This window comes from Pseudonocardia sp. 73-21 (assembly GCF_001899645.1).
GTDB lineage: Bacteria > Actinomycetota > Actinomycetes > Mycobacteriales > Pseudonocardiaceae > Pseudonocardia.
This window is the reverse complement of record NZ_MKVV01000093.1, coordinates 1-54,883: the sequence shown is the minus strand read 5'-3', so window position 1 is coordinate 54,883 and position 54,883 is coordinate 1. Positions and strand designations below refer to the sequence as shown.

Genomic DNA, 54,883 nt, shown 5'->3' with positions numbered 1-54,883 from the left:
AGGCCCGTGGGCGGTCCGCTCCGCCGCGCCGCACGCCGGATCGGCCTCGCCAGCTGAGGGCGTCCAGCACCAGCGCACCGCCCAGCACGACCACCACGGCGGTGCAGTAGCCGCCGACGATGTCGGTGGGGTAGTGGGCGTCGGCGGCCACCATGGCCGCGCCCACGCATCCGCCGGCCACCGATGCGCCGACGGCCAGCATCGTCAGCCCGCCCGCGCGGCCCGGCCGCACCAGGCTGACCAGCAGCAACGCGGCCACCAGTCCGAGCGCCGTGGCGCCGCCGGTGTGGCCGCTGGGGAACGCGTAGCCCTGACCGATGGTGCGCCCGAGCGCGGGCTTGAGCAGCGTGGTGGCCACGCCCGTGACCCCGGGCCCCACGATCGCCAGTACCGCGAGCCGGCGCCGGGCAGCGTCGTCGATCGGCGATCGTCACAACTGATGGCGGCGCCCGTTCTGTCCGTTCTGTCGGTAACGCGCCGGAGACCCTTCCCGAAGGCTCGGGTACGGCGCCCGGATGACGGAGCGCGCCGCGACCATTCGGACCTGACGATGGAGTCCACGCGATGATGCGCGCCCGGCCGGGACGACGGCGGCCCCCCGCACGTCCCGGTGCCCTCGTGGCGGCGCTGGGGCTCCTGATCTCGGCGGGCTGCGCCGGGCGGCCGGGCGGGGACGCGACCGCTCCCGCTGCCGCCCCGTCCACCACGGCGGTCGTGCCGTACGTCGACGTCTCGCTGGGGCCCACCCCGCTCGTCGAGATGGCCCGGGCCACCGGTGTCACCGACGTGGTCCTGGCCTTCGCTCTCGCCACCGACGGGGCCTGCACGCCGTCGTGGGGAGGGACGCGGTCGCTGACGGATCCCGGGCTGCTCGCGGAGATCGACGCGCTGCGCGGCCGCGGCGGCCGGGTCGCCGTGGCCACCGGCGGAGCGGACGGTCCCTACCTGGAGACCACCTGCGCGACGTCCGGGGAGCCGGCGGCCGCGTACGGGGCGCTGCTCGACGCCACCGGCTCGACCCACCTCGACGTGGACGTCGAGGCGAGCATCCCCACCGGCACCGTCGTGCAGTCGCTGCGGCGGCTGCAGGACGCACGCGGCACCGACATCACGCTGACGCTGCGGGTCACGGGGCCGCAGGCCGGGCTGGAGGCACCGGCGCTGGACCTCGTGCGCGCCGCCGACGCCGCCGGGCTGCGGTTCGGCGTCAACGCGATGGTCATGAACTTCCCGTTCCGCGACAGCTGGGCCCGGGCGATGACCGACGCCGTCGACGCCACGTCGGGCCAGCTCCGTGCCCTCCGGCCCGCGCCGGGCCCGTCCGGGGTCGCCCCGTCGCTCGGCATCACCCTGATGATCGGGCGCACCGACACCGGCCCGGTCACGACGCTCGCCGACGCCCGCGCCGTGGCGGCCGCGGCGTCCGCACGCGGGCTGCGCGACGTCCGCTTCTGGTCCCTGGCGCGCGACAACGGGAACTGCCCCGGCGCCGCCGCCGCGACCTTCGACTGCAGCGGGGTCGAGCAGGCCCCGTTCGCCTTCACCGAGACCGTCCGGGACGCCGTCCGCGCCCCGGCTGCGCACCAGCACACACAGGATGGATCATGAACGACGTCGCAACGAGCCCGGTCTTCGTCGACGGGACGCGTCGTCGGAGCAGAAGGGTGCGTCGCCTCGCCTACGTCGCCACCTCGGCCTGTGCCGTCTACATGGTGGTGGTGGGGGCCAGCCTGGCCGCCGGCCAGCGCACGCCGATGCTGGAACTGCCCTTCGCCGACCCTTCGGGAACCCGGTGTCGTCGATGACGTAGGCGCGCGGGTCGATGAACTCCTGCGCCCACCGGGCCACCCGCCCGCGGACCTCGCCGTAGTCCCAGGTCGAGGACGTGACGAACTGCTGCAACTGCTGGTGCTCGACACCAGCCGCGCGGCCATCGGCTGCTCGACTTCCGCTTGCCATCCAGCAACAGCCCACGCAGGTACAACGCGCCCTTCGCCCGCTGATCCGACCGGGCCAGCCCGCCGAGCATCTCCGCGGCAAACGCCTCCAACCGCAGCCTGACCTGGCTCATCTCCTCCGGCGTCACGACCCAAACAAGATCACACGAGCCACCGGATCAGCGGGAGCGACACACCTAACAAAGTACTGCTAGGAACACCGGGAGCGGGGTGGTGGCACCCACCCCGCTCCACGGTCAGGAGCGGTCGAACTCCCGGGCCGCGAGGGCCCGGACGATCCCGGCCCGGCCCTCGGTGACCAGCCGGCGCAGCGCCGGCGGGTGCGACTCGTCGGCCAGCCAGGCGTCGGCGGCGTCGACGGTGGACTTCTCCACCGCGTGCGACGGGAACAGCCCGATCACCACGGACTGCGCCCGCTCGCTCGTGCGCCGCTCCCACACCTCGGCCACCTCGGCGAAGTAGCGCTCGACGTAGCCGCCGAGCAGGCCGCGCTGCGCCGGGTGGGCGAAGCCGGAGATGATCGACTCCTGCACGGCGTTGGGGATGTCGTCGTCGTGCACGGCGCGCATCCAGGCCGTCTCCTTGGCCTCGGCGGTGGGGATGAGCGCGCGGGCGCGCTCGGCCATCCGCTGGCCGGTGGAGGTGGGGTCGCGCTGGAGCTCCTCGTCGATCTGGGTCTCCGACGCGGCGCCGTGTGCGACGAGCGCGTGCAGCAGCCGCCAGCGCAGGTCGGTGTCGATCGTCAGCCCCTCCGGGACCTCCCCGCCACCGAGACCGGGGTCGAGCAGCCAGACCTTGAACCGCTCCAGCACCGGCGTCGGCAGCACGCTGCCCGTCAGCGAGTTGACCACCGCGAGCTGCGCGTCGGAGCCGGCAGGAGCCGTGTCGAGGCGGAAGCGGAGCTGGTCGGTCAGCAGCGGCCAGCCCTTCTCCGCGGCCCACTGGTCGTCGGCGTAGGAGGCGATGGCCGTCTGGGCCTGCAGCAGCAGCCGCTGCACGACGCCGATCTCGGACTCGGCGCCGAAGCCGCCGGCCACGAGCGTGGCGAAGTCCCGGGCCTTGAGCTCGGCCTCGCGCGTCATCTCCCAGGCCGCCGACCAGCACAGCGTGCGCGGCAGCGGCTCGGCGATGTCGCCGATGCGGTCGATGAGCGTGGTGAGCGAGCCGGCGTCCAGGCGCAGCGCGCAGTAGGTGAGGTCGTCGTCGTTGACCAGCACGAGCGTGCCCTGCGGCACGCCGACCAGCTCCGGGACGGCCGTGCGCTCGCCCTCGACGTCGACCTCGACGCGGTGCGTCCGCACGATCTTGCCGTCCACGTCGTCGTAGACGCCGACCGCGATGCGGTGCGTGCGCAGCTCACCGGCACCGGGCCGCGCGCCGCCCTGCACGACGTCGAAGCGGGTGAAGGCGCCGTTCGCGTCCACCTCGAACGACGGGCGCAGCAGGTTGAGGCCGGTGGTCTTGAGCCACTGCGCGCCCCAGCCCGACAGGTCGCGGCCCGAGGACTTCTCCAGCGCCCCGAGCAGGTCGGAGAACGTGGCGTTGCCCCAGGCGTGCGCGGTGAAGTAGCTGCGCAGCCCGGCCAGGAACGCGTCCAGCCCCACGTAGGCCACGAGCTGCTTGAGCACGCTCGCGCCCTTGGCGTAGGTGATGCCGTCGAAGTTGACCTCCACGGCCTGCAGGTCCGGGATGTCGGCCGCGATCGGGTGCGTGGACGGGAGCTGGTCCTGGCGGTATGCCCAGCTCTTCTCGACGTTCGCGAACGTCGTCCAGGCTTCCTTGTACTCCGTGGCCTCGGCCTGGCAGATGACGCTGGCCCACGTCGCGAACGACTCGTTGAGCCACAGGTCGTCCCACCACCGCATGGTGACGAGGTCGCCGAACCACATGTGCGCCATCTCGTGCAGCACGGTCTCGGCGCGGCGCTCGTAGAGCGAGCGGGTGACGCGGGAGCGGAAGACGTAGTCCTCGAGGAACGTCACGGCGCCGACGTTCTCCATCGCGCCCGCGTTGAACTCGGGAACGAAGAGCTGGTCGTACTTGCCGAACGGGTACCGCACGCCGAAGTTGCGGTGGTAGAAGCCGAAGCCCTGCTTGGTCTCGGTGAACAGCCGCTCGTGGTCCATGTGCGGGGCCAGCGAGGCGCGGCAGAAGATCCCGAGCGGGATGGTGCCGCCCTCGTCGGTGTACTCGTCCTGCCACGAGGCGTACGGGCCCGCGACCAGCGCCACGAGGTAGGTGGAGAAGACCTCGCTGGTGGCGAAGTGGTGGGTCTGCGAGCCGCCCGGACCCTCGGTGCTGTTCTCGATGGCGGCGTTGGACACGACGGTCCAGTCGGCCGGGGCGGTGACCGTCAGCCGGTAGCGGGCCTTGAGGTCGGGCTGGTCGAAGCACGCGAAGAGGCGCTTGGCGTCGGCCGTCTCGAACTGGGAGTACAGGTACACGGCGCCGTCGACCGGGTCGACGAAGCGGTGCAGGCCCTCACCGGTGTTCATGTAGCGGCCGGTGGCCACCACGCGCAGCTCGTTCTCCGCGGCGAGCGAGGGCAGCGCGATGCCGTCGTCCTCGCGGTAGCCGGAGACGCCGAGCTCGACGCCGTTGAGCGTGGCGGAGGCGACCTGGGCCCCGACGAAGTCGATCCAGCTGTCGCTGCCCGGGGCGTTGCACGTGAAGGTGACGACCGCGGTGGAGGCGAACGTGGCCTCCCCCGGCTTGCCCCCACCGTCGGTGAGGTCGAGGTCCACGACGTAGTCGGAGACCTGCAGCAGCGAGGCCCGCTTCTCGGCGTCGGTGCGGGTCAGGTTGGGCGGGGCCATGCGAGAGAAACCCTTCGTCGTAGAGGTTCCCGATCCAACCACGATGGGATGCACGGTGCGCGTGAGAAGGGAACACGTCGGGGGGCCGCTCGGTTCTCAGTGTCATGACGAGCTCCGAGAAGACCCACGTCGACTTCTGGTTCGACCCGCTGTGTCCCTTCGCCTGGATCACCTCCCGCTGGATGCTCGAGGTCGAGAAGGTGCGCGACGTCGACGTCGACTGGCACGTGATGAGCCTCGCTGTCCTCAACGAGGGCCGCGACCTCCCCGCCGAGTACGCCGAGCTGATGAAGAAGGCCTGGGGCCCGGTCCGCGTGGCCATCGCCGCGGCGAAGGAGAAGGGCCCGGACGTGCTGCTGCCGCTCTACACGGCGATGGGCACCCGGATCCACAACCAGGGCAACAAGGACTTCGACGTGGTGGTCAAGGAGTCGCTGGCCGAGGTGGGGCTGCCCGAGTCGCTGGCCGACGCCGCCACCAGCACCGACTTCGACGAGGAGCTCAAGGCCAGCCACCACCGCGGCATGGACCCGGTCGGGATGGACGTGGGCACCCCCACCATCCACATCGACGGCGTCGCGTTCTTCGGCCCGGTGCTGAGCACCATCCCCAAGGGGGAGGACGCCGGGAAGGTCTTCGACGGCAGTCGCCTGCTCGCCGGCTACCCCGACTTCTTCGAGCTCAAGCGCACCCGCACCGGGGACCTGAAGTTCGACTGAGCCGCCGGCTCAGGAGCGCGCGATGGCCAGGTCGCGCAGCATGCCCGTCTCCAGCTCCATCTCGTGGAGGCGGTGCTTGACCAGGTCGCCGATGCTCACGAGCCCGACGAGCTCACCGCGGTCGAGCACGGGCAGGTGGCGGTAGCGGCCCACCGTCATCTGCGCCATCGCGTGGGCCACGCTCTCGTCGGGCCGGCACGTGCGCACGTGCCGGGTCATGACCTTCGTGACGTCCATGGTGAGCACCGCTGCGCCGTGGACGCGCAGGGCCAGCACCACGTCACGCTCGGAGACGATGCCGCAGATGGCGCCGTCGAGGTCCCGGACCAGGAGGGCTCCGACGCCCTCCTGGCCGAGCCGGTCCACGACGGCGGCGACGGTGGTCCACGGGCGCACGGAGTGCACCGTGGACCCCTTTCCGGCCAGGATGTCGGCGATCTTCATTGGTGACGCCTCTCTGCGTGGTGGGCTCTCGTCCCCCGATGGTGCGCCTGCCGGTTGCCCGCCGTCGCGGGTCTCACCCGGTGGTCGTACCGATGCGGCGTGATCGTCCGGATCGGTGCGCCCAACGGTCGGTGCGCAGGCGCAGGCCCCGCTCAGCCGATCACCCGCATGCTGCCGTCCAGCTCGCCCTCGGCCTGGCGGCGGTTCAGGACGGCCAGCCGGGTGAAGCGGTTGTCGAACGCCTCCTGCGTCAGCCCCCGAGCCCGGTACTCCCGGGCGAGCTGCGCCGCCCCGTCGGCGATCGTCCAGCCGGCCTCGAAGTCGAGCTCCTTGCGGGCCCGCGAGAAGTCCACGCGGTAGGACCGCGGGTCGTTGCCGGCCTCGCCCGTGATCTCGAGGACCGATCCCGGGACGGCCTGGACCACGGCCTCGGCGATCTCGGCCACGGTCCGGTTGTTCTTCTCGGTGCCGACGTTGAAGGCCCGCGCCCGAACCACGTCGCCGGGCGCGGCCAGACCGGCGATAACGGCCCCGGCGATGTCCTCGGCGTGGGCGAGGGGACGCCACGGCGTGCCGTCGGACAGGACCGTGACCCGCCCGGTGAGCAGGGCCCGGCCGACGAGGTTGTTGAGCACGATGTCGGCCCGCAGCCGCGGTGAGAACCCGAACGCGGTGGCGTTGCGCAGCGAGAACGGGACGAAGTCGGCGTCGGCGAGGTCGGCGAGGTCGTCCTCCACCCGGACCTTGGAGATCGCGTACGGCGTGACGGGCTTGAGCGGCGCGTCCTCGGCCACGAGGTCGTCGCCGGACTGGGCGCCGTACACCGAGCACGTCGACGCGTAGGCGAAGCGGGCGACGCCCGCCTCCTTGGCCAGCCGCGCGAGCCGGGTGGACGCGTGGTGGTTGATGTCGAAGGTGATCTCCGGGGCCAGCGAGCCCAGCGGGTCGTTCGACAGCGCGGCCATGTGGACCACGGCGTCGAACCCGCGGAGCTGGTCGACCGTGACGTCACGCAGGTCCGTGGTCAGGCCGGGCACGTCGGGGGCGTCGAGCCCGCCGAGGACGCAGTCGGCGAACAGGCCGCTGTCGAGGCCGGTGACCTCGTGTCCGGCCGCGGCGAGCAGGGGGGCCATGACGGTGCCCAGGTAGCCCTGGTGGCCGGTCAGCAGTACGCGCACGATGAGGTCCTTCTCAGCCGACGATCTCGAGGGTGGGGATGGGCAGGACGAGCTTCCCGCCCCAGTCGTGCACGTAGGCCAGCTGCTCCAGCAGCTCGTCACGCAGGTTCCACGGCAGGATCAGCACGTAGTCGGGACGGTCGGCGGCGATCTGCTCCGGGGGCAGGACGGGGATGCGGGTGCCCGGGGTGAACCGGCCGTGCTTGTAGGGGTTGCGGTCCACGGTGTAGGCGAGCAGGTCGGGGCGGATGCCGCAGTAGTTGAGCAGCGTGTTGCCCTTGCCCGGCGCCCCGTAGCCGACCACCGTCTTCCCCGCCCGTCGCGCCTCGATGAGGAAGGCGACCAGGTCGTCGCGGACGCGGGAGACCGCCTCCGCGAAGCCGTCGTGGCCCGCGGCCGTGTGCAGCCCGGCGGCCTCCTCGGCCGCGAGCACCTCGCGCACCCGCGCGGAGGGATCGCCGGCGACCTCCGACGGCCGGGCCCACATGCGCAGCGAGCCGCCGTGGGTGTCGAGCAGCTCGACGTCGACCAGCGTCAGGCCGCCGGACGCGAGCGCCCGCTGCCCGGTGAGCAGCGTGTAGTACTGGAAGTGCTCGTGGTAGACGGTGTCGAACTGGGTGCGCTCCACGAGCGTCAGCAGGTGCTGCACCTCGATGGACACCCACCCGTCGTCGGCCACCATCGCCCGCAGGCCCTTCGTGAACCCGACCACGTCCGGGATGTGGGCGTAGACGTTGTTGAGGCAGACGAGGTCGGCGGCGCCGTGCTCGGCGCGCACCTGCGCGCCCGTCTCCGGGGTGAGGAACGCGGTGAGCGTCGGCACGCCCTTCTCCCGGGCGGCCTCACCCACGTTGACCGACGGTTCGACCCCCAGGCAGCGGATGCCGCGCTCGACCACGTGCTGGAGCAGGTAGCCGTCGTTGCTGGCCACCTCGACGACGAACGAGTCGGCGCCGAGCCCGAGCCGCTCCACGGACGCGTCGACGAACCGCCGCGCGTGCCCGACCCACGACGTGGAGAACGAGGAGAAGTAGGCGTATTCGGTGAACGTCTCCTCCGGTGTGATCAGCGGAGGGAGCTGCACGAGCAGGCAGGTGTCGCACACGCGGACGTGCAGCGGGAACGTCGCCTCGGGCCCCTCCGCCGCCTCGGCGGTGAGGAACAGCTCGCACGGCGGGGTGGCGCCGAGGTCGAGGAAGCTCCGCAGCTCCGACGATCCGCAGAGGCGGCACTGCAGGGTCGGCGCGGGCGTCGACAGATCGTGGCTGCTGATGGCTGTACCTGCCGTCACCTGGGCTCCCCCGTTCGCGGGCGGCACCCGGACGGGTGCACTCCATGACCTGTACTCGCTCCCGGGCGTCGCAACGTCACGTCCGGGCTGTGATCTGCTCCCGCGCCGTGCGCGGTGTCGCCGCCGCGAACACCGCGTTCCCCGCCAGGTCGACCGAGGTCGGCACCGGCACCACCGCGCTCTCCGGGAACGCGTGCCAGGCGTAGGTGAGCAGGGCGGCGGCGCCGGGGGTGAGGGTATGGCGGGGGCCAGGCCGGGGTCAGGCCACGCGGGCGGCCCAGCGGCGCACCGCCAGCGCGAGCGCGGCGCCCGTCACCAGCACGATCACGACGCAGGCCCAGCCGGGCACGACCTGGTCGGCGAGGAAGAAAACGGCGCCGGTGGTGGCCACGATGCCCAGGACGAACAGCACCGCCGTCACCACCAGGCCGGGCCGCGCCGGCGCTGCGCCCTCGGCCGGACGATCGAACCCGCCCATGAGGATGTCGTGTGTTGGGATGGGGTCATGGCCGCACCCACGCAGAACGTCCCCGCAGAGAATGTCGCAGCACACTGGATCGCCGGAGCCTCCGTCGCGGGCGGCGGCGAGCACATCGACGTCGTCAACCCCGCCACCGGCGAGGTGATCGCCGCCGTTCCCGCCGGCACCGCCGCCGACGTCGACCGGGCCGTCACCGCCGCCCGGGCCGCGTTCCCGGAGTGGTCCGCCACCCCCGTCGCCGAGCGCGCCGCCGTCGTGAAGCGGATCTCCGAGGGGCTCAAGGAACGGGGCGCGGAGATCGCCGCCGCCGTCACCTCCGAGATGGGGTCGCCCATCTCGTTCTCCCGTTCGGTGCAGGCCGGGCTGCCCGTGTTCACCTCGGGCGGGGTGGCCGGGCTGGCCGAGTCGTTCCCGTGGACCGAGGAGATCGGCAACTCGCTCGTCGTCCGCGAGCCCGTGGGCGTGGTCGGCGCGATCACGCCGTGGAACTACCCGCTGCACCAGGTGGTCGCGAAGGTCGCCCCGGCGCTGCTCGCGGGCTGCACGGTGGTGCTCAAGCCGTCGGAGGTGGCGCCGCTCTCGGCCGCGATCCTCGCCGCGATCGTCGCCGAGGCGGGCCTGCCCGCGGGCGCGTTCAACATCGTCTACGGCACCGGGCCCGTCGTCGGCGAGGCCATCGCCGGGCATCCGGGCGTCGACATGGTGTCGTTCACCGGCTCCACCGCCGCGGGCAAGCGCGTGTCCGTGGTCGCGTCGGAGACGGTCAAGCGGGTGGCGCTGGAGCTGGGCGGCAAGTCCGCCAACGTGATCCTCGACGACGCCGACCTCGCCAAGGCCGTGAAGGTCGGGTTGGGCAACGCCTGGATCAACGGCGGCCAGACCTGCACCGCCTGGACCCGCATGCTCGTGCCCGCGGCGAAGCACGACGAGATCGTGGAGATGGTCGCCGCCGCGGCCGCCCGCTACAGCGTCGGCGACCCGACGGAGGACACCACGCGCATCGGGCCGATGTCCTCGGCCACCCAGCAGGGGCGCGTCAACGGCTACATCGAGCGCGGGGCCGCCGACGGCGCCACCGTGGCCTACAGCGGTGCCACCCCGGACGGTCCCGGTGCCTACATCGCCCCGACGGTCTTCGCCGGGGTGGCGCCCGACGCCGTCATCGCGCAGGAGGAGATCTTCGGCCCGGTGCTCTCGGTGATCCCCTACGCCGACGAGGAGCAGGCCGTCGCGATCGCGAACAACTCGATCTACGGGCTGGCCGGGGCGGTGTTCGGTGAGCCCGACCACGCGCTGGCCGTCGCGAAGCGGCTGCGGACGGGCCAGGTGGACGTCAACGGGGGTGCGTTCAACCCGATGGCGCCGTTCGGCGGCTACAAGCAGAGCGGCAACGGCCGCGAGCTCGGCCGGTTCGGCCTCGAGGAGTTCCTGGAGATCAAGTCGATCCAGCGGTAACGGGTGCGAACGGTCCCGCGCCCCCGCTGAGCTGCGACGGGGGCGCGGGACCGGGCGTTCCGCCTCGTCGCGGGGGTGCGGCTTCCTAGCGTCCGGCACGTGGACGAGACGTGCGGAGGTGTCTCCCGGCACCGGTGGTGGGCGCCGGTCGGGGCCGCGGCCGGCGTCGTGGTCGTCGTGCTCCTCGTCACGACGGGGGCCCACCTGAGGGCGACGGCCCGCACCGTGGCGGCCGCCACCGTGGACGGCTGCTACCTCACCGGTGCCGCCACCCGGTCGCAGAGCGGCCGGTCCGGGGTGGTGGACGGCGGCATGGTCGGCGCGGCGCAGGGGGGTTGCCGGGCCGGCCCCACCGCGACGCCGCGGGCCCCGGCCGACCCGAACCTCACCGGCGCGTCCGGGCAGGATCTCGACGCCCCCGACCCCTCGGCCGGGTCGACCGCCGCACCACAGCCGGACGCCGGGTCGGGGGCCGGATCCGGGTCCGACGCCGGGGCCGACGCCGGCTCCGGGCCTGGTCGGGGGAGTGCCGAGCCGGCTCCCACCTCGATCCCGGCTCCGGCACCGAAACCGGCCCCCGCACCCGCGCCGCCCCCGCCCGCGCCGCCCCAGCCCCCGCCGCCCCAGCCCGCGCCACCCAAGGCCGCGCCACCGGCCCCCGCCGACGGGGTCTGGGACGAGCTCGCGCAGTGCGAGTCCACCGGGAACTGGGCGATCAACACCGGCAACGGCTACTACGGCGGCCTGCAGTTCGACCTCTCGACCTGGAAGGCCTACGGCGGGGCCGCCTACACACCGCGGCCCGACCAGGCCACCCGGGAGCAGCAGATCGCCGTGGCGACGAAGGTCCGCGACGACCGCGGCGGCTACGGATCCTGGCCCGCCTGCGCGGCGAAGCTCGGGCTGCCGCGGTGAGGGGGACCGCGTTCGGGCGGCACTCCCCCCGGGTCGCTACCCTCTCGGGTGACGAGTGCGCGCTGCAGTGCACGTGTGCAGCGAGGGAGGACGATGACTGCGCCCGAGGGCAACCCGACCCGGATCGGTGACCGCTACCGCATCCAGGAACGCATCGGAGCCGGGGCGATGGGTGCGGTGTGGCGGGCCACCGACGAGCTGCTCAACCGCACGGTCGCGGTGAAGGAGCTCCTGGCCGTCACGCCGGGCACCAGCGCGGAGGCGATCGAGGAGTCGCGCCAGCGGATCCTGCGCGAGGGCCGCATCGGCGCCCGGCTGCAGCACGCCCACGTCATCAGCATGTTCGACGTGGTGGTGCACGAGGACCGCCCGTGGCTGGTCATGGAGTACCTGCCGTCCGACTCGCTGGCCACCGTCCTCAAGCTGAAGGGCCCGCTGCCCCCGCTGGAGGTGGCCGACATCGGCCGCCAGGTGGCCGACGGCCTCGCCGCCGCCCACCTCGCGGGCGTCGTGCACCGCGACGTCAAGCCCGGCAACGTCCTGATCGCCCCCGACGGCCGCGTCAAGATCACCGACTTCGGGGTCTCCCGCGCCGTCGACGACGTGCAGCTCACCCGCACCGGCCTCATCGCCGGCACGCCCGCGTTCCTCTCCCCGGAGGTGGCGCAGGGCCGGGAGCCGCTGGCCGCGTCCGACATCTTCGCGCTCGGCGCCACGCTCTACGCCGCTGTCGAGGGCGTGCCGCCGTTCGGGCTCGACGACAACGCCTACGCGCTGCTGCACAAGGTCGCCACCGCGCAGCCGGAGCCGCCCGAGCACGCCGGCCCGCTCACCGGCGTGATCATGCGGCTGCTGGCCGTCGATCCCGACGACCGGCCGTCGGCGTCCGAGGCCCGCGAGCTGCTGGCGGCCGTCGCGGACGGGCAGGCCGTCGCCGGCCCGACCGCCACCCTCGCGGCGATGCCCACCGTCGCCGTCGCGCGGAAGGCCGATCCGGGCCCGGGCACCGTCACCGACGCGCAGCCCGTGGCGGCGCCACCGCGCCGGCGTCGCCGCGTGCCGGTGATCCTGGCCGCCGTGCTCGCGTTGCTGCTGGTGGGCGGCGGCGTCGCCGCCGCACTGCTGGCGAGCAACAACGGGTCGGGCGCGGCCACGCCGGTGGCCCAGCCGCCCGCCACCTCGGCGGCGCCCGCTCCCACGACCGCGGCGGCCCCCACCACCACCCCCGCCCCGACCACGAGGCCGGCGCCGACCACCACAGCGGCGCCGACGTCCGCGCCGGCGGCGGCCGTGGGTGATCCGGTGGCGTTCGTGCAGAACTACTACGGGCTGCTGCCCGGCAACCCCGACGCCGCGTTCGCGCTGCTCAGCCCCCAGGCGCAGGCCGCGTCCGGTGGACGGGACGGTTTCGACAGGTTCTACAGCGGCATGCGGTCGGTGAGCGTCGAGAACCCGACGCAGACGGGCGAGAACACCGTCGACGCCACGATCCGGTTCGTCCGCACCGACGGCACCACCACCAACGAGCCCTACACGTTCGTGATGGGCACGGCCGGCGACGGCAGCACGATCATGCAGTCGTTCAGCAAGCGTTCCTAGCCGTCACGCCGTCTGCTCGCCCAGCTCCACGAGGTGGGCGCTGACCCAGCTCACCACCTCGCGCACGAACACCGCCCGGTTCTCGGTGCCGTGCACCTCGTGGCCCTCGTCGGGGAACAGCAGGAACCCCGGCGACGACCCGCGCTCGCGCAGCGCGTCCACGATCTGCTCGGCCTCCACGAGCGGCACGTTGGTGTCGTTGCCACCGTGCACCACGAGCAAGGGGGCGACGATGCGGTCCGCCTGGTAGAGCGGCGAGAGCTCGTGCAGCAGGCCGGCGTCGGCGTGGGGGTCGCCGTACTTCGTGGTGGCGGCCTCGGCGATCCACGGCTCGGTGTGGGCGTAGAACGTGGAGAAGTCCGAGATCCCGCAGACGTCGACGCCCACGGCGAACAGCTCGGGGAACCACGCCAGCGCCACCAGCGTCAGGTAACCGCCGTAGGAGCGGCCCGAGACGCCGATCCGCGCCGGGTCGGCCAGCCCGGACGAGGTGAGGAACTCCACCGCCGCCCGCACGTCGGTGATGGCGACGAACCGGCGCTCGTGGTCGTCGGCCGCGGCGAACTCGCGGCCGTAACCGCCCGAGCCGCGCACGTTCGGCGCGAACACGGCCACGCCGGCGGCGAGCAGGGCCTGGAACAGCGGCTGGAACGTCGGGCGCTCCTGCGCCTCCGGGCCGCCGTGCAGCCACAGCAGCGTCGGCAGCGCGCCCAGCGCCCCGCGCGGCCGGAACAGCCAGCCCGACAGGCGCAGGCCGTCCTCGGCGCGGAAGTCGTGCAGCGTGGGCGCGACGAGCTGCTCCCCGCCGTCGGGCTCGGCGGGCAGCAGCGGGGTGGGGTCGGCGTAGCCGTCGAGCTCCAGGCGGCTGATCCGCGGCGTGACGGTGGGGCCCTCGCCCGCGATGAGCAGCGCGCGGCCGTCGCGGGTGAATGCCGTGCCCGTCACGACCTCGCCCTCGGGCTGCACGAGCGGCTCCAGCAGGCCGGAGCGCAGGTCGAGCAGCTCGGTCTCGCTGCGCCCGTCGACGTTCCAGACGAGCACCGCGCGGGCGCCGGCGGGGTCGAGCGTGACCGCGTCGAGGTCGTCGTCGGGGCGCTCGGCGATGGTGAACACCGTGGACACCGACGACGTGCCCCGCAGCGTGACGGCGAGCAGCGCCGGGCGGTCGCGACCGGCGTCGGTGTGGACGTAGAGCTGGCGGCCGGTGACACCGAACCGGGCATCGGCCACGGTCGACTCCCCACCGGGGATCAGTTCGGTGCGCCGGCCCGAGCGCAGGTCCACGAGCTCCAGGCTGCGGGCGCCGCGGCGGCCGAGCCGGACCACCGCGCGCCGCCCGTCCCCGCTCACGGCGCAGACCCGGGCGGCGGGCCCGGCGGCGAGCACGGTGGACGTGCCGTCGCGGAGGTCGAACAGGCAGGCCTGGCCGTCGCCCGCGCCCTCGGGGAACACGGTGAGGCCGATCAGGTGGCCGCTCGGGGACCAGACGCCGAGCGTGGCGGCCGCGGCGCCGGGGGCGAGGTCGCGCACGCCGGCGCCGTCCGGGCTGACCAGCCGCACCTCGGTGCGCTCGCCACCGCCCGGGGCGAGCTGCAGCGCGAGCCACTGGCCGTCCGGCGACCAGCTGATGGCCTGCACGTCGGCGTCGTCGACCAGCGGCGTGTCGGGCTCGACGACGGGGGAGCCGTCGGCGGGCAGCGGCGCGATCCACGCGCGGGGGCGGCCGTCGCGGTCGGAGATCCAGGCGAGCAGGGAGTTGTCGGGCGACGGCCCGGGGTTGCTGTAGGCGGGGGCGAACAGTTCCGGCGAGCCCATCCGGGCCAGGCGTCGTTCGGTGAAGTCCTCCATCTACACACCCCTCTCCTGCAACCACATCTCCAACAGTGCCACCTGCCACAACGCGTTCGAGCCCAGGTTGGTGCGCTTGGTGTTCGGATCCGCCAGCATGGCGTCCAGCCAGTCGCGCCGGACCAGTCCCCGGGCCTTGGCGACCGGGTCGGTGACCGCGTCGCGCACCCGGTCGAGGAACGGGCCCTCGAGGTGCCGGATGGCCGGCACCGGGAAGTAGCCCTTCGGCCGGTCGATGATCGCATCCGGGACCACGCCGCGCGCAGCCTCCTTCAGTATCCCCTTGCCGCCGTGGGCGAGCTTCAGCTCGGGCGGGCAGGCGGCGGCGAGCTCCACGAACTCGTGGTCCAGGAACGGGACGCGCGCCTCCAGGCCCCAGGCCATGGTCATGTTGTCGACGCGCTTCACCGGGTCGTCGACCAGCATGACCGTCGAGTCGATGCGCAGCGCCGCGTCCAACGTCGTGTCGGCGCCGGGCATGGCGAAGTGCTCGGCGACGAACGCGCGGCTGGGGTCGTGGTCGAGCAGCCACTCCGGTTCGAGGATGCTCGCGAGGTCGGAGTGGGGCCGGTCGGTGAAGACGTCGGCGTAGGCCGCCACGCCGCGCACCCGCGGCACCCTGGCCAGCGGCGGGTACCAGCTGTAGCCGGCGAGCACCTCGTCGGCGCCCTGCCCGGACTGCACGACCGTCACCGACCTGGCCACCTCCTCGCTGAGCAGGTGGAACGCCACGCAGTCGTGGCTGACCATCGGCTCGGCCATGGCGGCGATCGTGTGGTCGACGGCGGGCAGCATGCGCACGGGGTCGACGAGGATCTGCTGGTGGTCGGTGGCGAAGTGCTCGGCCACGATGTCGGAGTACTGGAACTCGTCGCCCGACTCGCCCGCCGCGGCGTGGAAACCGACGCTGAACGTCTTGAGGCCCGCCTGGCCCTCGGCGGCGAGCAGGGCCACCACCAGCGACGAGTCCAGCCCGCCGGACAGCAGCACACCCACGGGCACGTCGGCGACCATGCGGCGGCGCACGGCCACCCGCAGCGACTCCAGCGTCGCGTCGCGCCAGTCCTGCGCGCTCATGCCGGCGTACTCGGGCGTGCGGACGTGCCGGGGACGCCAGTAGACGTGCTCCTCGCTGCGGCCGTCCGGCTGGATCGTGCGGACCGTGGCCGGCGGCAGCTTGCGGATCCCGGTCAGGATCGTGCGCGGGGCCGGTACGACCGAGTGGAACGTCATGTAGTGGTGCAGGGCGATCGGGTCGATCGAGGTGTCGACCCCGCCGCCCTCCAGCAGCGCGGGCAGCGAGGAGGCGAACCGGATGCGACCCGCACCTTCCGTCAGGTAGAGCGGTTTGATGCCGAGGCGGTCGCGCCCGAGCGTCAGCACGCCGGTGTCGCGCTCGGCCACGGCGAACGCGAACATGCCGAGGAAGTGGTCCACGCAGTCGCCGCCCCAGCGGTGGAACGACTTGCCGATCACCTCGGTGTCGGAGTCGGAGAAGAAGCGGTAGCCGTGGCCCTCCAGCTCCGCGCGCAGCTCGCGGTAGTTGTAGATGCAGCCGTTGAACACGGTGGTCAGCCCCAGTTCGGGGTCGACCATCGGCTGCGCGCCGCGCTCCGACAGATCGATGATCTTGAGACGGCGGTGGCCCAGCGCGATCGGGCCGCTGGCGTGCACGCCGGAGCCGTCGGGGCCGCGGCGGTGCATCGCGGCGGTGATCCGGGCGACGGCCTCCGCATCGGCGGTGCCGCCGTCGAACCGCATCTCGCCGGCGATACCGCACATGCAGGGTCCTCCTCGTTGGCCGTGAACCTGCAGTGGACGACGCGGGGCCCCGCGAGCGCAACCCGCCCGGCGTTGCGAGCGTGTGACCACGGGTGGTGGAGTTGGCCCATGGACGTCGGTGTGGTGTTCCGTCCGCAGTCGCCGCCCGAGCGGCTGCGTGAGGTGGCGCTCGCCGCCGAGGCCACGGGTGCCGTGGAGCTGTGGCTGTTCGAGGACTGCTTCGCCGAGGGCAGGCTCACCGCGGCCGTCGCGGCCCTGGCCTGGACGGAGAACCTGCGGGTCGCGATCGGGCTGCTCCCGGCACCGCTGCGCAACCCGGTGCTGGCCGCGATGGAGATCGCCACCTCCTGCACGGCCGCACCGTCGACGTGGACGGCAGCTACGTGCGGCTGCGGGACGTCACGCTGGACTGGCCGCCGTCCGTCGTTCCGCCCGTCCTGGTCGGGGCCCGGGGGCCGAGGACGATCAGGCTCGCCGCGGAGCGGGGCGACGGCGTCATCCTCGACACGGGCACGCCGGCCGACGCGGTGCGCGCGTCGTGCGCCGACATCGCCGAGGCGCGGGCGGCGGCCGGGCGCACGGAGCCGTTCCGGGTGGTGGTCTACGCCCAGCCCGCCGAGGTGAGCCCGCAGGTGGTGGCCGACGTCGCCGGGGACCTGGGGGAGGCGGGCGCCGACACGGTGGTGTTCGTGCCCGGCGACGCCGCTGTCGACCCGATGCCCCTCATCGAGGCCTGTGCCGCGTCCCACTGACAGCCGACGAACGGCACTCTCGTCGCATAGGTTCCGACGAAAGCGCCGTTCGTCGGGATGGTGGCTCAGTGCCTAGCGGTTCCGGTACACGTCCCGCCGGTGTCCGACGGCTACCACGAGTACGAGCAGCACGCCGTCGTCGATCTCATAGACGATGCGGTAGTCGCCGGTCCGAACCCGCCATTCGCCCCCGCCACCGACGAGCTGGGTGGCGGCCGGAGGTCGGGGGTCTGTGCTCAGGAGCTCGATCGCGGCCTGCACTCGGCGCCGCGCGGGAGGGTCGAGCTTGCGGAGCTGACGAGCCGCCGCGGGGGCAACGGCGATTCGATAAGTCACAGGCCGAGTTCGGCCTTGACCTCGTCCCAGGGGATCGGGGTGGCTCCGGTCTCGACCATCTCGGCCCGGGCGGCGGCAGCGGCACGGACGTCGGCCATGTCCTCGGCAAGGTCGAGCAGGCGGTCGAGGTCGTCGGCGTCGATGATCGCTGCCACCCGGCGACCACGCCGGGACAGGAAGACGGGCCGGTGCTCGGAACGAGCACGGTCGATCACCGAGGCCAGCTGCTCGCGGGCCTCCGAGATGGTCAGGGGCTCCGGCACATCGTCAGACATGTACGAAGTGTACATCTCAGCGCAGAACCCATGTGTCCTTCGCCCCACCACCCCGCGACGAGTTGACGATCATGCTGCCGGCCGGGGCCACCCGGCTCAGGGCCGCGGGCAGCACCTCCACCGTCGGCTCCGGGCCCCAGCGCGACTGCAGCACGAACGCCCGGAGATCCACGGCGCGGGGCTCCAGCTTCTCCCCGGAGAACGTCGGGTGGGTCGAGAGGCTCACCAGGTCCTGCGCCACCCAGCCCGCCGGGTTGACCCGGATCGCCTCGGCCACGTCGTCCAGCTCGCCCCGCTCGGCGTGCGGGCCGATGACGATGCCCTGCCCGCCGTAGCCGTCGACGGGCTTGAGGACGAGCTCGTCGAGGCGGTCGAGCACCTCCTCGCGGCGGTCCGGGTCGACGCAGGGGTAGGTCGGCACGTTGTCGAGGACCGGTTCCTCACCGAGGTAGTAGGAGATCATCTGTGGCACGTAGGCGTAGACGAGCTTGTCGTCGGCCACGCCGTTGCCCAGCGCGTTGAGCAGCGCCACCTTGCCGCGGGCCACGGCGTTGCACATCGCCCGGCCGATCAGCCGCTGGTCGGAGCCGGTGGCCGTGAGCAGCGTGCGCTCGTCGAGGCGGCGGTAGAGCGCGGACAGCCGACGTCGCCCGCCCGCCTCCACCAGGTAGACGCCGTCGTCGGTGACCTGCAGGTCACGCGGCGTGACCACCGGGATGCCCATCCGCTCGGCCAGCAGGCTGTGCTCGTAGAACGCGGAGTCGCTCGGGCCGACCGTGAGCAGGGCGACCTCGTCGTGGCCCGGCTCGTCGAGCTGGGTGGCCGAGAGCAGCGCGGCCCGCAGCTTGCCCGGCACGCTCTCCAGCCCGACGACGCCCGCGGGCGCCTCCAGGTCGGGCATGACGCTGCGGATGAGCCGCCGGCTGGTGATCGAGTACCCGATGCCCGACGGGACGCGCAGGTTGTCCTCCAGCACGAGCCAGTGGTCGGCGCGGTCACGCACCAGGTCGATGCCGGCCACCGCGATGCGCACCGCGTCCTCGGGGACGAGCTTGCCCAGGCGACTCCAGCCCGGCGCGTCGTCGACCACCGCCACCGGGACGACCCCGTCGGCGACGATCCGGCCGTGCTGTTCGGCGCCTCCACGGGAGGACGTATGTCGGCGCTCGCCGTAGACGTCACGCACGAAGGCCTCCAGCGCCCGCACCCGCTGGGTCAGTCCCACCGTCAGCCCGGCCCAGTCGTCGGCGGTGACGATGCGGGGCACGAGGTCGAGCGGGAAGAGCCGGTCGGGCTCGTCGCCCACCCGGAACGTGACGCCGCGGGCGCGCTGCTCGGTGCGCAGCACCGACTCCGCGGCCACCATGCCTCGCGGCCCCATCCGGTCGAGGGCACGGAACATCCAGCCGTAGTGCGGCAGCACCGTGCCGTTCGGGTCGACGGCCTCGTCGAACGACGTCGGGTGGTAGGCGCCGAGCAGCTCCGAGGTCACGGGCCGGGCCGGGTGCGGCTCGTAGGCCGGGGTGCGGCCCTGGGTGACGGCGAGCAGGGAGTCGACCACGTCGGTGAGCTCGCCGCGGCGCCCGAACGCGCGGCGCTGGCCGGCCGCGGCGCTGCCCCGCGCCATCGTGGCCTCCGAGAGCTCCAGCACCTGCTCCCAGTCGCCGAGCTCCTCCAGCTGCGGACGCAGGTAGGCCACGAGCTGCCCGACCAGCAGCGGCGGCGACACGAGCTGCGGCATCGTGCGGGGATCGGGGCTCAGGTCGACGAGGTCGCCCTCCAGGCCCGAGCGGGCGGCCCGCCAGCTCGCCGCGCGCAGCAGCTCGTGGCGCGGGGCCGGGATGGGGAGCCCGGCGTCGAGGTCCTCGCGGGCCCGGCCGACCAGGGCCCGGAACAGCCCCGCGATGAGCACCACGTCGTCCACCTGCGGGCAGGCGTCGCACACCCGCAGCTCGACGGTGGGCAGGTGGGCGCTGGGCCGGATGTCGAAGTAGACCATCCCGGGGTCGCTGATCGTCCCGGACGCGATGAGCTCGGCGACCATGGCGTCGTAGTCGGCGGCGGTCTCGACGTCGCCGGGCGGGCCCGCGGTGGGCCAGCGCGACCACACCATGCTGCGGTAGCTGGCGTAGCCCGTGTCGCGCCCGCGCCAGTACGGCGAGCTGGCCGAGATCGCCAGCAGCGTGGGCAGGTAGGGCGCCACCCGGCGGACCACCTGCACCGCGATGTCGCGGTCGGGCACGTCGACGTGCACCTGCGCCCCGCAGATGTGCTGCTCGCGCACCAGCAGCTGGTACTCGTGCTGCATCCGCTCGTACCGGGCACCGGCGGAGATGTCGTCGCCGGTCGGGGCGACCAGCGGCACGGTGCCGGCCGCGACCACCCCCAGCCCCAGTGGCTGCGCGACGCCCTCCAGCGTGCCGCGCAGGCGTTGCAGGTGCTGGCGCAGCTCGTCGAGGCCCGCGCAGACCGGGGTGTTGGTCTCGACGAGGGATCGCTGCAGCTCCGGGGCGAACTCGGCGCCGTCGAGCTGGGCCAGCAGGGCGTCGACCTCGGGGGCGGAGCGACGCGTCTCGAGGTCGACGACGTGGAACTCCTCCTCGGCGCCGAGCAGGGGGAGGTCGCTCATACCGACGACGCTAGGTCGCGGTTGTCACGGACGGTTTGCCCGGAGGTCACCCGGGGTCGGGGGGTCACCCCACGAGAGTGCCCGCTGGACCACCCCCGTACACCGCGAGTCGGCGGTTTCGGGTGCGCGAGTCGGCAGATCAGCGCGGGTAGGCGGCGTCGAAGAACGCCAGCTCCAGCTCGACGGCGCTGGTGAACGCGCTCCGGACCCGGTCGCGACCGGCGTCGTCGAGCCGGGGGGCGACCCAGTCGAGCTCGTCGCGCAGGAAGCCCACCCACGCCTCGAACGCGGGCCCGCGGTGCAGCTCGATCCACTCCCGCTGGACCGGCTCGTCAGGGGCGTCGGCGTCGGGGCGGGTGGCCCAGTCGAGGTAGAGCCACTCGGCCACGAGCAGCACGGCGACGCAGACGGCGTAGTCGCCGCTGCTCCGGGCCGAGTCCATCAGGTCGAGGAAGTCGCGGGTGGGCCCGGCCAGCGCGGGGTCGGTGCGGTCGGTGAGCGGCACGTCGAGGGCGTCGAGGGCGCGGGTGAAGAAGTCGCTCTCGGGGCCGGCCACCAGCCCGAGCTGGCGGGCGTGCACGAGCCGGGACTCCGGCCGCCCGGCGCCGGCGACGGCGGACCCCATCAGGGCGATGAACGCGTCGACGAACTGGTGGTCCTGCACGAGGTAGGCGCGAAGGACCGAGGGTTCGAGCTCGCCGCGCCAGATCTCGTCGACGAACCGGTGGCCGACGGCGGCATCCCAGGTCGGGGCGTTCAGGTCGCGGAGCTCGTCGCTGATCACGGGCGTCGACACTACGCAGGCCCGTGGGTGGGTCAGGGCCAGGGCACGCCGGGGTAGGGGGAGCGGGCCGCCGCCTCGTCGGCCGTCAGGTCGCCGCTGGTCACGGCGTCGTGCAGGGCCGCCACCTCGGCCAGCCGGTCCCTCTGCTCCGCCACGAACGCCGCGTCGACCGGGTCGCCGTGGCCCGGTACCACAACGCGGGGCTCCGACGCGAGCACGGCCGTCAGCGTCGCGGGCCAGTCGGCCACCACGGCGTCCTCGAACGCGGGAGGGGCGCCCTGCTCGACGAGGTCGCCCGCGAACACCACGCCCGCGTCGGGCACGTGCACCACCAGGTCGTGGTCGGTGTGGCCGCGGCCGAGGTGGCTCAGGGTCGCGGTGCGCCCGCCGAGGTCGAGGTCGGTCGGCGCGGGTGCGTCGGGCAGGGGTGGGTCGGTGGCGGCGAGGGCGTCGGCCGTCGCGTGATCGCCGCACCCGCGGTAGTGGGCGGCCCACGTCGCTCGCTGGGCCGCGGCCGTCGCCTCCAGCACCTCCCGGCAGCGGCGCAGCGCGTGCACCGGTGCCGGGAGGAACGCGGCCGTGCCGAAGCAGTGGTCGAAGTGGGCGTGCGTGATCGCGACGACCAGCGGCAGCGGCGTCAGGGCCCGGACGGCCGTCGCGAGCTCGGCGCCCTGCCGGGCGTCGCCGCGGGTGTCGATCACGAGCGCCCGCTCGGAGCCGATCACGAGGCCGGTGGTGAGGTCGAGCTCGGCGTGGCGACGGGCCAGCACGCCGTCGCCGATCTCCATCCAGCGTCCGTCCACCTCGCTCAACGTGGGCCGGACCGGCGAACCCGGCGGGTCGGCACGGTCACCTCGCCGGCGCGTCGGTCAGGCCGCCGGCGCTGAGGCGGGGGACCGCCGTGCTGGTGGCGTGGGCCGCCGCCAGGTCGACGTCGGCCACCAGCTCGCGGCCCGAGGACAGCGCTCCGAGCGTCGCGCGCAGACCCGCCCGGGCGGCCGCGAACCGGGCGACCGCCAGGTCGGTCTCGGGGGAGCGGTCGGGCAGGTGCGCCGCGACGGAGCACTCCCGGGCCAGCAGCTCGACGCCCTGGACGCCCCACTCCGGACGTACCCGGTGTTCACGTTGCCGGTGCTCCGCACGGGGTCCGTCGATCATCCGCCGACGGTAGCGTCGTCGGCCATGAGCGTGCAGGAGTCGCTGGGCCGGGTCGGGCTGCCGATGCCGGTGTCGGAGATCGCGGCGCGGCGGTGGGACGTGGTGGTGGTCGGTGGCGGCCACAACGGGTTGACCGCCGCCGCCTACCTCGCCCGCGCCGGCCGTTCGGTGCTCGTGCTGGAGGCGCGGGAGCAGCTCGGTGGCGCCGCGACGCTGGAGGAGCCGTTCCCGGGCTACCTGATCAGCCCGTGCGCGTACGTCGTCGGGCTGCTGCACCCGCTCGTCGTCTCCGAGCTGGACCTCAGGCGCCACGGCTTCGACGTGGTGCTGCTCGACCCCAGCCTGTGGTGCCCGTTCGAGGACGGCACGTCGGTGGCGTCGTGGGCGGACGCCGACCGGGCCGCGGCCGAGATCGCGGCGATCTCGCCGTCCGACGTCGAGGGTTACCTGGCGTACGAGGCGCTGTTCGAGCGGCTGCGCCAGGCTCTGCGCACACGGGCGCGCGACACCTGGGTGGGTCCGAGCCCGGATCGCGCCGAACTCGCCGAGCTGCTGAAGGGCGACCCCGAAGCACTGGAGGTGCTGCTGCACCGCTCCATCGCCGACGTCGTCGAGGAGCACGTGCGCGACGAGCGGCTGCGCGCGCTGCTGCACGGGCAGGGCGTGATCGGCACGTGGGCCGGGCCGCGCGACCCCGGCACCGCCGCCGTGCACGCGATGCACTCCATGGGCACCCTGGCCGACGGCCGCTGGGGGTACGTCCGCGGCGGCACCGGACGCGTGTCGTTCGCGCTGGCCGACGCGGCGGTCGAGCACGGCGCGGTGCTGGCCTGCGGCGTCGAGGTGGCGGCGATCGAGCCCGGCGTGGGCGTGCGGCTGGCCGGGGGCGAGCTGGTCCGCGCGACGACGGTCGTGTCCAACGCCGATCCTCGGCGCACCACCGCGCTCTGCACGTCCGACGTGCCGGCGGCGTGGACGCGGCGGGTCGCCGACTGGCGGTCGTCCAGCCCCGTCGTCAAGATCAACTGTGCGCTGTCGAGGCTGCCGACGTTCCCCGCGGCACCTGAGCCGAACCTGCCCCACCGCGCGATGGTCACGATCACGACGGGCATCGACGCGACCCAGGCCGCGTTCGAGCGGGCGTGCGCGGGCCGGCCGTCGCCGTCGTGGGCCGAGGTCTACTTCCCGTCGTACTACGACCCGTCGGTGACGCCCGCGGGCGGCCACATCATGAGCGTCTTCGCCCAGTACGTGCCCTACGAGCTGGCCGAGGGCACGTGGGAGACCCGCCGCGAGGAGATCGGCGACGCCGCGCTCGCCGAGGTGGCCCGCTTCGCCCCGGACGTCCTGGACTGCATCGTCGGCCGCGAGGTGCTCGGCCCGCTCGACGTCGAGGCCCGGATCGGGCTCACCGGGGGCCACATCTTCCAGGGCGACTGCCTGCCCGACCAGATGTGGGACCGCCGTTTCGCCCCGCGCACCGACGTGCCCGGCCTGTACCTGTGCGGGGCGGCCACCCACCCCGGCGGCAGTGTGATCGGCGTGAACGGCCGGAACGCCGCCATGGCCGTGCTCGCGGACGCCCGGGGCTGAGCGGAAGAGGCCCGCCTACCCTGTGCGCCCATGACCGCCGATCCGCCCCCGCGCCGTCTCGGCCACGAGAGCGTGGTGCAGCGGGTGGAGAACGCGCTGCGCGACGACCTCGCCTACGGACGCTGGCGCCCGGGCGAGCGGTTGCCCGCCGAGTCCGCACTGGCCCGGGACCTGGGCGTCGGACGGTCGTCGCTGCGGGAGGCCATACAGCTGCTGGTCCGGGACGGGTTGCTGGTGGTCCGCCAGGGTGCCGGCACCTACGCCGCGGACGACCCGCCGCGGCCCGACGCCACCGGGCTGACCCGCGACCACCACGCGGGCACTCCCCAGCTGGTGCGGCGCGCCCGGATCGTGGAGGTGTACCAGGTCCGGCGTGCGCTGGAGGTGGAAGCGGCGCGTCTCGCGGCCGAGAACGCGCGCCCGGAGGACGTGCGGACCCTGAAGGACGCCCTCGACCGCCGGCAGCGGGCGGTCGGGGGGCCGACCGAGGCGTTCGTCGAGGCCGACACCGCCTTCCACCGGTGTGTCGTCGCGATCACCGGGAACCTGTTGCTGCTCGAGCTGTTCGACCAGTTCCGGGAGCCGTTGGCGCACGCCCTCGCGGCGCTGGTGGACCAGGAGCCCCTCCCGGACACCGCCGACGAGCACTCGGCGCTCTACGACGCCATCAGCGCCGGCGACGCGGTGGCCGCGGCCCGGGCGACCATCGAGAACTTCGACGTCATCATCGATCTCTTCCGCTCGACATGAGCAAGATTCTTCAGACATCAGACATCTGAAGTATTGCCTGCGCTGTCACGCATATACACAGGTCAGAGCCAGTTCTGCGAGATGGTGAGCTCTGAACAGTGTATCCGTTTTATCGCTCAGCGATAATGTCACCGCTTGTGGACGAGGCGCCCGGCGCATGTGATGGGTCGCGTCACCGAGGGCCGGTGACGCGATCGACGGCCATGCGAGGGGTCCCCATGTACGAGAAGGACGGCGAGAAGTACTTCATCGTCGACTCCCACAGTCACTTCTGGAATGCCGGTCGGGAGAACTGGGTCGAGGGGGCCGAGGAGTACGCGAAGGGCTGGATCGACTGCTTCTACGGCTACCACCAGCTCGGCCCGCCCGAGACCCACTGGGACTACGAGAAGTTCCTCAGGCCCACGCCCGAGGACTTCGAGCGCGACATCTTCACCGAGGGCCACGTCGACCACACCGTCTTCCAGTCCACGTACCTCACCGAGTGGTACGAGGAGGGCTTCAACACCGCGGCGCAGAACGGCGCACTGCTGGACCGGTGGGCCGACAAGCTCACGGTCAACGTCCGCTGGGATCCGCGTGACGGCGATGCCGGGATGAGGGCGTTCGAGGCCGAGGCCGCGAGGTACGACGCCAAGGGCGTGAAGCTCTACACCGCGGAATGGAACAACGGGTCCCGCGGCTGGAAGCTCAGCGACCCCGAGGCCTACCGCTTCCTGGAGCGCACGCAGGAACTGGGCATCAAGAACGTGCACGTCCACAAGGGCCCCACGATCTGGCCGCTCGACAAGGACGCGTTCGACGTGGCCGATGTCGACCACGCGGCCACCGACTTCCCGGAGCTCAACTTCATCGTCGAGCACGTGGGCCTGCCGCGTATCGAGGACTTCTGCTTCATGGCCGTGCAGGAGCCCAACGTCTACGCGGGCCTCTCGGTGGTCATCGGCGGCCTGATGCACGCCCGCCCGAAGTTCTTCGCGAAGGTCATGGGCGAGCTGCTGTTCTGGGTCGGCGAGGACAAGATGCTCTTCGGCGGGGACTACAACATCTGGGTGCCGAAGTGGCAGGTCGAGGGCTTCGTCGACTGGCAGATGCCCGACGACGACGCGTTCACCGACTACGCGAAGCTCACGACCGCCACCAAGAAGAAGATCCTCGGTCTCAACGCCGCGCGTCTCTACGACATCCCGGTGCCGGCCGAGTGCGCGCTGGACGCCCCCGTCGGTGCGCAGGCCTGACCCGGCCTCGTCCGCCGTCGCGCTACGGCGCCGGCCGCCCCGGGGCGGTGGTTCCGGGCGCGGTGCGCGGAGCCGCGTCGAGCAGCCACCGTCCGGTCGTGCGGAGCCGGTCGCGCAGCTCGTCGTCGGCCTCGTCGAGGACGAACGGCACGCCCAGTGCCGCCAGGTCCGTGACGATCGACCCCACCTCGTCCGTGCCGAACGTGACGACGCAGCTGAGCTCGTCCACCGGCTGCAGCCGCGCCGGGAGCAGCCGGGGCAGCTTCGCCCGCACATGCTCCACCGGGGCGGCGACCGTGGCCCGCGCGCGGTGGCGGTAGGGCGCCTCGGCGATCGCGCGGCGGACCTGCGCGGCGGCGTCCGCCGGCGGCTCGCGGGGGGTGAAGCGGGCGTGGGTGGGCGCGGGCGCGGTGATGCGATCGGCCCGGAACGTGCGCCAGTCCGACCGCTCGGGGTCGAACGCGACGAGATACCAGAGCCCGTACCCGGTGACGAGCCGGTGCGGCTCCACCCGGCGCCGACTCGTCGAGCCGTCGCGGCGGGAGTACGCGAACGCGACGAGCTCGTGGTCGCGGCAGGCCGTGGCCAGGACGCCGAGCACGTCGGCGTCCGCGCCGTTCGGGCTGCCGGGGCCGACCGCGGTGGTGGCCGCGGCCATGGCGTCCACCCGGGCCCGCAGCCGCGCCGGGAGGACCTGGCGCAGCTTCGCGAGCGCGCGCACGGCCGTCTCCTCGATGCCCGTGATCGTGCCCGCGGTGGCGGTCAGCCCGACCGCGACGGCCACGGCCTCCTCGTCGTCGAGCAGCAGCGGCGGCAGGTTGCGCCCGGAGGCGAGGCGGTAGCCGCCCGCGGTGCCCGTCGTGCCGTCGACGGGGTAACCGAGCTCGCGCAGCCGGTCGACGTCGCGGCGGACCGTGCGGTCGGTGACCTGGAGCCGTTGGGCCAGCTCGGTCCCCGACCACTCACGACGTGATTGCAGCAGCGACAGCAGCTGGAGCATCCGGCCCGGCATCGCCATGAGGACCAGGATGCCCGGTCCTGCGGACAGATACTGTCCGGAACGGTTCCTACCGTGGTCGGCATGAGCTTCCAGACCGCCTACCGCCACCGCCCGTCCGTCGTGGTCGCCGCCACCTCCGTCGACGACGTGACGGCCGCCGTGCGCCGGGCCGCCGCCGACGGCGTGCCCTTCGACGTCCAGACCACCGGCCACGGCCTCACCGAACCCCTCGACGGCGGGGTGCTGATCACCACCGCCGCGCTCGACGGCGTCGAGGTCGACCCGGTGGCCGGCACCGCGCGCGTGCAGGCCGGCACCACCTGGGACGCGGTGGTGACGGCGGCCGGCGCGCACGGGCTCGCTCCGCTGAGCGGCTCGTCGCCGGGCGTCGGGGTGGTCGGTTACACGCTCGGCGGCGGGCTCGGCCTGCTGTCGCGGCAGTACGGCTGGGCCACCGACCACGTCCGCGACATCGACGTCGTGACCCCCGACGGCGAGCTGCACCACGTCACGGCGGGCAACGAGCTGTTCCGCCGGCTGCGCGGGGCCGGCCGCGGCGTCGGGGTGGTGACCGGCATGGAGATCGGCCTGTTCCCCGTGGCGCGGATCTTCGGCGGCGGCCTCTACTTCGCGGCCGAGCACGTGCGCGACGTCCTGGCCGCCTACGTCGACTGGACAGCCACCGTGCCCGACGCCATGACGTCGTCGGTGGGGCTGGTCCCGTTCCCCGAGGCCGCGCCCGCGCCGCTCGGCGGCCGCTACGTCGCCCACGTCCGCATCGTCTACACCGGCGACGCCGAGGAGGGCGAGCGGCTGGTGGCACCGCTGCGCGCCGTGGCCCCGCGCCTGCTCGACACCCTCGCCGAGATGCCGTTCACCGACTCGGCGTCGATCTACAACGACCCGCCGTGGCCGCACGCCTACTCCGGCACCAACGCCCTGCTCGCCGGCCTCGACTCCCCGGCGCCGCTGGTGGAGATCGCCGGGCCCGACGCGCCGATGATGTGCGTGGTGCAGCTCAACCACCTCGGTGGCGCGCTGGCCCGCCCGCCCGCCGTGCCGGACTCGGTGGAGCACCGCGACGCGCGGTTCCTGCTACGGGTGATCTCCCCGCTGGACGGGACGGACGAGGCGGCGGTGGCGGCGGTGCACACGGAGCTGCTGGAGGCGGTGCGGACGCAGACGCTGGGCCGCTCCCCGAGCTTCGTGTTCGGCCCGGCGGGTTGCGCCGGACGTCGCAGCACGGATGGTCACGTCGCAGCGCGCCGGCGGGCTGCGACGTGACCGGCGGGCTGCGAGGTCGGGGGTCAGCCCACCGGGAGCGGCGCCGCCTCGCCCGGCTGGTCGAACTGGGTGTGGTGCAGCTCCGCGTACCGGCCGTCCTTCGCCATCAGCTCGGCGTGTGTGCCCTGCTCCACCACGCGCCCGGCCTCCAACACGAGGATGCGGTCGGCGGCCCGGATGGTGGAGAGGCGGTGGGCGATGACCAGCGCCGTGCGGCCGGCCAGCGCCTCCCCGAGGGCCTCCTGCACCGCGGCCTCGGACGTGGAGTCGAGGTGGGCCGTGGCCTCGTCGAGCACCACCACCCGCGGCTTCGCGAGCAGCAGGCGCGCGATCGTCAGGCGCTGGCGCTCGCCGCCCGACAGCCGGTACCCGCGCTCACCGACCACCGTCTCCAGGCCGTCGGGCAGTGTGGCCACCAGGTCGGCGAGCCGGGCACGGCGCAGCGCGTCCCACAGCTCCTCCTCCGACGCCTCGGGCTGGGCGAGCAGCAGGTTGGAGCGCAGCGACTCGTGGAACAGGTGCCCGTCCTGCGTGACGAGGCCGAGCGCGCCACGGATCGTGTCGAACGACAGGTCGCGGACGTCGACCCCGCCGATGCGCACCGAGCCCTCGTCGACGTCGTAGAGGCGCGGCAGCAGCTGGGCGATCGTGGACTTCCCCGCCCCCGACGACCCGACCAGCGCGATCAGCTGACCCGGCTCGGCCCGCAGCGACACGTCGTGGAGCACCTCCTCGCCGCCCCGCGCGTCGAGCTGGGCCACCTCCTCCAGGGACGCGAGCGAGACCTTGTCGGCCGAGGGATAGGCGAACCGGACGCCGTCGAGCTCCACCGACAGCGGCCCCTCGGGCAGGGCGACCGGGACGGCGGGCTCGGCGATCAGCGGCGGCAGGTCGAGGATCTCGAAGACGCGCTCGAAGCTGAACAGCGACACGACGTCGCCCGCGTTGAGCCCGCCGTTGAGCGAGAGGTAGCCGCCGAGGCCGTAGACCAGCGCCAGCGCCAGCGCCGAGACCAGCGTCAACGCCGAGACGAAGACCCACTGCACCATGGCGGTGCGCACCCCGATGTCGCGCACGCGGGCGGCGCGCGTGACGAACTCGGCGGTCTCGTCGGCGGGCCGCCCGAACAGCTTGACCAGCGTGGCGCCGGGCGCGGAGAACCGCTCGGTCATCTGGTTGCCCATGGCCGCGTTGTGGTCGGCGCTCTCCCGCTGCAGCGCGGCGAGCCGGCGCCCGACCCGGCGCGCAGGTAGCACGAAGATCGGCAGCAGGATCAGCGCGAGCACCGTGACCTGCCACGACAGCGTGAGCATCACCGCGAGCGTGAGCACCAGCGTGACGACGTTGCCGACGACGCCCGAGAGCGTGTCGCTGAACGCGCGCTGCGCGCCGATGACGTCGTTGTTGAGCCGGCTGACCAGCGCTCCCGTGCGGGTGCGGGTGAAGAACGCGACGGGCTGGCGCTGCACGTGGTCGAAGACGGCCGCGCGCAGGTCGAGGATCAGCCCCTCGCCGAGGTTGGACGAGAGCCAGCGCTGCACGATGCCCGCCAGGCTCTCGGCGATCGCGATGACCGCGATGAGCACGGCGAGGCCCACCACGGTGCCCACCGGCCCGCCCGCCACGATCGCGTCGACGACGCGCCCGGCCAGCACCGGCGTGGCCACCGCCAGCACCGCACCCACGACGCTGAGCAGCAGGAACGCCGCCAGCCGGCGCCGGTGCGGGCGCGCGAACGCCGCGATGCGGCGCAGCGTGGCGCGGGAGAAGGAACGCTTCTCCGGTTGGCCGTGGCCGGCGCGGTACATCGCGTGCCAGGCCACACTCTCCATGCTCATGTCCGAACTCCCTCGCTGCCGGCTCCCAGTGTGCCGGGGGCCACCGACAGTCTCGGAGTTGAAGCCGGGTGGAGGTCAAGGTGCGGCCGTTCGGCCCAGCGGACGGCTGGTGTGACCTGCGACACTAGCCGCGTGGTGGGGGATCCGTTCGTGCTGGTCATCGGCGTGGTCGTGCTGGCGCTGGTGGCCGTACCCGTCACCAGCACGTGGGTCGGATCGCTCGTCACCGTCGCGCACGAGGGCGGCCACCTCGTCGTCGCCGTGCTCTCCGGGCGCAACCCGCAGCACTTCCTCGTGAACGAGCGCAAGGGCGGCGGTTCGACCACGGCCGTCCTGAAATGGGGGGTGACGCTGCCGCTCGTCCTCGCCGCGGGCTACCTCACCCCACCGCTGGCGGGCCTCGCCGGAGCGGCGCTGGTGGTGGCCGGGAAGTCGTGGTCGCTGCTGTGGGTGGCGATCATCCTGTTGCTGGGGGCGTGGGCGAAGTCCCAGGGCCTGTTCACGGGGTTGATCGTGCTGCTGGCCGGGGCGGGGGTCGGCTACGTCGCGGTCGAGGGCTCGCCCCAGGTGCAGTCGGTGCTGGCCGTCGCACTCGTGTGGCTGATGCTCCTGGGCGGCGTCCGCTCGTTGGTGAACCTGGGACTCGGCGCCGACAAGAGCGACACGGCCCAGCTCTCGGCCGCCACCTGGATCCCGCGCGTCGTCTGGGCGGCGCTGTTCTGGGTCGTCGCCCTCGTCTGCCTGTGGTTCGGCGCTCGCCTGCTCGTCGGCGTCTGATCCGGCTACGGTCGACGGCGTGAGCCTCGCCGACCTCTACCGCGACCTGCACTCCCATCCCGAGCTGTCGTTCCAGGAGACGCGCACTGCAGGCGTCGTCGCCGACCGGCTGCGGAGCCTCGGTGTCGAGACCACCACGGGCGTCGGAGGCACCGGCGTGGTCGGCGTGCTCCGCAACGGCGCCGGGCCCACCGTGCTGCTGCGCGCCGACATGGACGCGCTGCCGGTGCTGGAGCGCACCGGTCTGGAGTACGCGAGCACCGCCCGCGCCGTCGACCGCGACGGCCACGAGGTGCCGGTCGCCCACGCCTGCGGTCACGACGTGCACGTCGCGTGCCTGCTCGGCGCGGTGGAGGCGCTGCTCGCGCGGCGGGACACCTGGTCGGGCACGGTGCTCGCGGTGTTCCAGCCGGCCGAGGAGGTCGGCGGCGGCGCCCAGGCGATGATCGACGACGGGCTGTTCGAGCGCTTCGGCCGTCCCGACGTCGTGCTCGGGCAGCACGTGGCGCCGCTGCCCGCAGGCGTCCTCGCGGTGCGGCCGGGCCCGGCGTTCGCGGGATCCGACACCGTCCGCGTGACGCTGCACGGTGCCGGCGGCCACGGCTCCCGCCCGGAGACCACGGTGGACCCGATCGTCATGGCCGCCGCCACGGTGATGCGGCTGCAGACGATCGTGGCCCGCGAGGTGGGCGGCACCGAGACGGCCGTGCTGTCGGTGGGCACGCTGCGCGCGGGCACGAAGGAGAACATCATCCCCGACGACGCCGAGCTGGGGCTGACCGTGCGCAGCTTCGACCCGGCCGTGCGTACGCGCGTCCTCGCCGCCGTCGAGCGCATCGTGCGGGCCGAGGCGGCCGCGTCCGGGGCGGCGGAGGACCCCGACATCACCGTGCTCGACACGTTCCCGCCGCTGGTCAACGACGAGGACGCCGCCGCGCGCACCGCCGCGGCCCTGGGCGCCGTCGGGCCGGTCGTCGACCCGGGGCTGGTCACCGGCAGCGAGGACGTCGGGCTGTTCGCCACGGCGGCCGGGGTCCCGTGCGTGTACTGGCTGCTGGGCGGGGCCGACCCGGCCGCGTTCGCCGGCGCCACCAGCCGTGACGAGCTCGTCGCCGTGGTGGCGAGCCTGCCGTCCAACCACTCGCCCCTGTTCGCGCCGGTGGTGGAACCGACGCTGGCGACGGGCGTCCGGGCGCTCGTCGCTGCGGCGCAGGAGTGGCTGCCGTCTGCCGGAGCGGACCGGTAGCCGATCGGCCCCGCGCCGTACACCCCTCCCGGCACGTGTGCGGCCACCGCGACGGGTGTGCGGTCCCCGCCTCCGCCCGTCACGGCCACCACCGGCATGCTGGCGCCGTGACGAGGACGGGCCGGGGAACCGCCATCGGGGAGGGCGTGACGTGGACGGCGCGCTGGAGCCTGCGGCTGATCGCGGCCGGCGCGGGCATCGTGGTGCTGTGGCTGCTCATCGCGCAGCTGTGGTCGATCGTGTTCCCGGTGCTGCTCGCGGTGATCATCGCGACGCTCCTGTGGCCGCCGACGGCGTGGCTGCGCCGCCACCGCTTCCCGCCCGCGCTGGCCGCCGCGACGTCGCTGATCGGGGCGCTCGTGGTGGTCGGCGGGCTGGTCACGCTGGTCGGCGCGTCGGTGTCGGGAGCGATCCCGCAGATCGCGGCGAGCGTGTCGGGGGCCGTCACGGCCATCCAGCAGTGGCTCAAGGGCCCGCCGCTCAACCTGGGCCAGAGCCAGCTCGACGACGTGATCACCCAGATCACCACGCAGATCCAGCGGAGCATCTCCACCATCTCCACGAGCGTGCTGACGGGGATCTCCGGCATCGCGTCGGGCCTGGTCACGTTCGTGCTCGCGCTGGTGCTCGTGTTCCTGTTCATCAAGGACGGCCCACGGTTCCTGCCGTGGCTGCGGAAGGTGGCGGGCGACGGTGCGGGCGGGCACCTCTCCGAGGTGCTGCGCCGGATCTGGGTGACGCTGGGCAGCTTCATCCGCACCCAGGCCATCGTTAGCCTCGTCGACGCCGTGCTCATCGGCGGCGGGCTGCTGATCGTCGGGGTGCCCCTGGCGCTGCCGCTGGCCGTGCTGACGTTCCTCGGCGGCTTCATCCCGATCGTCGGCGCCGTCGTGGCCGGCGCGCTCGCGGTGCTGGTGGCGCTGGTCAGCAACGGGTTCACCGCCGCCGTCATCATCCTGGTGGTGGTGCTCGCGGTGCAGCAGATCGAGGGCAACGTGCTGCAGCCGATCCTGCAGGCCCGCAGCCTCGGGTTGCACTCGGCGGTGGTGCTGCTGGCCGTCACGGCCGGGAGCACGCTCTACGGCATCGCGGGCGCCTTCCTCTCGGTGCCGGCCGCGGCCGCCGCGGCGGTCGTCCTGCGCTACCTGGGCGAGCTGATCGACGCGCGTGCCGGGGAGGCGGCCGGCGGGCCGGTCCCCGCGGACGACGTGCCCCCGGCCGGCGCGGGACCAGTGGACGCAGGCCAGGCCGGCGCAGGTCCGACCGGTGCGGGAGCGGCCGACGCGGGAACGGCCGACGCGGTGCCGTCGGCCGACACCGGGCGTGCCGAGCAGCCGTGATCGCCGTCCCCGGTGCGGGACCTGCACCGGTGCAGCCCGCACCGCGAGCGGTGAGCACGGTCGCGGGGGAGCGCGGCTGATCACCTCGTCGCCGGGGATCGCTACGCTGCGCCCGTCGCCACCGAGGGGGTGGCCGCAGAGAGGTCCACCACGATGAGTGCAGTCGACGAGATCCTGTCCCAGATCCCGCTCCAGCAGCTGGCCGGCCAGCTCGGGGTCGACCCGCAGACGGCCGAGCAGGCCACGCGCCAGGCCCTGCCCGCGCTGCTCGGCGGCATCCAGGCCAACACCGCCGACCCGGGCGGCGCCGCGTCGTTCGCGCAGGCCGTGCAGCAGCACGACGGCGGGCTGGTGAACGGTGGCGTGGACCTCAACCAGGTCGACACGAACGTGGGCCAGCAGATCGTCGGCCACGTGTTCGGCGCCAACCAGGGCCAGGTCGTCAACCAGCTCGGGGCCATCGGCGGCGTCGGCGGTCAGGACCTGATCCAGAAGCTGCTGCCCATCCTCGCCCCGATCGTCATGTCCTACCTGGCCTCGAAGCTCATGGGCGGCGGTGGCGCGGCAGCGGCCCCGGCGGCTCCCGCGGCCGGTGGCGGCGGTATCGGTGACGTGCTCGGCGGGCTGCTGGGCAGCGTGCTGGGCGGCGGCGGGGGAGCGGCGCAGCAGGCCGGCCCCGACCTCGGCAGCCTCCTGGGCGGCCTGCTGGGCGGCGGCCGCAAGTAACCGCACGACCCCTACAGCACCACGCGCATCGGGCGGCCCCGGTCGTCGACCTCCTCGCCGATGACCTCGGCCTCCCCGCGTGCCCACCGTGCCGCCGACCAGCTCGCGGCGAGCGCGTCGAGCACGTCGTCGAGGCGGGCGCCGTCCGGCAGATCGGCCAGCGCCAGCGCCGGGTCCACCCACCGTGTGAGCGCCGCGATCCGCTGGCCCGCCCCGCGCGCCGACTTCTTCGGCGCGAAGTCCGTCTCCGGGGCCAGCGCCCGCATCACCAGCTCCGGGTGCACCTCGACGACGTGCGCGGGCAGTTCCACGGCGTCCCACTCGAGGATCTTGGGGCCGATGTGGAACGACTGCAGGCTGATCTTCCGACCGCACAGCCGCGCCGACACCGCGCAGGCCTCCGCGTGGGACGCCGCGCCCAGCACCTCACGCGGCGGCGCCGGGAACACCGACGACCGGGCCCGCCCCAGCCGCTGCGCGGTGAGATCGTCGCAGGCCCGGCGGGCGGCGCCGGTGGGCAGCCCGAGCGGGATGTCGACGCCCACCGTGGCACAGCCGGCCGTCGCCACCAGCACGGCGGCGACGTCCGGGCACACCGTCCACCTCACGGATCCGGGTCGCACCCGGGCCACCACCCAGCCGTCGGGAACCCCGTTGACCCCCGCCACGTCCGGCGTAGGGCAGGATTCCGTCCCGTGCGCGTCCACATCGGTTCCGACCACGCCGGCTTCGAGCTCAAGACCCACCTGCTGACCCACCTGGCCAGTCTGGGCCACGAGGTCGTGGACGTCGGCCCCGCCGTCTACGACGCCCAGGACGACTACCCGCCCTTCTGCATCGCCACGGGCCTGGCCGTGCTGGCCGACCCGGGCAGCCTCGGCATCGTCATCGGTGGTTCGGGCAACGGCGAGCAGATCGCCGCCAACAAGGTGCCCGGCATCCGCTGCGCGCTGGCGTGGAGCGTCGAGACGGCCACGCTCGGCCGTCAGCACAACAACGCGCAGGTCGTGGGCATCGGGGCGCGGATGCACTCGCTCGACGAGGCCGCGGAGATCGCCGCCGCGTTCGTCGCCACCCCGTTCTCCGACGAGCCGCGCCACCAGCGCCGCATTGACATCCTCGACGCCTACGAGGCCACCCACGAGGCGCCCCCGCTCCCCGCGACCTGACGCGCGGGATCCGCCCGGACACGGCAGGCTTGATCCCATGCCCGAAGGCCACACCCTGCACCGGCTCGCCCGGCAGCACCAGCGCCGGTACGCGAACAGGCAGGTGGCGGTGTCGAGCCCGCAGGGGCGCTTCGCCACCAGCGCCGAGATCGTCGACGGCCGGGTGCTGGAGCGCGCCGAGGCGCACGGCAAGCACCTGTTCCACCACTACGGCCCCGACCTGGTGGTGCACATCCACCTGGGCCTGTACGGCAAGTTCAGCGACGTCAAGCACCCCGTCGCGGAGCCCCGGGGGCTGGTGCGCCTGCGGATGGTCGGGCCCACGCACTACGCCGACCTGCGCGGCCCCACCGCGTGCGAGCTGATCACCGACCACGAGGCGGAGGCGATCCACGCGCGGCTGGGGGAGGACCCGCTGCGCAAGGACGCCGACCCCGACCGCGCCTGGGCCCGCATCTCCCGCTCCCGCGCGCCGCTCGCGACGCTGCTGATGGACCAGAAGGTGATCGCCGGGGTCGGCAACGTCTACCGCGCGGAGGCGCTGTTCCGCCACGGCCTCGACCCGCAGCTGCCGGGGAAGGCCTTGGGGCGCAAGCAGTGGGACGAGCTGTGGCTCGACCTCGTCGACCTGCTCCAGGACGGCGTCCGGCAGGGCAAGATCGAGACGTTGCGCCCCGAGCACGACCCGACGCTCCTGAAGCCGGCGGACCGGGGGGCGCTGTGCGCCCGCAAGGTCTACGCCTACCGGCGCACGGGGGAGCCGTGCATCGTCTGCGGTACGCCGATCGCGCACGACAAGCACCTGGCGCGCAACCTCTTCTGGTGCCCGACGTGCCAGCCGGCGGTGGCCCGGACCGAACGTCAGTAGAGCCACTTTGCTGGCACCAGATGACAGCAAAGCCACTTTGCTGGCACGCCATCAGGCGAGCCGCCGCACCGCGAGCGGTGCCCCGATCATCAGTGCTCCCGGTTACCACCGGAAGATCGCGATCCACCGCACGGCAGAGCCCCGGGGAGGGGAGGGCCGGAAGGTACGGCAGGCGGCGATCACTGCGAGGCGGCACACCGGAAGATCACCGCGCGTCGCACGTTCTCGCCCCGGCGAGGGCGCTCCCGTGCGGTCCGCGCCGACCCCTGGCGACGTGCGCGGCGGTCATGTGTGGCGACGTCGTGGCCAGCGGGGGTCGTGCGCGGAAATCAGGGCGGGAACACTGTTGTCCACGCACGGGCGCCGCAGGCGCACTCAGTCCCCGAACCCGCCCCCGTCGGCGTAGGCGTCGGCCACTCCCGGCATCGTGCTGAACAGCAGCGCCGGGCGCCACCACGGCTGCGAGTACCAGCCTCGCGGCACCGGCTGTCCCGCCACCATCCCGCCCGGGTGGTGGTGGCTCGTGCGCCCCGACGGGTCGGGGACGCGCTGTAGGCGGGCCCCTCCACCTCGACGTCACGGGACTCCGTCACGGCTCCGGCCTGTTGCTGACCCCACAGCGGGGGCAGGTCGGGCCGCGGGTCCGTGCCCATCGCCGTCCGCGCCGCCGAGGCGTTCCACCCAGTGGCGGGCGTCGTCGAGCTCCCGGGCGCTGCAGGCCCGGTGCTGCCGGACCAGCCACACGACGCCGGCCGCGATGGCCAGCACCACGATGATCAGCACGAATGTGCCCACGGCTCCACCGTTCCGTATCGTGCCCCGCGTGGCAGAGCCGAAGCCGATCGAGTGCTGGATGACCGACATGGACGGCGTGCTCGTCCACGAGGGCCGGATGATCCCCGGCGCGGACGCCTTCGTCGCGAAGCTGCGCGACACCGGCCGACCGTTCCTCGTCCTGACCAACAACTCCATCTACACGCCGCGGGACCTGCAGTTCCGGCTCCGCACCAGCGGCATCGACCTGCCGGAGGAGGCGATCTGGACCTCGGCGCTGGCCACCGCCACCTTCCTCGACGACCAGCGCCCCAACGGCAGCGCCTACGTGGTGGGGGAGGCGGGGTTGACCACGGCGTTGCACGAGATCGGCTACGTCCTCACCGACAACGCCCCGGACTACGTGGTGCTGGGGGAGACCCGCACCTACAGCTTCGAGGCCGTCACCACCGCGATCCGGCTGATCCGGACGGGCGCGCGGTTCGTGGCCACCAACCCCGACCCGACGGGCCCGTCCGCCGACGGGGTGCTGCCCGCCACCGGCGCGGTGGCCGCCCTGATGACGCGCGCCACCGGCGTGGAGCCCTACTACGTGGGCAAGCCCAACCCGCTGATGATGCGCGCGGCGCTCAACCGGCTGCAGGCGCACTCGGAGACCACGGTGATGATCGGCGACCGGATGGACACCGACATCGTCGCGGGCCTCGAGGCCGGCATGCGCACGGTGCTGGTGCTGACGGGGATCATGACGGCCGACGAGATCGAGCGGTTCCCCTATCGGCCGCACCGCGTGGTGGCGTCCATCGCCGATCTGGTGGACGACATCTGAGGCCCGCGCCGGACCCACGCCGACGGGCACTGGCGGCGTGGGTCCGGGGCCGGTCGAGGAGGGGGTGACCGGCCGGGGAGCGGGGTGAGCGCTGACCGCCCGGTGAGTGCGGCCCAACGACCGGACGACTCCTCACCGGAGCCGCTGATAGCGCTCTCCTGTCCCCCGCCCCCTTGCTCGCCCGGGGACGGCCCGCCGTTACGGGGCGTGGTGCACGTTGTTCGGTCACCAGGGACGGCAGCCGGTCGGAACGGGCTCAGACGCCGAAGCGGCTACGCCATGTGGTGAGCGTCCCCGACGTGCCGTCGGTGAGCGCGAGCTGCCGGACGGCGACCGCCACCGCGCCGGGAGCGCCCGGGTGATGGGCCAGCCACGCGTCGTCCGGCCCGAGGCCGTTCCGGATCCGGTGGATCACGTCGGCCTTGAGCACGCCCAGCACCGGGTCGCCGTGCGCGGCGAGCAGGGCCTGGAAGGCCTGGTGCTTCTCGTGGTCGAACGGGGTCGGACGACCGGTCCGGTCCATGGCCGGGTGGGCGGGGACGAGGACGGCGCACGGCACCCAGCCGTCGGGAACCGGGGCGGTGGCCGGGAGGGCGGGGCCGGTCCTGAGCTCGGCGAGCGGGGTGCGCAACGGCGTGCCCGCCTCGATGCGGCCCGCGACGGTCCGGGCCACCCGCGCGACGGCGTCGCTGGTCACGACGGGGGTGAGGGCGTCGGCGGCGTCGGTGGCGGTGGAGCCGCACGCGGCACGCAGGGCGGCCAGCGCGGACGGGTCGGACGTGCGGACCGCGAGCTCGGCGAAGTCCCCCGCCACGCCCAGGTCGAACAGCACGGCGGTGGCGTCCGCCGGCCGCAGGGCGCCGGTGTCGGGTCCCAGCTCGCCGATGACGTCGCGGGCGGTGCGACCGGCTGTCCGGGCCGGGAGGCAGAACGCCACGGCGTGGTCCCAGCGCAGGGGGTCGACGGTCGAGGGCGTCTCGTAGGCGATGGCGACGGTCTCGTCGGGCAGCACGATCCGGATGCCGCCGCGGTCGGTGACGGCGGTGCCCGGGCCGCGGACGACCGGCTCGTCGGAATGGCGCCCGAACCGCACGGCGACGCCGGCGGGGCCCATCGACCAGGTGGCGTCGGGATCGGCGAGCTGCGCCTCGGCGAGCCGCCGGGCCGGGCTCGTGTACGGATTGTCCGCCGTCCCCGGCGCCCACGGATCCGGTTCCGGTCCCGCCGCGTCACCACCCATCCCTGGAGCGTCGCACACCGGCCGTAAGCAGGGGAGACGCAGTTTTCTCGCCAGCGTCGACGAGAAAATGACAGGGGTGTGATTTACCGTGGTGCCATGAGGACGACAAGCACGGTCGGCTGGTGGGTCTGCCAGGGGTGTGGCGTCGACGCCGAGCTCGCGGGCGGAGACCTCACCGGGTTCGAGATGCCCTGCCCGGACTGCGGCCACGCGATGGCCGAGTGGCTCCGCTGGGACACGGCCATCCCGGGCCCCGGTCAGATCTGGGGGCGCGCCGCAGGCCGCTCCGCGGCGTAGTTCCGCGCCATCTCGGCCAGTCGCCGGATCGAGCACGGATGCTGCTCCGTGCGGGCGGAGTGGCCGCTGCACCATCCCTCGGCGTCCGGGTGGTGGTCGTGCAGGAGTGCCTCCACGAGCACGGGTGACACCGCCAACTGTTCGGCGCACCCGGTGTACAGATCATCCGCCACGGTCGGTCTCCTCTGACGCTGCGGGCCCCGACCCTCCCCTTCTACGAGTTGACGATGGGTGACGGTTCGCGCGCACAGCGAAGTTGCTCCGATCGGGCGCACCCCTTCGACCGTCAGGCCTGCCCGTCCTCGGCGATGTGGTCCAGCGCCCAGAGCGCCCACTCGTGCACGGCCTCGTACTGACGGATGCCGAACTCGCCCGCCAGCCGGCCGAACCCGGCCCGCGGCCCACCGCCGGGGGTCTCGGTGGCGACCACCGCGCGCAGTTCGGTGGCGGCCCGACCGGTGTGCTCGGCGATGCGGGTGAGCATCAACCGCTGGTCGGCCGGCTCCAGCGCGGAGAGCAGGAACATGCGCAGGACCTGCTCGTTGCGCACCGTGGCCGTCGGGTTCGGTGGCTGCAGCAGCCAGGACCGCAGCTCCTCGCGCCCCTCGTCGGTGACGTCGTAGGTCTTCGCGCCGCGCGCCCCCTCGTGCGTGACGTGCACGAGCCCGCGCGCGGCGAGCTTGCCCAGCTCGGGGTAGATGCTGGTGTGCCCGGCCTGCCAGGCGTAGCGGCCGATCTCCTGCTCGAACTCCTTCGTGAGCTCGTACCCGCTGGCGGGGGCGACGGCGAGGAGGCCGAGCAGGGCGTGGGACAGCGACATGGACCCAGGTTACATGTCACTGACAACATGTCATTCTTGACATGTTAAATACCGCCGGTCATTGTCGGGCCATGACCACGCCCCCGGCGGCGACCTGCCTCGCCGGCCACCTCGCCCCCGTCCCCGACGAGATCGACACCGTCGACCTGCCAGTCGAGGGCGCGCTGCCTCCCGAGCTCACCGGCCGCTACCTGCGCAACGGGCCCAACCCGCTCCCCGGGGCGGACCCGGGGCACTGGTTCACCGGCCATGATCACGGCTCCTGTCCCGGCCGGGCCATCGGATGGCGGCCCCTCGGGGGGCAGCAAGACGGTGCGGCTGCGCGACGGCCGCGCGGAGTGGTACCGCCGCTGGGTGCGCGGCGAGCTGGCCGGGCACCCCTTCGTCCGCCCCGACGGCACCGTCGACCGGGCCGCCGTCTCGGCCAACACCCACGTGCTCGAGCACGGCGGCCGGACCTGCGCTTCTTCGGCTACTCACCGATCGCGCCGCACCTGACCTACCACCGGCTCTCGGCGGTGAGCTCGTGGTGAGCGCCGGGATCCCGGGCGCCGGGCCGTCGAAGACGCACGACTTCGCGATCACCGACCGGCACGCGGTGTTCCTCGACCTGCCCGTGACGTTCCGGTTCGACCTGGTCAGCCAGGGCATGCCCGACGCCTGGGACGACGGCTGCGCGGCCCGCATCGGGATCATGGAACTGGACCGCCCCGGCCACGTGCGCTGGTTGGGCATCGACCCGTGCTACGTCCTCCACGTGGGCTCCGCCCACACCGACGCGCCGGGCCGGATCGTCCTCGACGGGGCCCGCTACTCCGCCGCCGACACCGTCGCGATGTGGTCGCGGCTGGGCGGCGCCACCCCGGCCACCCCGGCCACTCCGGCCGCCGACGCCGCGGCGCTCGGTGTGGCCCGCCTGCACCGGTGGACGCTCGACCCGGCCACCGGCTCCGTCACCGAGACCGCCCGCGACGACCGTCCCGTCGAGTTCCCCACGCTCGACGACCGGCTGGTCGGCCGCGCGTCGCGCTACCTCCACGCGGTCTCCGACGGCGCCGACGCACCTTCTGCCGCGGAGGCGCGAGGCATCGCTGCGATCGTCGAGTACGACGACGCGACCGGCACCGTGGACACCCACCCGCTGGACGCCGCCGCGGGCGAGGCCGTGTTCGTGCCCGCGCAGGACGGCACCGCGGAGGACGACGGCTGGCTGCTCACCATCACCACGCGGCGCGACGGCTCCGTGTCACAGCTGCTCGTGCTCGACCCAGCCGACCTCGCCGGGCCGGCGGTGGCGGCCGTGACACTGCCCCGCGGGGTGCCGGCGGGCTTCCACGGCTCCTGGATCGAGGACTGATGAACGTCGTGACGCTGCTCCGCGGCCTCGCCGTCGACGTCGGCGCGCCCGTGGTGGCCTACTACGTGCTGCACCTGCTGGGCGCGTCGGACTGGGTCGCGCTGTTCGCCTCCACGCTCGTCGCCGCCCTGCGGATCGTGTGGGTGGCGGCCCGCCGGCGTTCCCTCGACCTGTTCGCCACCGTGACGCTCGTGGTGTTCGGGCTCGGGCTGATCCTGTCGTTCGTCAGCGGGGATCCGCGGTTCCTGCTGCTCAAGGACTCGTTCGTGACGGGCGCGGTGGGCCTCACCTTCCTCGCCACGGTGCTGGTCGGGGACCGGCCGCTCACGCTCGCGGCCCGGCAGGGCTGGTCGCCCGCGGAGGCCGAGGAGCTCGGGGAGGAGTACCGCACCGACAAGGGTGTCCGGCGCGGCTACCGCTTCACCTCGACGGTGTGGGGTGTGGGGCTGCTGGCCGAGGCGGCGATCCGCGTCCCGCTGGTCTACCTGCTGCCGATCGACGGGATGGTGGGGCTGTCCACGGCAATGCTGGTGGCGGTGCTCGTCGGGCTGTCGGTCTGGACGGTGCGCTGGGCGGCCCGGGTCCGCAGGTCCAGTACGTAGTCCTGGCCCACCAGATCCACCCCGAAGCTGTGGTGGCGCTCCTCCCCGACGAGCCGGAAGCCCGCGTTGAGGTAGATGCACCGCGCGGCGGCGAGCACGTCGTTGGTCCACAGCCGGACGCCGCTGTAGCCGGCGTCCCGCGCGAAGTCGACGCAGGTGTCCACCAGACGGCGGCCCAGGCCGTGACCGCGCGCATCGGGGTGCACGAGCAGGATCCGCAGCTGGGCGGTCTGGTGGTCCGCAGGCGTGCAGAAGACGCAGCCCACCCGGCGGCCGTCGAGCTCGGCGATCCAGGCGCCCGCCCGCCCGTCGTCGTCGCGGCCGGCGTGGTCGGCCACGATCCGCGCTACCAGCGTCTCGAACGACGCGTCCCACCCGAACTCCCCGGTGTAGAGCTCGCCGTGGGCCATCACCACCCAGCCCAGGTCGCCGGGTCGTCCCAACGGCCGGATCACCACTTCGGACACGATGCCTCCGCCACTGAAACGAGTGTTTCAGTGATACTGACCCGGTGACCGAACCCGCGCAACCCCCGTCGGCCCGGCGCGAGGAGCTGCTGGGCCTCGCCTACGCCCACGTGCTGCGGCACGGCCTCTCCGGGATGTCGCTGCGCCCGCTGGCCGAGGCGATCGGTTCCAGCCCGCGCGTGCTGATCTACCTCTTCGGGTCCAAGGACGGCCTCGTCCGGGCCCTGCTCGGCCGGGCGAGGGCCGACGAGCTCGCGGTCCTGCCCGACGTCGGGCACGGGCCGGTTGCGGTGGGCCGGATCTGGGACTGGCTCTCGGCGCCGGAGCACCGCGCGCTGCTGACGCTCTGGGTGGAGTCCTACGCCCGCTCGCTCGTCGAACCCGACGGGCCGTGGGCCGGCTTCGCCGAGGCCACGGTGCGGGACTGGCTCGCCGTGCTGGGCGGGGCCACCGGGTCCCTCGCCGTGCTCCGCGGCGCCCTGCTCGACCTCCTGGCCACCGGCGACGTCGAGCGCACCACGGCCGCGGTCCGCGCCCACGTCCGCACCCTCACGGCGGCCGCGGACGACCGTGAGGCGGACGGGTCGCGACCGTAACGGGCCGACAACCCGGCGGTCACGCTTCCCACCGACGCTGGTCCGCGATGGCTGCCACCCACTGCCCCTACTGCTCGCTGCAGTGCGGCATCCACCTCACCCCGGCGCTGGAGCTGACCGGGCGGGAGGACTTCCCCGTCAACCGCGGCGGCCTGTGCATGAAGGGCGTCCGCGCGGCGGAGCTGATCACCCATCCCGAGCGCCTCACCACCCCGCTGGCCCGCGACCGCCCCGGCCTCCCGCTCCGCCCCGTGACCTGGGACGACGCGCTCGACCGCGTGACGGCGGCGATCACCCGGGCCCAGGCCGCGCACGGCCGCGACGCCGTCGGCTGCTTCGGCGGGGGCGGGCTGACCAACGAGAAGGCCTACCAGTTCGGCAAGTTCGCCCGGGTCGCGCTGCGTACCGCGATGATCGACTACAACGGCCGGTTCTGCATGTCGTCCGCCGCGGCGGCGGCCAACCGCGCGTTCGGCATCGACCGCGGCCTGCCCTTCCCGCTGTCCGACGTCGCCGACGCCGACGTGGTGCTGCTCGTCGGCAGCAACCCGGCCGACACGATGCCGCCCGCGATGCGGTGGTTCGAGGCCGGCCGCGAGCGCGGGGCCCGGCACATCGTCGTGGACCCCCGCGAGACCGCGACGGCGAAACCGGCCCACCGCCACCTTCAGCCCGTGCCCGGCACCGACCTCGCACTGGCCAACGGGATGCTGCACATCGCGATCCGCGACGGCCTCGTCGACCACGACTACATCGAGCGCCGCACCACCGGCTGGGACGCCGTGCGCCGGTCGGTGCGCGCCGACTGGCCCGACCGCACCGAGCGCGTCACCGGCGTCCCCGTCGCCGACCTGACGGCCACCGTGCACGACCTGGCCACGGCGCGGAACGCCATGATCCTCACCGCACGCGGCGCCGAGCAGCACGCCGACGGCACCGCGACGGCCACCGCGTGGATCAACCTCGGCCTCGCGCTGGGCCTGCCCGGCCGGGGGCGGGGGAGCGGCGTCGCCACCGTCACCGGGCAGGGCAACGGGCAGGGCGGCCGCGAGCACGGGCAGAAGGCCGACCAGCTCCCCGGCTACCGGCCGCTCGCCGACCCGGCCGCCCGCGCGCACGTCGCAGGCGTGTGGGGGATCGACCCGGACGAGCTTCCGGCGCCCGGCGTCTCGGCCTACGAGCTGCTCGACCGCCTCGGCACCGACGGCGGGGTGCGGGTGCTGCTGCTCGCGGCGTCGAACCCGGTGGTGTCGGCACCCGACGCCCGCCACGTCGCGGAACGGCTGGGCGCGCTCGACCTTCTGGTGGTCACCGACTTCTTCCTCTCCGAGTCCGCCCGGCTGGCCGACGTCGTGCTGCCCACCACCCAGTTCGCGGAGGAGGAGGGCACGCTGACGAACCTGGAGGGACGGGTGGTGCGCCGTCGTCGGGTCCTGGACCCGCCGCCGGGCGTGCGCTCGGAGCTGCAGATCTGGCACGAGCTCGCCGCTCGCCTGGGCCGCGGGAAGCACTTCCCGACCGACCCGCGAGTGGTCTACGACGAGCTGCGCCGGGCCAGCGCGGGCGGCGTCGCCGACTACGGCGGCATCAGCTGGGAGCGCCTCGACGCCGGCGAGGAGCTGTTCTGGCCCTGCCCCGACGAGACCCACCCCGGTTCGCCGCGGCTGTTCACCGACACGTTCCCGACGCCCGACGGGCGCGCGCGGTTCGTCGCCGTCGCGCACCGCAGCGTCACCGAGCGGCTGGACCGCCGCTACCCGTACCTGCTGACGACCGGGCGCTCGCGCACGCACTACCAGTCGGGCACCCAGACCCGGCGCAACGAGACGCTGCTCGCCGCCGAGCCCGTCGCCTACGCCGAGCTGCACCCGCTGCTGGCGGCCGAGATCGGCGTCGCCGACGGGGACGCGCTGCGGCTCACCACGCGCCGCGGCAGCGTCGTCGCCACCGCCCGGCTGACCGACGGCATCCGCCCCGACACGGTGTTCCTGCCCTTCCACTGGGCCCGGGTCAACGACCTCACCAGCGCGCGGCTGGACCCGACGTCGCGGATGCCGGAGTTCAAGTCCTGCGCCGTCGCGCTGGCCCCCGTCCGCGCGCGTTCCACCGTCCCCGATCTCGAGGAGAACCGCCGATGATCAGCAAACCCGCGTTCCTGCAGGGGATCTTCCCGATCGAGGGCTCCGGCGTGGACAAGCCCGTGCTGCTGCACCCGGACCTGACCTACACGGTGCCCCCGGGCGTCACGGCCCAGCCGCTGTACTTCCGCGGCGGCAACGGCACCGACGAGCTGGTCACGGTGCTGCTGGCCCGCGACGGCGCGCCGATGCGCTACTTCCCGATCGGCGCCCGCGCGAGCACGCACGTCGCGCTGGCCGTCGTCGAGGACCTGGAGGACGGCTCGGTGCTGGAGGTGCACCTCGCCGCGCGGGAGGGCCTGACCGGCACCATCGTGATCGATCTCGGACTGGTGGAGGTCTGACGTGGACGACCTGGTGGTGATCGGCAACGGCATGGCGGGGGCCCGCGCGGTGGAGGAGATCCTGGCGCGCGGCGGGAGCGGGCAGTTCCGGATCACGATGTTCGGCGACGAGCCCTACGGCAACTACAACCGGATCATGCTCAGCCACGTCCTCGCCGGTGAGGGCAGCGACGAGATCTACCTCAACCCGCTCGAGTGGTACGCCGAGAACGACATCACCCTGCACTCCGGCGTCCGGGTCGTGCGGGTGGACCGCTTCGCGCGCAAGGTGTTCGCCGACGACGGCACCGTCCTGTCCTACGACAAGCTGATCATCGCAACGGGCAGTCGCACGTTCTTCCCGCCGATGGACGGCATGTGGGTCGACGACCGCACGCTCACCCCCGGCGTCTTCGGCTTCCGCACGATGGACGACACCACCGCGATGCTCGACTACGCCCGCGACCACCACTCCGCCGTCGTCATCGGCGGCGGACTGCTGGGGCTGGAGGCGGCCTACGGGCTGCAGCAGCACGGGCTCGCGGTGCACGTCGTGCAGGGCGGGCCGGTGCTCATGAACCAGCAGCTCGACGAGGAGGCGGGCGCCATCCTGCGCCGCGTCCTGGAGACGAAGCTCGGGATCCAGGTGCACACCGGGCAGCGGCCGTCGGCGGTGCGCAGTACGGGATCGGTGGCGGGCGTGGTGCTGGGCGACGGTTCCACCATCGACGCCGACATGGTCGTGGTCACCGCCGGCATCCGCCCCAACGTCGGGCTCGGGGTGGTCTCCGGGCTCACCGTCGAGCGCGCGATCGTCGTCGACGACCAGATGCGGAGCGTCGACGACCCCGACATCTACGTCGTCGGGGAGTGCGCTCAGCACCGCGGGCAGGTCTACGGACTCGTCGCGCCGCTGTGGGAGCAGGCCGCCGTGCTGGCCGACCACATCACCGGCACCGACGTCGAGGCCGCCTACCACGGCTCCCGCAACGCCACGAAGCTCAAGGTCGCGGGCGTGGACGTCGCCACGATGGGGATCATGCGCCCCGAGCGCGAGGACGACGAGTTCGTGCGGTTCTCCGAGCCCCGGCGCGGCGTCTACAAGTCGGTGGTGGTGCGCGACGGCAAGCTGGTCGGCGCCACCCTGCTCGGCGACGTCGAGAAGGTCGCGTTCCTGACGCAGAGCTTCGACCGCGGCCTGCCGCTGCCCGACGAGCGCGTGGAGCTGCTGTTCACCCTCGCCGGGCCGTCGGAGGCCGAGGGTGCCGCCGAGATGGACGACGCGGTGCAGGTCTGCAACTGCAACGGTGTCAGCAAGGGCGCGCTGGTCTCCTGCGTGGCGAACGGGACCCGCTCGGTGACCGGCGTGATGGCCGCGACCCGCGCGGGGAAGGGCTGCGGGTCGTGCACGTCGCTCGTCACGCAGATCGTCGAGTGGGCGGCCGACGGGCAGGTGGAGGTCGACGAGAGCGCGGGCTGGTACGTGCCGTCGATCCCCCTTCCCAAGGCCGAGCTGATCGAAGCGGTGCGTGCGCAGGGCCTCCGCTCGGTGTCGCAGGTGTTCGCCGCGCTGGCCCCCGACGGCGAGCACGCCCCGTCCAAGATGCCCCTGGCCTCGCTGCTCAAGGTCGTCTGGGCCGGCGAGTTCGTCGACGAGAAGGACGCCCGCTTCATCAACGACCGCGTGCACGCCAACATCCAGCGCGACGGCACGTTCTCCGTCGTCCCGCGGATGGCCGGCGGTGTCACGACGTCGGCCGAGCTGCGTCGCATCGCCGACGTCGCCGACAAGTTCCAGATCCCCGTGATCAAGGTGACCGGCGGGCAGCGGATCGACCTGCTCGGCGTCCGCAAGGAGGACCTGCCCGCCGTCTGGGAGGACCTCGACATGCCCTCGGGCTACGCCTACGGCAAGTCGATGCGCACCGTGAAGACGTGCGTGGGCACCGACTTCTGCCGCTACGGCCTCGGCGACTCCACCCAGCTCGGCGTCGACATCGAGGAGCGCTTCTCCGGCCTGGAGAGCCCCGCGAAGATGAAGCTCGCCGTGTCGGGCTGCCCGCGCAACTGCGCGGAGTCGATGGTGAAGGACATCGGGATCGTCGCGGTCGGCGACAACCGCTGGGAGATCTACATCGGTGGCGCGGCCGGGGCGTCGGTCCGCCGGGGCGACGTGCTCGCCACCGTCGACGGCCGGGACGAGGCCGTGCGGCTGACCGGGGTCTTCGTGCAGTACTACCGCGAGAACGCGAAGTGGCTGGAGCGCACCTACGACTTCGTGCCGCGGGTGGGTCTCGACGAGCTGCGGGCGCTGCTCGTCGACGACCGCGACGGCCTCGTGGCCGGGCTCGAGGAACGGATCCAGACCGCCGTCGACGCCTACGTCGACCCGTGGACCGAGGGCCGCGCACCCGCCACCCCCGGCCAGTTCTCCGACGCCCTGCCGCTGATCCCGCTGCCGATCGTGCCGGTCCGCGACGGCACGTCCTCGACGAACGGAGCGATGGCATGAGGCTGGGACCGGTCGACGCCATCCCCCTCGGCGAGGGCCGGGCGTTCGCGGTCGACGGCGAGCAGGTGGCCGTGTTCCGGTTGCGCGACGGCACCCTGCGCGCCACCCAGGCCCGCTGCCCGCACGCCGGCGGCCCCCTCGCCGACGGCCAGCTCGACCCGAGGTCGATCGTCTGTCCCCTGCACGCCCGCGCGTTCTCCTTCGCCGACGGATCCTGCGCCGAGGGCGGGAAGATCACGGTTCACGCCGTGCGGGAGGAGGGCGGCGCGATCGTGCTGGAGTCCTAGGATCCCGGCATGCGGGCGCCCCTGACCACGCGGCTGCGCGCCGCCTACGACAAGCACGTCGGCCCGGCCGAGCGCCCGCCGCTCGTTGCGTGGCTGGGGTTCGGGGTCACGTTCGGCATCACGCGCGCCGTCACCACGTGGCTGCACGACGGCCACGGCCCCGCCGCCGGGGGCATGGTCGTGGGCGGGCGGCACCTGCACCACTACAACATCGGGATCCTGCTGCTCGCGCTGGTCGGGGGCGTGGGCCTGCGCCCCGGCCCGCTGCGCGACCGCCCCGTCATGGCGGCCGCCTACGGCACCGGCTCGGCCCTGATCGTCGACGAGGCGGCCCTGCTCGTCGACCTCCAGGACGTCTACTGGGCCAACGACGGCCGCAAGAGCGTCGACGCGGCGGTCGGGGTGATCGCGCTCGGCGGCGTCTTCTTCGCGGCGGTGCCGTTCTGGAGGGCCGTGGCGCGCGAGCTCACCCGCCCGTCTGGATGACCGACAGGATGTTGCCCGCCGGGTCGGTGAACCACGCGATCGGCGGCCCGTACGTCCGTTGCACGCCCCGCTCGTCGGTGTAGTCGTTCACCGTGAACACCACGCCGCGGGCGGTGAGCGCGTCCACCGCCGCGTCGACGTCCGGCACGGGGAAGTTCAGGATCGTGAACGCGGCCGGGACGTGGGCGGAGTTCGGGTAGACGATCGTGTCGCGGTCCCCCGCGAGGTGCAGCGTCAGCCGTCCCTCGGCCTCCGTGACGCGCAGGCCCAGCGTGTCGGCGTAGAACGTCCGGGCCGCGGCGATGTCGTCCACGGAGAACCCGCTGAACGCCTTCGAGTGCTCGAGCATGACCCACCCTCTCAGTTCGCGACGTGCAGGAACGACCAGCGGTGGCCGTCGATGTCGAGGAACGCGCGCATGTACATGACGCCCATGTCCTGCCGTCCGGCGTCCTTGCCGCCCGCGGCGACGGCGCGGTCCACCAGGTCGTCGACCTCCTCGCGGCTCACGGCGCTCAGCCCCACGGAGACCTCCTTCGTCGACGGGTCGGCGACGGGCCCGCCGGTGAACCGCTCGAAGTAGGCCGTCTTCTGCAGCATGACCAGCGCGCCGGTGCCGAGCACCAGGCACGCGGTGTTCTCGTCCCGCACCCGGGCGTCGAACGCGAACCCGAGCGCGGTGAAGAACGCGGTGGCGGCGTCGAGATCCCGTACGGGAAGGCTGATGTAGGCGGTGCGGTCCATGATGACTCCTCCGGTGTCGGTGCTGGCAGGGGAGACGTAGGAGCCGGATCGACGTTCTCGACATGCCCCGCGGAGGAATCGTGAAGTTTCTCGTCCTGATCTACGACAACCCCGCCTCGCGCGAGGTCTTCCTGAGCCTGCCCGCCGAGCGGCGCGCCGCCGGCCTCGCCGCCTACCGCGCGCTCGACGAGGAGCTCGACGCCACCGGCGAGAAGATCGTCTCCAGCCCGCTGGCCTACCCGGAGCACACCGTCCAGGTGCGCGTCGCCGACGGTGCCACGATGACCACCGACGGGCCGTTCGCCGAGGTCAAGGAACAGCTGGCCGGCTTCTACCTGCTGGAGTGCGACTCGCAGCAGCGCGCCGTGGAGATCGCCGCGAAGGTGCCCGAGGCGTCGTTCGGCGTCGTGGAGGTGCGGCCGCTGATGGACCTGTCCGCGTTCGAGGGATGACTCGGTCCAGCGGGGAACTCGATGGTCTCCTGCGCGAGCTCGCGCCCCAGGTGCTCGCCGCCGTCGTCCGCCACCACGGCGGCTTCGACGAGTGCGAGGACGCGGTGCAGGAGGCGCTGCTCGCCGCGTCGCAGCAGTGGCCGCGCAACGGGGTGCCCGACAACCCCCGCGCCTGGTTGATCACCGTCGCGTCCCGGCGGCGGACGGAGACGTGGCGCAGCGACACGGCGCGCCGTCGCCGCGAGGAGGCCTTCCGGCCCGAGGCGGCGCCGGTCCCCGACACCGACGACACCCTCACGCTGCTCGTGCTGTGCTGCCACCCGTCGCTCACACGCGCGTCACAGGTGGCGCTGACGCTGCGCGCGGTCGGCGGCCTGACCACCGCCGAGATCGCCCGCGCCTACCTCGTGCCCGAGGCGACGATCGCGCAGCGGATCAGCCGGGCCAAGGCGCGGATCCGGGGCGTCGCCTTCGCGGCCTCGCCGGACGCGGTCGGCGCCGTCCTCCAGGTGCTCTACCTGATCTTCAACGAGGGCTACACCGCCGGCTCCGGCGAGGCGCTGCACCGGGTGGAGCTGACGGCGGAGGCGATCCGTCTGGCCCGGCTGCTGCGTCGCACGCTGCCCGAGGACGGCGAGGTGGCCGGCCTGCTGGCGCTCATGCTGCTCACCGACGCGCGGCGCCCCGCGCGCACCCTCGCCGACGGCTCGCTCGTCCCGTTGGAGGAGCAGGACCGCACCCGCTGGGACACCGTCATGATCGCCGAGGGCACGTCGTTGATCACCACGACGTTGGCCCGCGCCCCGATCGGGCCCTACCAGTTGCAGGCCGTGATCGCCGCCGTGCACGCCGAGGCGGGCCGGGCGCAGGACACCGACTGGGCGCAGATCCTGGCGCTCTACGACCTCCTGGCGTCCCTCACCCCCGGCCCGATGGTCACGTTGAACCGCGCCGTCGCCGTGGCGATGGTGCACGGCCCGTCCGCCGGGCTGGCCGAGCTGGACGGCGTCGACCTCGGCGGTCACCACCGCGTCGACGCCGTCCGCGCACACCTGCTGGAGCGGGCCGGCGACCTCGACGCGGCGCGCGCCGCCTACCGGCTGGCCGCGCGCGGGACGTCGAGCCTGCCCGAGCGGCACTACCTCGAGAGCCGCGCGCGCCGGTTGTAAACCCGAGCTTGACAGAACTGCTTGTAAAGCTAGCCTTGACACGTGCCGTCCTTCGAAGCCGCCGTGGCCGATCTCGACCGAGCGGTGCGCGGGCTGGCCGCCGGCGTCGACCTCGCCGGCGCGGACCTCCCCGGTGACGGGCAGGCCGCGGCGTTCGCCCGGATCCACGACGCCCTGGAGGTGCGCCGGCGGGCCGACCGCGTACTCGCGGCCGCCGTCGACGCGGCCCGGGAGGCCGACGGCACATGGCAGCAGATCGGTGACGCCCTCGGCACCACGCGGCAGGCCGCGTTCCAGCGCTTCGGACGACCGATCGATCCGAGGACGGGGAAGCAGATGGACCGGGCCACACTGGACGGCGCCGATGCAGGGGCCGTCGAGATCTTCACAGCGCTCGCCGCGGGCGGGTGGGACGCGGTGTTCCGGCGGTTCGACGCGACGATGGCCGCGGCGCTGCCCGCCGCGAAACTGGCGGACACCTGGGCCACGGTGGTGGACACCGTCGGCGCCTACGAGGGGCCGGGCGAGCCGTTCGTGCGGCGGCAGGGCGACCACACGGTCGTCGACGTGCCCCTGGCGTTCGAGGCGGGCGACCTGACCGGCCGCGTCGCGTTCGCGGCCGACGGCCAGGTCGCGGGCCTGTTCGTGCTCAACCCCGAGGCGGCGGCACGATGAAGCCGTGCGCGGATAACAGAGTGTTCCCGCCCGGATTTCCGCGCACGAGCGGGTCGACGCGCCGGCCGTCGTCACCTTCCTGGTCGTCACGTCGGGCGCCGCCTGGCTGATCACCTCGCCGCTGCGGTTCAGCGGCCTCGGCCTGCGTACGCCCGGCGCCGGCGTGATCCTCGTGGCGATGATGCTGGCGCCGACGCTCGGCACGCTGGCCGTCGTCGGGGTGCTGCGCCGCCGCCCGGGCACGTTGCGCTTCACCGGCGTCACGTCCGAGCGCGGGGTCCGGTCGTGGCTCCCGTGGGCGGTGCTCGCGTGGCTCGGGCCGATCGTGCTGGTCGGGCTCTCGCTGGTGCTCGGCGCGGCCGTCGGTGTCTTCCACGCGGATCTCGTGAGCTTCTCCGCGTTCCGGGAGGTGCTGGGCGGTCGCTCGGCCATCCCGGTCCAGACCCTCGTGCTGATCCAGATCGCCGAGGTCCTGGTGGTCGGCTGGATCAACGTGATCCCGGCGCTCGCCGAGGAGTGGGGCGGCGTGGCTGGCTGCTGCCGCTGGGGCGCTGGCCCGCGATCCTGCTGGTCGGGGTCGTATGGGGCACGCGCCGATCGTGCTGCTCGGCTACAGCTTCCCGCTCGAACCGGCCCCGCTGCGGGTGCTGCTGATGGTCGGCTTCTGCGTCGCGACGGGAGCCTGCTCGGCTGGCTGCGGCTGCGCTCGGACAGCGTCTGGCCCTGCGCGATCGGCCACGGTTTCGTCAACGCCGCAGCCGGCCTGCCGATCGTGCTCGCGGCGGCGGGCCACCCGATCGACAACGCCACCACCGGCCTGCCCGGCTGGACCGGCTGGGTGGTGATGGAGCTCGCGCTGGGCGTCGCGGCGCTCGTGCCGCGCCAGACCGTCCTCACTGGACGGTAAGGAAAGCCTGCGCCGTAACGCAGGGAGCCCTGACGCCGGCGCGAGCGCACGACCACGCCCCGGTCGTGATGCTGGTCCCCACGCAGCCAGCGTGCCCAGCCTCACGATCGGAGCCTCCGATGTCCCTCCCCACGAAGATCGCCCGCACCGCCCTCGCCGCAGGCCTGGCGGCGGCCGCCATGATCGGTTTCGCCGTGGCGCCCGCGCAGGCCGCCACGCCCACGTACTACGAGCTGGTCGGTCTGGGCAGCACCAAGTGCCTCGACGTGAAGGCCGAGGACGGCGGCGGCAACGGCTCCCGCGTCCAGACCTGGCAGTGCTTCGGCTCTGCCAACCAGCGGTGGGCCATCCACCGGGTCGGGACGACGAGCACCGGTGCCCCCTACTTCCAGATCGTCAGCAAGGCGCCCGGGGGCCTGTGCATGGAGGTGCGGAACTCGTCGTTCTCCGACGGGGCGCAGGTGGACGTGGTGGGCTGCTCGCAGGACGGCAACCAGTTCTGGCGGTGGGGCAGCGGCAACATCGGCTACAGCCTGCCGTTGATCTCGCTGAACAGCGGCAAGTGCCTCGACGTCAGCGGGAACTCCACCGCCAACGGGGCCAAGGTGCAGCAGTGGACGTGCAACGGCACCACGGCGCAGTACTTCAAGACGGTCCAGTGACCCCGACGTCCGGGGACGTCACGTGGTCGGGGTGACCGGATTTGAACCGGCGGCCCCTCGCTCCCAAAGCGAGTGCGCTACCAAGCTGCGCTACACCCCGTCGGCCGCAGTCTAGGGCCTGGCGCGAACGAGATGTGAACGCGGAAGGCCCGGTGCCCGTAGAGACGGACATACCGGACCTTCGAGAGGATCTCCGTGCGCCGCACGACCCGCAGCATCGCCGTGGCCGCCCTGACGGTGGCCACCGTCGGCCTCGTCGCCGCCCGCGTCCGCCCAGACTACCCCGAACGCCGAAGTGGCCGAGCCCGCCCCGTTCACCAGCATGTTCACCGCCATGGGGACGCCGGACCTGGTGCTCGACGCCGACAGCGTCCCCACGCCCGGCGAGCCCGGCGCCACCGGCACGTCCAACTACCGGATCAACAGCACCGACGACATCATCTGCTACGACATCACCCTGCCCGGGGTCACCCGCCGTTCCAGAGCCCCGCGCGCACGGCCACGCACATCCACGAGGGGGCCGTCGGCCAAGCCGGCCCGCCGCGCCTGGCGTTCCCGAACCCGGAAGGGAGCGGCGACACATGGGCGGGGTCGAGGTGCCGCCCGCGCCGGTCCGCGGAACGCGCGGCGTGCTGGTCGGGGTCTGGACGGCCGCGGTCGTGAGCGGGTGTGCGACCGTTCCGGCTTCCGCCGTCGCGGTGGCGCCCGTCCCGTCCGCGGTGGGTACCTGCCTGGTACGCACGGCCCACCACATCCGCCGCCTCCACTGTCGGAGGTGCATGCGCACGGGGAGGCGGGAGCGTTCAGCGGGTCCGGTAGGCTAACCCTGCACCGGGTGACCGGGGCATGCGGGCGTAGCTCAATGGTAGAGCCCTAGTCTTCCAAACTAGCTACGCGGGTTCGATTCCCGTCGCCCGCTCCACCTCTGACCAGGGGAAACTCTGGCAGCAAGATCACTGAGTCAGCTCGCGTGGCATCACATGTGGTGCGAGTCGTGGTTACAGTGCCCTCGTGACCGGTCGTCCAGGCACGGGACGGGCCCGCGCCCGCGGCGGAATCGAGACGCTGCGGAGCGGGGCTCTTCGTGTGCGCGTGTACGCCGGCGTCGACCCGTTCACGGGCAAGCGGCACTACCTGACCGAGACGGTCGCCGCCGGCCGCAACGCGTGGAACGAGGCCGAGGCCATCCGCGCCCGCCTCCTCCAGGAGGTTGCGGAGCGTCGGGCCCCACGCACCAACGCGACCGTCGACGAGCTGCTCGACAAGTACCTCGACGGGTTCGGACCTGACTCGTGCC

56 protein-coding genes, 2 tRNA genes and 5 pseudogenes (1 of these 63 cut by a window edge) are annotated in these 54,883 nt (G+C 73.4%); 36 read left to right on the top strand and 27 right to left on the bottom strand.

Annotation, left to right across the window (positions count from 1 at the left end; all coding sequences use genetic code 11):
* Positions 1-358: the 5' portion of a phosphatase PAP2 family protein gene (locus BGP03_RS29710; protein ID WP_298798143.1), read on the bottom strand. The gene continues 2 nt to the left of window position 1, outside the view; 358 of the gene's 360 nt are visible here — the first part of the coding sequence; it begins with the start codon at positions 356-358; only part of the stop codon is in view: it crosses the left edge, with 1 base visible at position 1.
* 260 nt (positions 359-618) lie between these two features.
* On the opposite strand from BGP03_RS29710, the gene BGP03_RS29705 reads away from it, so the two are divergent.
* Positions 619-1,608 carry a carbohydrate-binding protein CenC gene (locus BGP03_RS29705; RefSeq protein ID WP_298798145.1) on the top strand — a complete coding sequence of 330 codons (990 nt, stop codon included), beginning with the start codon at positions 619-621 and terminating at the stop codon, positions 1,606-1,608.
* Complete coding sequence (locus BGP03_RS29700; RefSeq protein ID WP_298798147.1) at positions 1,605-1,805, top strand: hypothetical protein; 201 nt, start codon at positions 1,605-1,607, stop codon at positions 1,803-1,805. The genes BGP03_RS29705 and BGP03_RS29700 overlap by 4 nt, the downstream gene beginning before the upstream one ends.
* Before the next feature lie 10 nt (positions 1,806-1,815).
* On the opposite strand, the pseudogene BGP03_RS36115 reads toward BGP03_RS29700, so the two are convergent.
* Positions 1,816-1,959, bottom strand: a pseudogene (locus BGP03_RS36115) (transposase); the annotation flags it as partial.
* 235 nt (positions 1,960-2,194) lie between these two features.
* Positions 2,195-4,774, bottom strand: coding sequence for an aminopeptidase N (gene pepN, locus BGP03_RS29695; RefSeq protein ID WP_298798150.1), 2,580 nt, complete (start codon positions 4,772-4,774; stop codon positions 2,195-2,197).
* A gap of 104 nt (positions 4,775-4,878) precedes the next feature.
* On the opposite strand from pepN, the gene BGP03_RS29690 reads away from it, so the two are divergent.
* A complete protein-coding gene (locus BGP03_RS29690) occupies positions 4,879-5,493 on the top strand; it encodes a DsbA family protein (protein ID WP_296372291.1) in 615 nt (204 codons plus the stop codon).
* Between the two features lie 9 nt (positions 5,494-5,502).
* On the opposite strand, the gene BGP03_RS29685 is transcribed toward BGP03_RS29690, so the two are convergent.
* From BGP03_RS29685 to BGP03_RS29670, 4 genes are all read right to left on the bottom strand, one after another.
* On the bottom strand, positions 5,503-5,937 hold the full coding sequence (locus BGP03_RS29685; protein WP_296372293.1) for a CBS domain-containing protein: 435 nt from the start codon (positions 5,935-5,937) through the stop codon (positions 5,503-5,505).
* Positions 5,938-6,089: 152 nt separating this feature from the next.
* Entirely contained in the window at positions 6,090-7,115 is a 1,026-nt protein-coding gene (locus BGP03_RS29680; RefSeq protein WP_296372294.1) for an SDR family oxidoreductase, read from the bottom strand.
* Between the two features lie 13 nt (positions 7,116-7,128).
* Complete coding sequence (locus BGP03_RS29675) at positions 7,129-8,406, bottom strand: class I SAM-dependent methyltransferase (RefSeq protein WP_298798153.1); 1,278 nt, start codon at positions 8,404-8,406, stop codon at positions 7,129-7,131.
* Positions 8,407-8,665: 259 nt separating this feature from the next.
* Positions 8,666-8,884: a hypothetical protein gene (locus BGP03_RS29670; protein WP_296372299.1), complete on the bottom strand. Its 219-nt coding sequence runs from the start codon at positions 8,882-8,884 to the stop codon at positions 8,666-8,668.
* Between the two features lie 27 nt (positions 8,885-8,911).
* Between BGP03_RS29670 and BGP03_RS29665 the strand changes: the two genes are divergently transcribed.
* From BGP03_RS29665 to BGP03_RS29655, 3 genes and pseudogenes are all read left to right on the top strand, one after another.
* Positions 8,912-10,342: an aldehyde dehydrogenase family protein gene (locus BGP03_RS29665; RefSeq protein WP_298798155.1), complete on the top strand. Its 1,431-nt coding sequence runs from the start codon at positions 8,912-8,914 to the stop codon at positions 10,340-10,342.
* A gap of 660 nt (positions 10,343-11,002) precedes the next feature.
* A pseudogene (locus tag BGP03_RS29660) lies at positions 11,003-11,257 on the top strand (transglycosylase family protein); the annotation flags it as partial.
* A gap of 93 nt (positions 11,258-11,350) precedes the next feature.
* Positions 11,351-12,856: a serine/threonine-protein kinase gene (locus tag BGP03_RS29655; protein WP_296372302.1), complete on the top strand. Its 1,506-nt coding sequence runs from the start codon at positions 11,351-11,353 to the stop codon at positions 12,854-12,856.
* A gap of 3 nt (positions 12,857-12,859) precedes the next feature.
* Here the strand turns inward: BGP03_RS29655 and BGP03_RS29650 are convergent, their stop codons facing one another.
* Complete coding sequence (locus tag BGP03_RS29650; protein ID WP_298798168.1) at positions 12,860-14,704, bottom strand: S9 family peptidase; 1,845 nt, start codon at positions 14,702-14,704, stop codon at positions 12,860-12,862.
* Positions 14,705-16,486, bottom strand: coding sequence for an N-acetylglutaminylglutamine amidotransferase (locus BGP03_RS29645; RefSeq protein ID WP_298798169.1), 1,782 nt, complete (start codon positions 16,484-16,486; stop codon positions 14,705-14,707).
* Positions 16,487-16,854: 368 nt separating this feature from the next.
* Between BGP03_RS29645 and BGP03_RS29640 the strand changes: the two genes are divergently transcribed.
* The gene (locus BGP03_RS29640) at positions 16,855-17,238 is read left to right on the top strand and encodes an LLM class flavin-dependent oxidoreductase (protein WP_296372308.1); all 384 of its coding nucleotides are present in this window, start codon (positions 16,855-16,857) and stop codon (positions 17,236-17,238) included.
* 72 nt (positions 17,239-17,310) lie between these two features.
* Here the strand turns inward: BGP03_RS29640 and BGP03_RS29635 are convergent, their stop codons facing one another.
* The 6 genes from BGP03_RS29635 to BGP03_RS29610 form a co-directional block, all read right to left on the bottom strand.
* On the bottom strand, positions 17,311-17,574 hold the full coding sequence (locus BGP03_RS29635) for a type II toxin-antitoxin system RelE/ParE family toxin (RefSeq protein WP_298798171.1): 264 nt from the start codon (positions 17,572-17,574) through the stop codon (positions 17,311-17,313).
* Positions 17,571-17,849, bottom strand: coding sequence for a type II toxin-antitoxin system prevent-host-death family antitoxin (locus BGP03_RS29630; RefSeq protein ID WP_296372312.1), 279 nt, complete (start codon positions 17,847-17,849; stop codon positions 17,571-17,573). Before BGP03_RS29630 ends, BGP03_RS29635 begins: the two co-directional genes overlap by 4 nt.
* Positions 17,850-17,865: 16 nt before the next feature.
* Entirely contained in the window at positions 17,866-20,478 is a 2,613-nt protein-coding gene (locus BGP03_RS29625; protein WP_298798173.1) for a carboxylate--amine ligase/circularly permuted type 2 ATP-grasp protein, read from the bottom strand.
* Positions 20,479-20,617: 139 nt separating this feature from the next.
* Positions 20,618-21,262, bottom strand: coding sequence for a TenA family protein (locus BGP03_RS29620; RefSeq protein ID WP_298798175.1), 645 nt, complete (start codon positions 21,260-21,262; stop codon positions 20,618-20,620).
* Positions 21,263-21,294: 32 nt separating this feature from the next.
* Positions 21,295-22,065 carry an MBL fold metallo-hydrolase gene (locus tag BGP03_RS29615; protein WP_298798177.1) on the bottom strand — a complete coding sequence of 257 codons (771 nt, stop codon included), beginning with the start codon at positions 22,063-22,065 and terminating at the stop codon, positions 21,295-21,297.
* Between the two features lie 46 nt (positions 22,066-22,111).
* On the bottom strand, positions 22,112-22,420 hold the full coding sequence (locus tag BGP03_RS29610) for a hypothetical protein (RefSeq protein ID WP_296372319.1): 309 nt from the start codon (positions 22,418-22,420) through the stop codon (positions 22,112-22,114).
* Between the two features lie 24 nt (positions 22,421-22,444).
* Here BGP03_RS29610 and BGP03_RS29605 point away from each other — a divergent pair, with 24 nt between their 5' ends.
* From BGP03_RS29605 to BGP03_RS29595, 3 genes are all read left to right on the top strand, one after another.
* Complete coding sequence (locus BGP03_RS29605) at positions 22,445-24,013, top strand: NAD(P)/FAD-dependent oxidoreductase (RefSeq protein ID WP_298798179.1); 1,569 nt, start codon at positions 22,445-22,447, stop codon at positions 24,011-24,013.
* Positions 24,014-24,043: 30 nt separating this feature from the next.
* Positions 24,044-24,763, top strand: a complete 720-nt coding sequence (locus tag BGP03_RS29600) for an FCD domain-containing protein (protein WP_296372322.1) — start codon at positions 24,044-24,046, stop codon at positions 24,761-24,763.
* 218 nt (positions 24,764-24,981) lie between these two features.
* Positions 24,982-26,001 (top strand): amidohydrolase family protein, encoded by a 1,020-nt coding sequence (locus BGP03_RS29595; protein ID WP_296372324.1) that lies wholly within the window; start codon positions 24,982-24,984, stop codon positions 25,999-26,001.
* 22 nt (positions 26,002-26,023) lie between these two features.
* On the opposite strand, the gene BGP03_RS29590 is transcribed toward BGP03_RS29595, so the two are convergent.
* A complete protein-coding gene (locus BGP03_RS29590) occupies positions 26,024-27,013 on the bottom strand; it encodes a YafY family protein (RefSeq protein WP_298798209.1) in 990 nt (329 codons plus the stop codon).
* A 69-nt stretch (positions 27,014-27,082) separates the two neighbouring features.
* Here BGP03_RS29590 and BGP03_RS29585 point away from each other — a divergent pair, with 69 nt between their 5' ends.
* On the top strand, positions 27,083-28,285 hold the full coding sequence (locus BGP03_RS29585; RefSeq protein ID WP_296372326.1) for an FAD-binding oxidoreductase: 1,203 nt from the start codon (positions 27,083-27,085) through the stop codon (positions 28,283-28,285).
* A gap of 23 nt (positions 28,286-28,308) precedes the next feature.
* On the opposite strand, the gene BGP03_RS29580 is transcribed toward BGP03_RS29585, so the two are convergent.
* Complete coding sequence (locus BGP03_RS29580; RefSeq protein WP_299738316.1) at positions 28,309-30,093, bottom strand: ABC transporter ATP-binding protein; 1,785 nt, start codon at positions 30,091-30,093, stop codon at positions 28,309-28,311.
* Positions 30,094-30,255: 162 nt separating this feature from the next.
* Here BGP03_RS29580 and BGP03_RS29575 point away from each other — a divergent pair, with 162 nt between their 5' ends.
* The 4 genes from BGP03_RS29575 to BGP03_RS29560 all read left to right on the top strand — a co-directional run bounded on the left by BGP03_RS29575 (position 30,256) and on the right by BGP03_RS29560 (position 34,212).
* A complete protein-coding gene (locus BGP03_RS29575; RefSeq protein ID WP_296372328.1) occupies positions 30,256-30,900 on the top strand; it encodes a M50 family metallopeptidase in 645 nt (214 codons plus the stop codon).
* Positions 30,901-30,919: 19 nt separating this feature from the next.
* Positions 30,920-32,146 (top strand): amidohydrolase, encoded by a 1,227-nt coding sequence (locus tag BGP03_RS29570; protein WP_298798183.1) that lies wholly within the window; start codon positions 30,920-30,922, stop codon positions 32,144-32,146.
* Positions 32,147-32,253: 107 nt separating this feature from the next.
* A complete protein-coding gene (locus BGP03_RS29565; protein ID WP_296372332.1) occupies positions 32,254-33,486 on the top strand; it encodes an AI-2E family transporter in 1,233 nt (410 codons plus the stop codon).
* Between the two features lie 153 nt (positions 33,487-33,639).
* A complete protein-coding gene (locus tag BGP03_RS29560; protein ID WP_296372334.1) occupies positions 33,640-34,212 on the top strand; it encodes a DUF937 domain-containing protein in 573 nt (190 codons plus the stop codon).
* 11 nt (positions 34,213-34,223) lie between these two features.
* Here BGP03_RS29560 and BGP03_RS29555 read toward each other — a convergent pair whose 3' ends face one another.
* Positions 34,224-34,880 (bottom strand): DUF429 domain-containing protein, encoded by a 657-nt coding sequence (locus BGP03_RS29555; RefSeq protein WP_299738290.1) that lies wholly within the window; start codon positions 34,878-34,880, stop codon positions 34,224-34,226.
* Positions 34,881-34,907: 27 nt separating this feature from the next.
* Here BGP03_RS29555 and BGP03_RS29550 point away from each other — a divergent pair, with 27 nt between their 5' ends.
* Both BGP03_RS29550 and BGP03_RS29545 read left to right on the top strand, forming a co-directional pair.
* The gene (locus BGP03_RS29550; RefSeq protein ID WP_298798185.1) at positions 34,908-35,381 is read left to right on the top strand and encodes a ribose-5-phosphate isomerase; all 474 of its coding nucleotides are present in this window, start codon (positions 34,908-34,910) and stop codon (positions 35,379-35,381) included.
* Positions 35,382-35,418: 37 nt separating this feature from the next.
* Positions 35,419-36,249 (top strand): DNA-formamidopyrimidine glycosylase family protein, encoded by an 831-nt coding sequence (locus tag BGP03_RS29545; RefSeq protein ID WP_298798187.1) that lies wholly within the window; start codon positions 35,419-35,421, stop codon positions 36,247-36,249.
* 375 nt (positions 36,250-36,624) lie between these two features.
* Here the strand turns inward: BGP03_RS29545 and BGP03_RS36110 are convergent, their stop codons facing one another.
* Entirely contained in the window at positions 36,625-36,750 is a 126-nt protein-coding gene (locus tag BGP03_RS36110; protein WP_363094716.1) for a hypothetical protein, read from the bottom strand.
* A gap of 75 nt (positions 36,751-36,825) precedes the next feature.
* Positions 36,826-37,044: a hypothetical protein gene (locus BGP03_RS29535; protein ID WP_298798190.1), complete on the bottom strand. Its 219-nt coding sequence runs from the start codon at positions 37,042-37,044 to the stop codon at positions 36,826-36,828.
* Between the two features lie 58 nt (positions 37,045-37,102).
* Between BGP03_RS29535 and BGP03_RS29530 the strand changes: the two genes are divergently transcribed.
* On the top strand, positions 37,103-37,852 hold the full coding sequence (locus tag BGP03_RS29530) for an HAD-IIA family hydrolase (protein ID WP_298798214.1): 750 nt from the start codon (positions 37,103-37,105) through the stop codon (positions 37,850-37,852).
* A 256-nt stretch (positions 37,853-38,108) separates the two neighbouring features.
* Here the strand turns inward: BGP03_RS29530 and BGP03_RS29525 are convergent, their stop codons facing one another.
* Complete coding sequence (locus BGP03_RS29525; RefSeq protein WP_296372346.1) at positions 38,109-39,092, bottom strand: hypothetical protein; 984 nt, start codon at positions 39,090-39,092, stop codon at positions 38,109-38,111.
* Positions 39,093-39,188: 96 nt separating this feature from the next.
* Between BGP03_RS29525 and BGP03_RS29520 the strand changes: the two genes are divergently transcribed.
* The gene (locus BGP03_RS29520) at positions 39,189-39,389 is read left to right on the top strand and encodes a hypothetical protein (RefSeq protein ID WP_296372348.1); all 201 of its coding nucleotides are present in this window, start codon (positions 39,189-39,191) and stop codon (positions 39,387-39,389) included.
* Here the strand turns inward: BGP03_RS29520 and BGP03_RS29515 are convergent.
* The gene (locus BGP03_RS29515) at positions 39,350-39,562 is read right to left on the bottom strand and encodes a hypothetical protein (protein WP_296372350.1); all 213 of its coding nucleotides are present in this window, start codon (positions 39,560-39,562) and stop codon (positions 39,350-39,352) included. The two genes, BGP03_RS29520 and BGP03_RS29515, sit on opposite strands and share 40 nt — an antisense overlap.
* 113 nt (positions 39,563-39,675) lie before the next feature.
* Positions 39,676-40,209 carry a PadR family transcriptional regulator gene (locus BGP03_RS29510; protein WP_296372352.1) on the bottom strand — a complete coding sequence of 178 codons (534 nt, stop codon included), beginning with the start codon at positions 40,207-40,209 and terminating at the stop codon, positions 39,676-39,678.
* 41 nt (positions 40,210-40,250) lie between these two features.
* On the opposite strand from BGP03_RS29510, the pseudogene BGP03_RS29505 reads away from it, so the two are divergent.
* The 4 genes and pseudogenes from BGP03_RS29505 to BGP03_RS29490 all read left to right on the top strand — a co-directional run.
* Positions 40,251-40,400, top strand: a pseudogene (locus BGP03_RS29505) (hypothetical protein); the annotation flags it as partial.
* 58 nt (positions 40,401-40,458) lie between these two features.
* Entirely contained in the window at positions 40,459-40,707 is a 249-nt protein-coding gene (locus tag BGP03_RS29500) for a hypothetical protein (protein WP_298798218.1), read from the top strand.
* A gap of 31 nt (positions 40,708-40,738) precedes the next feature.
* The gene (locus tag BGP03_RS29495) at positions 40,739-41,566 is read left to right on the top strand and encodes a carotenoid oxygenase family protein (RefSeq protein ID WP_298798191.1); all 828 of its coding nucleotides are present in this window, start codon (positions 40,739-40,741) and stop codon (positions 41,564-41,566) included.
* A pseudogene (locus BGP03_RS29490) lies at positions 41,566-42,072 on the top strand (VC0807 family protein); the annotation flags it as partial. The gene BGP03_RS29495 and the pseudogene BGP03_RS29490, both read left to right, overlap by 1 nt.
* Here the strand turns inward: BGP03_RS29490 and BGP03_RS29485 are convergent.
* Positions 42,048-42,635: a GNAT family N-acetyltransferase gene (locus BGP03_RS29485; RefSeq protein WP_296372357.1), complete on the bottom strand. Its 588-nt coding sequence runs from the start codon at positions 42,633-42,635 to the stop codon at positions 42,048-42,050. The pseudogene BGP03_RS29490 and the gene BGP03_RS29485 sit on opposite strands and share 25 nt — an antisense overlap.
* Before the next feature lie 44 nt (positions 42,636-42,679).
* Here BGP03_RS29485 and BGP03_RS29480 point away from each other — a divergent pair, with 44 nt between their 5' ends.
* The 6 genes from BGP03_RS29480 to BGP03_RS29455 are packed head-to-tail and all read left to right on the top strand — an operon-like array spanning position 42,680 to position 48,977.
* Positions 42,680-43,231 carry a TetR family transcriptional regulator gene (locus BGP03_RS29480; RefSeq protein ID WP_298798193.1) on the top strand — a complete coding sequence of 184 codons (552 nt, stop codon included), beginning with the start codon at positions 42,680-42,682 and terminating at the stop codon, positions 43,229-43,231.
* Between the two features lie 47 nt (positions 43,232-43,278).
* The gene (locus BGP03_RS29475; RefSeq protein ID WP_296372359.1) at positions 43,279-45,369 is read left to right on the top strand and encodes a molybdopterin oxidoreductase family protein; all 2,091 of its coding nucleotides are present in this window, start codon (positions 43,279-43,281) and stop codon (positions 45,367-45,369) included.
* Positions 45,366-45,713, top strand: coding sequence for a molybdopterin oxidoreductase (locus tag BGP03_RS29470; protein ID WP_298798195.1), 348 nt, complete (start codon positions 45,366-45,368; stop codon positions 45,711-45,713). The genes BGP03_RS29475 and BGP03_RS29470 overlap by 4 nt, the downstream gene beginning before the upstream one ends.
* A gap of 1 nt (position 45,714) precedes the next feature.
* On the top strand, positions 45,715-48,204 hold the full coding sequence (gene nirB / locus BGP03_RS29465; RefSeq protein WP_296372363.1) for a nitrite reductase large subunit NirB: 2,490 nt from the start codon (positions 45,715-45,717) through the stop codon (positions 48,202-48,204).
* On the top strand, positions 48,201-48,491 hold the full coding sequence (locus BGP03_RS29460) for a Rieske (2Fe-2S) protein (RefSeq protein ID WP_296372365.1): 291 nt from the start codon (positions 48,201-48,203) through the stop codon (positions 48,489-48,491). Before nirB ends, BGP03_RS29460 begins: the two co-directional genes overlap by 4 nt.
* Positions 48,492-48,500: 9 nt before the next feature.
* Positions 48,501-48,977, top strand: coding sequence for a hypothetical protein (locus BGP03_RS29455; protein ID WP_296372367.1), 477 nt, complete (start codon positions 48,501-48,503; stop codon positions 48,975-48,977).
* Here the strand turns inward: BGP03_RS29455 and BGP03_RS29450 are convergent.
* Both BGP03_RS29450 and BGP03_RS29445 read right to left on the bottom strand, forming a co-directional pair.
* Entirely contained in the window at positions 48,958-49,326 is a 369-nt protein-coding gene (locus BGP03_RS29450; RefSeq protein ID WP_296372368.1) for a VOC family protein, read from the bottom strand. The genes BGP03_RS29455 and BGP03_RS29450 overlap by 20 nt on opposite strands.
* Positions 49,327-49,337: 11 nt before the next feature.
* Complete coding sequence (locus BGP03_RS29445; RefSeq protein ID WP_296372372.1) at positions 49,338-49,721, bottom strand: VOC family protein; 384 nt, start codon at positions 49,719-49,721, stop codon at positions 49,338-49,340.
* Between the two features lie 80 nt (positions 49,722-49,801).
* Here BGP03_RS29445 and BGP03_RS29440 point away from each other — a divergent pair, with 80 nt between their 5' ends.
* The 5 genes from BGP03_RS29440 (at position 49,802) to BGP03_RS29420 (ending at position 53,586) form a co-directional block, all read left to right on the top strand.
* Positions 49,802-50,173 (top strand): YciI family protein, encoded by a 372-nt coding sequence (locus BGP03_RS29440; protein WP_296372374.1) that lies wholly within the window; start codon positions 49,802-49,804, stop codon positions 50,171-50,173.
* Entirely contained in the window at positions 50,170-51,342 is a 1,173-nt protein-coding gene (locus BGP03_RS29435) for a DUF6596 domain-containing protein (protein WP_298798198.1), read from the top strand. The genes BGP03_RS29440 and BGP03_RS29435 overlap by 4 nt, the downstream gene beginning before the upstream one ends.
* A gap of 42 nt (positions 51,343-51,384) precedes the next feature.
* Positions 51,385-52,017: a DUF3887 domain-containing protein gene (locus BGP03_RS29430; protein WP_298798200.1), complete on the top strand. Its 633-nt coding sequence runs from the start codon at positions 51,385-51,387 to the stop codon at positions 52,015-52,017.
* Between the two features lie 178 nt (positions 52,018-52,195).
* Complete coding sequence (locus tag BGP03_RS29425; RefSeq protein ID WP_298798202.1) at positions 52,196-52,924, top strand: hypothetical protein; 729 nt, start codon at positions 52,196-52,198, stop codon at positions 52,922-52,924.
* A gap of 119 nt (positions 52,925-53,043) precedes the next feature.
* Positions 53,044-53,586, top strand: coding sequence for an RICIN domain-containing protein (locus BGP03_RS29420; RefSeq protein WP_296372381.1), 543 nt, complete (start codon positions 53,044-53,046; stop codon positions 53,584-53,586).
* A 23-nt stretch (positions 53,587-53,609) separates the two neighbouring features.
* Here BGP03_RS29420 and BGP03_RS29415 read toward each other — a convergent pair.
* Positions 53,610-53,686 (bottom strand) — tRNA-Pro (locus tag BGP03_RS29415).
* A 748-nt stretch (positions 53,687-54,434) separates the two neighbouring features.
* Here BGP03_RS29415 and BGP03_RS29410 point away from each other — a divergent pair.
* Both BGP03_RS29410 and BGP03_RS29405 read left to right on the top strand, forming a co-directional pair.
* Positions 54,435-54,508, top strand: a tRNA-Gly gene (locus BGP03_RS29410).
* 89 nt (positions 54,509-54,597) lie between these two features.
* Positions 54,598-54,883 (top strand): annotated as a pseudogene (locus tag BGP03_RS29405) (hypothetical protein); the annotation flags it as partial.

Bases quoted from the DNA above. Each gene is read 5' to 3' on its own strand.
- BGP03_RS29700 (WP_298798147.1), top strand. From the start codon at position 1,605: ATGAACGACGTCGCAACGAGCCCGGTCTTCGTCGACGGGACGCGTCGT.
- pepN (WP_298798150.1), bottom strand. From the start codon at position 4,774: ATGGCCCCGCCCAACCTGACCCGCACCGACGCCGAGAAGCGGGCCTCG.
- BGP03_RS29690 (WP_296372291.1), top strand. From the start codon at position 4,879: ATGACGAGCTCCGAGAAGACCCACGTCGACTTCTGGTTCGACCCGCTG.
- BGP03_RS29685 (WP_296372293.1), bottom strand. From the start codon at position 5,937: ATGAAGATCGCCGACATCCTGGCCGGAAAGGGGTCCACGGTGCACTCC.
- BGP03_RS29670 (WP_296372299.1), bottom strand. From the start codon at position 8,884: ATGGGCGGGTTCGATCGTCCGGCCGAGGGCGCAGCGCCGGCGCGGCCC.
- BGP03_RS29665 (WP_298798155.1), top strand. From the start codon at position 8,912: ATGGCCGCACCCACGCAGAACGTCCCCGCAGAGAATGTCGCAGCACAC.
- BGP03_RS29655 (WP_296372302.1), top strand. From the start codon at position 11,351: ATGACTGCGCCCGAGGGCAACCCGACCCGGATCGGTGACCGCTACCGC.
- BGP03_RS29650 (WP_298798168.1), bottom strand. From the start codon at position 14,704: ATGGAGGACTTCACCGAACGACGCCTGGCCCGGATGGGCTCGCCGGAA.
- BGP03_RS29645 (WP_298798169.1), bottom strand. From the start codon at position 16,486: ATGTGCGGTATCGCCGGCGAGATGCGGTTCGACGGCGGCACCGCCGAT.
- BGP03_RS29630 (WP_296372312.1), bottom strand. From the start codon at position 17,849: ATGTCTGACGATGTGCCGGAGCCCCTGACCATCTCGGAGGCCCGCGAG.
- BGP03_RS29625 (WP_298798173.1), bottom strand. From the start codon at position 20,478: ATGAGCGACCTCCCCCTGCTCGGCGCCGAGGAGGAGTTCCACGTCGTC.
- BGP03_RS29610 (WP_296372319.1), bottom strand. From the start codon at position 22,420: ATGATCGACGGACCCCGTGCGGAGCACCGGCAACGTGAACACCGGGTA.
- BGP03_RS29605 (WP_298798179.1), top strand. From the start codon at position 22,445: ATGAGCGTGCAGGAGTCGCTGGGCCGGGTCGGGCTGCCGATGCCGGTG.
- BGP03_RS29600 (WP_296372322.1), top strand. From the start codon at position 24,044: ATGACCGCCGATCCGCCCCCGCGCCGTCTCGGCCACGAGAGCGTGGTG.
- BGP03_RS29595 (WP_296372324.1), top strand. From the start codon at position 24,982: ATGTACGAGAAGGACGGCGAGAAGTACTTCATCGTCGACTCCCACAGT.
- BGP03_RS29590 (WP_298798209.1), bottom strand. From the start codon at position 27,013: ATGCCGGGCCGGATGCTCCAGCTGCTGTCGCTGCTGCAATCACGTCGT.
- BGP03_RS29585 (WP_296372326.1), top strand. From the start codon at position 27,083: ATGAGCTTCCAGACCGCCTACCGCCACCGCCCGTCCGTCGTGGTCGCC.
- BGP03_RS29580 (WP_299738316.1), bottom strand. From the start codon at position 30,093: ATGTACCGCGCCGGCCACGGCCAACCGGAGAAGCGTTCCTTCTCCCGC.
- BGP03_RS29560 (WP_296372334.1), top strand. From the start codon at position 33,640: ATGAGTGCAGTCGACGAGATCCTGTCCCAGATCCCGCTCCAGCAGCTG.
- BGP03_RS29545 (WP_298798187.1), top strand. From the start codon at position 35,419: ATGCCCGAAGGCCACACCCTGCACCGGCTCGCCCGGCAGCACCAGCGC.
- BGP03_RS36110 (WP_363094716.1), bottom strand. From the start codon at position 36,750: ATGGTGGCGGGACAGCCGGTGCCGCGAGGCTGGTACTCGCAGCCGTGG.
- BGP03_RS29530 (WP_298798214.1), top strand. From the start codon at position 37,103: ATGACCGACATGGACGGCGTGCTCGTCCACGAGGGCCGGATGATCCCC.
- BGP03_RS29525 (WP_296372346.1), bottom strand. From the start codon at position 39,092: ATGGGTGGTGACGCGGCGGGACCGGAACCGGATCCGTGGGCGCCGGGG.
- BGP03_RS29520 (WP_296372348.1), top strand. From the start codon at position 39,189: ATGAGGACGACAAGCACGGTCGGCTGGTGGGTCTGCCAGGGGTGTGGC.
- BGP03_RS29510 (WP_296372352.1), bottom strand. From the start codon at position 40,209: ATGTCGCTGTCCCACGCCCTGCTCGGCCTCCTCGCCGTCGCCCCCGCC.
- BGP03_RS29500 (WP_298798218.1), top strand. From the start codon at position 40,459: ATGATCACGGCTCCTGTCCCGGCCGGGCCATCGGATGGCGGCCCCTCG.
- BGP03_RS29475 (WP_296372359.1), top strand. From the start codon at position 43,279: ATGGCTGCCACCCACTGCCCCTACTGCTCGCTGCAGTGCGGCATCCAC.
- BGP03_RS29470 (WP_298798195.1), top strand. From the start codon at position 45,366: ATGATCAGCAAACCCGCGTTCCTGCAGGGGATCTTCCCGATCGAGGGC.
- BGP03_RS29460 (WP_296372365.1), top strand. From the start codon at position 48,201: ATGAGGCTGGGACCGGTCGACGCCATCCCCCTCGGCGAGGGCCGGGCG.
- BGP03_RS29455 (WP_296372367.1), top strand. From the start codon at position 48,501: ATGCGGGCGCCCCTGACCACGCGGCTGCGCGCCGCCTACGACAAGCAC.
- BGP03_RS29450 (WP_296372368.1), bottom strand. From the start codon at position 49,326: ATGCTCGAGCACTCGAAGGCGTTCAGCGGGTTCTCCGTGGACGACATC.
- BGP03_RS29445 (WP_296372372.1), bottom strand. From the start codon at position 49,721: ATGGACCGCACCGCCTACATCAGCCTTCCCGTACGGGATCTCGACGCC.
- BGP03_RS29435 (WP_298798198.1), top strand. From the start codon at position 50,170: ATGACTCGGTCCAGCGGGGAACTCGATGGTCTCCTGCGCGAGCTCGCG.
- BGP03_RS29425 (WP_298798202.1), top strand. From the start codon at position 52,196: ATGATGCTGGCGCCGACGCTCGGCACGCTGGCCGTCGTCGGGGTGCTG.
- BGP03_RS29420 (WP_296372381.1), top strand. From the start codon at position 53,044: ATGTCCCTCCCCACGAAGATCGCCCGCACCGCCCTCGCCGCAGGCCTG.